Origin of the sequence: Nocardia otitidiscaviarum NBRC 14405 (assembly GCF_000308635.1) — a bacterium.
Classification (GTDB): Bacteria; Actinomycetota; Actinomycetes; order Mycobacteriales; family Mycobacteriaceae; genus Nocardia; species Nocardia otitidiscaviarum.
Genome location: NZ_BAGD01000081.1, coordinates 113,166 through 169,167 on the forward strand (window position 1 = coordinate 113,166; position 56,002 = coordinate 169,167).

Here is a 56,002-nt window from a genome sequence, read left to right on the forward strand (position 1 = left end):
TGCGCTGTCGGTTCCAGTCCGTTTCGCGGCAGCCGTCCACGACAGCGGGAAGCCGAAATCGCACCGGAATCAGATCACCCCCGGAAGCAGATATCGAATCCGCCACCGCAGACCCCCGCCTTGATCTCCTGCTCTGGATGTCGATGGTCCCGCCGGAGTCGACGGGCGCTTCGGTGAGCCGAGTCTTGATCATTCCGAAGGCCACGGCGTTGACGGTGCGGTTGTAGCGCCCCATCCCTGGGGTGAGCTCTCAGCCCCCGTTGGCGACCACACGCTCGTCCACCAGGTCGCGGGCGATGCCCATCAGCCGATCGTCGGGAATCTCCCGCGCCCCTTCGGCATCCACCACCACCGAGGTGGGGTAGATCCCGCGCACCACGTCCGGTCCGCCGGTCGCGGTGTCGTCGTCGGCCGCGTCGAACAACGCTTCCACGGCGATGCGCAGCGCCCGCTCCTCGTCCAGTCCGGCGCTGTAGGTCTTCTTCAGCGAGGATTTCGCGAAGACCGAACCGGATCCGACGGCGGCGTACCCGAACCGCTCCTCACTGCGCCCGCCCGCCACGTCGTAGGACACGATGCGCCCGGCCCGGTCCGGGTCGACGATCGACGGGTCGTAACCGACCAGCACCGGCACCACCGCCAGATCCTGGAGGGCGGCGGGCAGGTTGTCCCGCACCATCTTCGACAGTTTGGTGGCCTTGCCGTCGAAGGTCAGGGCCACGCCCTCGATCTTCTCGTAATGCTCCAATTCGACGGCGAACAGCCGAATCATCTCCAGCGCCACCCCGACCGTGCCCGCGAATCCGGCGGCCGAATAGGTGTCGGTGATGAAGACCTTCTCCATATCCCGGGTGGCCAGCAGATTTCCCATGGTGCCGCGCCGGTCCCCGGCGATCAGCACCCCGCCGTGGAACGACACGGCCACGATCGTCGTCCCGTGCACGGCGATCTCCCGCCCGAGCGGCTCGCCGCCGAAACCGTTGCCGGGCAGCAGCTCCGGTGCGTGTCTGCGCAGATAGTCGGAGAAGGACGACCGGTTGTACCCGGTGTCGAGCGGCAGGCTGTCCGCGGCGGTCATCGGGCCTCCTCGGGAACGGCGTACGTCGGTGTTCGTCCCTCGACGCTACCGCCTCGCACCACGGGCCGCCGCCTGCCCGCCCGAAATCGCACGGGATGGCGCGGTCAGTCCCGCACCCACCCCCGCTCGACGAACAGCGGCACGAACTCGACCGGAACGAACAACCGGTCCTCCGCGAACGGGATCTCGTGATAGCGCGCGGGCGCGAGCAGCCGATCGTCTCCGGCGCGCAGGTCGATGACCCAGCGATCCGGGCCCGGCCGGGACAACCCCGTCGGCCCCACCACGCTGCGGCCCAGGAACCGCAGCTCCGATGGCAAGAGCGCCAACGGATCCGCCTCCTGGAATATCCCGATCCGTGCCGCGCGGGCGGCGGCCACCGCCTGCCGCGCCCGGTCCAGGCCGGGGTCCGTGATCGGCTGTCCCGGCTCGGGCACCGCCGCGACCGTGCTCGGCTGCTTCCGGAAGGGATTGGTATTGGGCCAGATGAAATACGGCACCGCCCAGCCGCCCGCGAGCATGCGCTCGTTGTAGCTCGGTGGCCGCGGCGGATTCGGCACATCCATATTGAGATAGGTGAGGAACCGTCCGTACCGGTCGAAGATGTCCGCGGCGAAGGCGAGGAAGAATCGGAAGTCCGCCGTGCTCGCCCCGCTGGCGGTGCGGTCGGTCTCGATGAGGCCCTCCAGCGCCTTGGTGGCGGCGCGGGCGTGCCGAATGTGGTTGGCGGCGCAGTCCGGTCCGGTGCGCGCCCGCAATCCGGCCTCCAGCGCCGCGGGCAGCGGTGGATCGAAGGGCGGCAGTCCGGCCGCGAACGGATCGGTGAGAAACCCCTCCCACGCGGGAGACCCGATGGAATGGAACCGATCCGGATCGGCGGGCAGCGTGAAACTGACCTCCGGGGTGTCCATCCCGAGGAATCGTGTACTGATATTGCCCTTGGGGTGCACGGTGACGGTGTCACCGTCGTGCACGGCCCGCGCCACGCTCATCGCGGTGCCGTCGGACCCCAAGCCGAGACCGGCGTGGGCGATGATGAACCCGGCCCTGGTCTGCTCCACTGCTTTCGCCATGACGCCCTCCGACAAAGCGCTGTCGACGCGACCGCCGCGCCGCCCCGACCGGTTACCGTCCGTCGATCATCACCCGGCGCGCGGCGTCCGGCACGAGTAGCGCGCTACCTGATCTGGGGATTCACCTCGTGTTCGGCGAGTGGCAACCGATTCGGCGCGGCGGCGGGGAGGCTCGCGCGCCACACCGCCGGGCACGGCACGAATATGCCCGTGGCGGTGCTCGACGGCACGGCGAATTAGGCTACCGATCGTGGCGGTATCGGAAAGCGCGCGGCGCAGGATCATCGAGTGGGGACGCCGGGCACTGGGCCTGGACGTCCCGCCGTCGGACCACACCGCCGCCGCCCTGCACTCCGTCGAGACCGATGTGCCGGGTCTGGACAAGCGGGAGACGCTGCAGCTGGCCCGCATCCGGCTGCTCGGTGCCACCGGCGCGGTCATCATGGCCATTTCGGCGCTGGGGGTGGGCGCGCAGCCGGTGCGCCAGAATCCCACCTCCGGGCTGCGCATCATCGGTTTCTTCGCTCGCGCGCACACCTCCACCCTCGCCATGTGCATGATCGGCACGGTGTTGGTGGTGATGGCGTGGCTGCTGCTCGGCCGCTTCGCCATCGGCGGCTGGGGCGGCAATCCGCGACATCGGCTGAGCCGCTCGCAGATGGATCGCACGCTGCTGCTGTGGATCATCCCGCTCAGCGTCGCGCCGCCCATGTTCAGCAATGACGTGTACTCGTATCTGGCGCAGAGCGAGATCGCGGTACGGGGCCTGGATCCGTACGAAGTGGGTCCGGCCGACGGGCTCGGACTCAACAATGTGCTCACCAACAATGTCCCGAACATCTGGCGGGAGACGCCCGCGCCGTATGGGCCGCTGTTCCTGTGGATGGGCAAGGGTATCGCCGTCGTCACCGGGGACAACATCATCGCCGGGGTGTGGCTGCACCGGCTGCTGGTGCTCGGGGCGCTGGCGTTGATCGTGTGGGCGCTGCCGCGGCTGGCCCGCCGCTGCGGGGTGGCGGCGGTGAGCGCGCTCTGGTTGGGTGCGGCCAATCCGCTCGTACTGCTGCATCTGGTCGGCGGCGTGCACAATGACGCGCTCATGCTCGGGCTCATGCTGGCCGGTCTGGAGATCTGCCTGCGCGCCATCGAGGACGCGTACCCGTTCGATCAGCGGGCCTGGGCGATACTGCTGGGCGGCGCGGGGCTGATCGCGCTGTCGTCCACGATCAAGATCGTCTCGCTGCTGGCGCTGGGCTTCGTCGGCATGGCGCTGGCCCGCAGGCTGGGCGGCGGCTTCCGGATGGTCGTCAAGGTCGGGTTGATACTGGGTGTGGTCGCCGGTGTGACCATCCTGTTCGTCACCACCGCCAGCGGACTCGGATTCGGCTGGCTGTACACGCTGAACACCGCCAGCGCCGTGCGCAGCTACCTGTCGCTGCCGACCGCCATCGGTATCGCCACCGGTTTCGGCGGGGTCCTGCTCGGATTGGGCGACCACACCACCGCGGTGCTCAGCATCACCCGGCCCATCGCGGCCACGCTGGCGGCCGTCGTGATCGTGCGCATGCTCTTCGCGACCTGGACCGGCCGCCTGCACGCGGTCGGCGCGCTCGGTGTCTCCCTCGGCGCTCTGGTGCTGCTGTTCCCGGTGGTGCAGCCGTGGTATCTGCTGTGGGCCATCGTGCCGCTGGCCGCCTGGGCGAACCGACCGGCCTTCCGGGTACCCGCCATCGCCCTCTCGGTCGTGGTGAGCCTGCTGGTCATGCCGCGCGGCGCGGACTTCTACGTCTTCCAGATCGTGCAGTCCGCCATCGCCACCGTCATCGTGGGGCTGGCGTTCATCTTCCTCACCCGCAACGCGCTGCCGTGGCGCAATCAGCCGGGGGTGTCGGCTCCGTCACAGGAGGCCACGGCATACGGTGTCAGATCGTGACCGCAGCCCCCTCCGGACCCGCCGTGCGCGTCGACGGCGTCGTGAAACGCTACGGCGACACCACCGCGGTCGACGGCATCAGCTTCGAGCTCGAACGGGCGCAGGTGCTGGCGCTGCTCGGACCCAACGGCGCGGGCAAGACCACGACCACCGAGATGTGCGAGGGCTTCGTCGTCCCCGACACCGGACGGGTGCGGGTGCTGGGCCTGGATCCCATCGCCGACTCCGACCGGCTGCGGCCGCGCATCGGCGTCATGCTCCAGGGCGGTGGCGCGTATCCGGGTTCGCGGGCCGGGGAGATGCTGGACCTGGTGGCCTCCTATTCCGCCGATCCGCTCGACCCCGACTGGCTGCTGCGCACCCTCGGCCTCCAGGACGCGCGGCGCACGCCCTACCGGCGACTGTCCGGCGGTCAGCAGCAACGGCTTTCGCTGGCGTGCGCGCTGGTAGGGCGGCCCGAGATCGTATTCCTCGACGAGCCCACCGCCGGATTGGACGCGCAGGCGCGACACCTGGTGTGGGAGCTCATCGACGCGCTGCGCCGCGACGGGGTGAGCGTGCTGCTCACCACCCATCTCATGGACGAGGCCGAACAGCTCGCCGATCAGCTGGTCATCATCGACCACGGCCGCATCGTCGCCCAGGGCACCCCCAGCGAGGTCACCTCACACGGGGCCGAGGGTCGGCTGTGCTTCACGGCCCCACCGAATCTCAACCTGAAACTGCTGGAAGCAGCCCTGCCCGAAGGCTTCTCGCCGCGCGAGATGTCCCCCGGCTCCTATCTGCTCCAGGGCGACATCACCCCGCAGGTGCTGGCCACGCTGACCGCCTGGTGCGCCCGTATCGACGTGCTGCCCACCGATATCCGCATCGACCAGCGCCGACTGGAAGACGTATTCCTCGAACTGACCGGACGGGACCTACGGGGATGATCGACACCGCCAATCGTTTCGCGCCCGGGACCTTCGCGCCCGCCCCCAGGCCCACCACCCGGGGCGCCATGCTGGCGGCGCAGACCCGGCTCGAGCTGATCCTGTTGCTGCGCAACGGCGAACAGCTTTTGCTGACCATGTTCATTCCGATCACGCTGCTGATCGGGTTGACGCTGCTGCCGCTGAACGGTCTGGGCGATACCCGGGTCGACCGCGTGGTGCCCGCCGTCATGATGGTGGCGATCATGTCCACCGCCTTCACCGGGCAGGCCATCGCCGTCGGCTTCGACCGGCGCTACGGTGCGCTGAAACGCCTCGGGGCGACGCCGTTACCGCGCTGGGGCATCGTGGCGGGCAAGTGCGCGGCGGTGCTCATCGTGGTGGTGTTGCAGTCGATTCTGCTGGGGGCCATCGGATTCGCGCTGGGCTGGCGGCCCACCCCGGTCGGACTGGTGCTGGGCGCGATCGTCATCGGGCTGGGTACGGCGACCTTCGGCGCGCTGGGGCTGCTGCTCGGCGGCACCCTCAAGGCCGAGATCGTGCTGGCCCTGGCCAATATCCTCTGGTTCGTCATGCTGGGCGTCGCGAGCCTGGTGCTCATGTCCGACGATCTGCCGTCGGCGGTGAGCCTGCTGGCGCGCGCGGTGCCGTCGGGTGCGCTGTCGGAGGCGCTGACGCGGGCCCTGGCGGGCGGGATCGACTGGTACGGAGTCGCGGTGCTCGCCGTCTGGGGTGGCGTGAGCGGCTGGCTCGCCACCAAGTTCTTCCGCTTCGACTGACCCCCGCCGCTAGATGGTCGCGGCCTGCCCCGGCTGCCACCGGGGCCCGTCGCAACCGGTCACTCGCCTTTGATCAGCCGCACCATGTCCAGGTAGTGCTGGTTGAACATCACGCCGAGCACATTGCCGAAGGGGTCGACCACCGAGGCGGTGACGAAGCCGGGGCCGTGTTCGGTCGGCTTGGCGTGTTCGGTCGCGCCGAGGGCGAGCAGGCGGGTGAACGCGTCCTCCACATCGTCGACGGCCCAGTAGGTCATGGTGCCCGACGGCTGCTCGGAAATCGGGTGCGGCGCGTAGCGGCTGTCGAGGATGCCGAATTCGTGCTGGTAGTCGCCGATGCGGAATTCGACGTAGGCCAGCTGCCCGGCGAAGTCCTTCTCGAAGTACGGCTGCACGCCGAAGACCTCGGTGTACCAGCGCACGGCGGCCGGGACGTCGGCGGCGAAGTGATTGACGGTGGTGAGTCCGCGCAACATGAGGTTCTTCCTTCTCTCGGTGGTACCGCTCTCGGCGGTGATGAGAACAAGTCTCCGCCGTAAAGTGCTCACCGATTGAGCACTTTTTCTGGAATTCTGAATTCATGCGCGCCGACCGTCTCGTTGCCACCCTGCTGCTCATGCAAGCGCGGGGCCGGGTGACCGCCGCCGAACTGGCCGAGGAGCTGGAGGTGTCGGTGGCCACGGCCCGCCGCGATCTGGAGGCCCTCTCCACCGCGGGCATCCCGGTGTATCCGCAGGCCGGACGCGGCGGCGGCTGGTCGCTGCTGGGTGGTGCGCGCACCGATCTCAGCGGACTGTCCGCCACCGAGGCACAGGCGCTGTTCCTGCTGGTCGGCCCCGCCGCGACCGTCTCCGGTGAGGCGAAAGCCGCACTGCGCAAACTGGTTCGGGCGCTCCCCCAGACCTTCCGCGCGGAGGCACAGGCCGCCGCCGACGCCACCCTCATCGACTCCTCGCGGTGGGGTGAGCCGGTGCGCGAGCGCCCGGAACCGGTGTCTCGGCTGCAAGCCTCGGTGGTGCGCCGCCGCCGGGTGCGACTCACCTACGCGAGCGCCACCGGGCGGCGTTCGGAGCGCACGGTCGACCCGTGGGGCCTGGTCGACAAGGACGACACCTGGTATCTCGTCGCCGGAACCGAGAAGGGGCAGCGCACCTTTCGCGTCGACCGCATCGTGGCTGCCGAACCCACCGACGAAACCTTCGAGCGCCCCGACGATTTCACCCTCACCGCCGCGTGGAACGAGGTCGTCGGCGAGATGGAGCGCATCCGCTCCCGGGTCCGGGCGACCCTGCTGGTGGACACCCGGCTGGCGTACGTGCTGCACGACCAGTTCGGGCGGCACTGTGAGACCGAGGCCGATCTCGACGACGGTCGCAGCCGCGTCCGGGTGGGTGCGCCCACCGCCCTGGACATCGCCCGCCACCTGGCCGGTTGGGGTGCCGATATCGAGGTGCTCGACCCGCCGGAGGTCCGCGCCGAGCTGGCGCGCATCGGTGCCGAGCTCACGGCCCGCTACGCCGCCCCCACCGCTAACGACAATTCGTAGTAGACCGGTTGACGGGCCGGAATTCGCTCCCGCTACCATCGGTGCGTGCTCTCACGCGCATTCCAGCGACTAGCCGACCTGTTCCCGCTGCCCTCCCTGCGGGTGCAGCGCATCATCGCCTTCGCGGTGATCCTCTCCCAGGCCGGTATCTCCGTCACCGGTGCCATCGTTCGCGTCACCGCGTCCGGTCTGGGCTGTCCCACCTGGCCGCAGTGCTTCCCGGGCAGCTTCGTGCCGGTCACCGTGGCCGAGGTGCCGGTGATCCACCAGGCGGTGGAGTTCGGCAACCGGCTGCTCACCTTCGTGGTGTGCCTGTTCGCCGGTGCGGTGGTGTTGGCGGTGACGCGCGCCCGGCGGCGGCGGGAGGTGCTGGTGTACGCGTGGCTCATGCCCGCGGGCACGGTGGTGCAGGCCGTGATCGGCGGCGTCACCGTGTTGACCGGTCTGCTGTGGTGGACGGTCGCGGTGCATCTGCTGGCGTCCATGGTGATGGTGTGGCTGGCGGTGCTGCTGTACGCCAAGATCGGCGAACCCGACGAGGGGGTCGCCACCGTCCAGGCCCCGCGCCCGCTGCGGATGCTCACGGCGTTGAGCGCCGTGCTCATGTCCGGCACGCTGGTCGCCGGAACCCTGGTCACCGGTGCGGGTCCGCACGCGGGTGACAAGAGCCTGGAACGTCCGGTCGAGCGCCTGGAAGTCGAGATCGTCCCGCTGGTCCACCTGCACGCGGAACTGCTGGTCGCCTACCTCGCCCTGCTGGTGGGTCTCGGCTTCGGCTTGGCAGCGGTCGGCATGACCCGCGCCATCCGCCTGCGCCTGACCGTGGTCATCGCCATCGTCTGCGCCCAGGCCCTGGTCGGCATCGTCCAATACCTCACCGACGTCCCCGCCGCCCTGGTCGCCCTGCACGTCGGCGGCGCGGCCGCCTCGGTAGCCGCCACCGCCGCCCTCTGGGCCGCCATGCGCACCCGCGAGCCCCTCCCCGCCGACCTCCGAGAACCCGCCGCCAACGCGGCCTGATCCCTACCGCCCGGGCAGGTCGAAGTGTCCGGCCCGGACCGCGGCGGTGAAGGCGTCCCACGCGGCACCGCCGAAAACCAGCGCGGGGCCGGGCACGTTCTTGGAGTCGCGCACGCCGATCCCGCCGTCCGGGAGATACGCAGCCTCGACGCATTCTCCGCTCGGCTGGCTGTAGCTGCTCTTGAACCAACTGGCACCGGATAGGTCGAGACTCACGCTTACATCTCCTTCGCGAGATCGAGAACCAGTCGCCTGCTGGCGGTTTCGTCCAATGCTACGCGGCTGATGTCCGCGATCGCCGCCCGATAGCGCTCGATCACGGCGGTCTCCTCCAGAAACAGCGAGCCTTCTCGCAGCTCGACGAAGACGATCGGCGGCTCGACCAGACCCCGCTGCTGCAACGGCGGAAACTCCAGCAGAATGAACGATTGCGCGATCAGCCCGAGGTAGCTCCCCCACACTGTGTGGCACGAGCCGAATCGACACGTTCGGCAACTGCCCGACACTTCGACGCGGATGTTCTCCCCATCTGGGTGCGAGTCGACGACCCGGTCGTCGAGTTGTCCGCCACCCGCGGAATCGTTCTGACCCACACCAAGATCCGCAACATCACCCCCACCCATATCGAGCTCTGGTGCGGCAAGAAGTACCTCCGCGACTCCATGCGCCCCGCCGCCGATCCGCATCAGGGACCTTCACCCGCCCCAACTCCTTCCTGCCCGGTGTGCGAGTCCGACTCGCCAGCCCCGCCCACCCCGAGGCCCGATAACCATGACCGAGTACATCTCTCCGCGTGCCCTGCAACTGGCGGGCTGCGACTTCACCGGCCCCATGAACCCCCTCGAAGCCCGCGATACCCAAGCCCTGCACCGCGATTGCGACCCGGCGTTCTGCACGACGGCAAGTCGGGCCGCCGCAATCCAGACCGCCGCGCCGCCTTCCCGATCCGCGCCGCCCTCGTACTGAACCGATGATCGGGGTGGGCGCGCGGCCCCTCGCTACGCCCGGCCTGTCTCCCCGCGCAGAGCGGTCATCGCGGCGGCCAGTGTCGTCGCGGCGGCGGCGAGCGCGGCGGTCGCGGCCCACCCGAACCAGCCGACGGCGGCGGCTCCGAAGGCGGTGCCGAGACTGCCCCCGATGAAGTAGACGATCATATAGGCGCTGTTGAACCGCGCGGGCGCATCCGGGTCGATCGCGAGCACCGTGCTCTGATTGGCGACCTGGGCCGCGAACAGCCCGGCGTCGAAAAGCCCCAGACAGACAAGAGTCACAACGGTATTGGACAGGAACGCGGCCAGTCCCACCGCACTGACGACCGCCAAGACCAACCCCACCAGGATCACCCGCCGCGCGCCGATCCGATCGGTCCATACTCCGGCGATCCGGGTGGCGGCGACACCGAGCAGTCCCGCGACCGCGTACCAGCCGATCCGTTCGGGCGAGTACGAGAACGGCGGCTGCGACAGCGCCACCGCGAGCCCGGCCCAGATCGCGCAGAACGCGAAGAACCACAGCGCGCCCCGGCCTGCCGCCAGCCGCAGCAGCGGGTACCGGACGTAGAGCGTGGGAAGCCCGCGCAATGTCGTGAGATAGCCCGCGGTCGCTGATCCGGCCGCCGCGGGCAGCACGAAGTGAGCGATGACCGCGACGACCGCACACGCTCCCGCGAAGACGAGCAGCATTCCCCGCCAGCCCATGCCGTCCGCCAACCACCCGCCCACGAACCGTCCCGCGATGATCCCACCCGAAATACCGGCGGTGACGATTCCCAGCACTGTCGCTCGCCGTTCCGGTCGCGTGAATCGTCCTGCCACCGAACTCAATTGCGCCCCCACCGCGGACCCGACGCCGATCACTCCGACGACCAGTCCGAGCAGCCACGCCGATCCGGCCACCGCATTCGCCGCCAAAGTCACCGCGAGAGCAGCGAATTGCACAGACACCACCGTGCGTGGCGAATACTGGTCGACCAGCGGAACCAGCAACGCCAACCCCACCAGGTATCCGATCGGCCCGCAGGCCAGGGCCGTCCCGATGACCGCCACCGAAACCTGCAGCGTGCCAGCGACCTCCGCGATGGCCGGTTGCAGCGGATAGATACTCGCGGTGCCCAGCGCCGCCGCGAGCGCCATGAACCACACCACCGCGATCGGCAGCGTCGTGGCACGGGTTGTCCGCATGACATCGATTTCCATGCCTCGACGCTAGAAATCGCATCACCCCACGTCCGGCGGAAATCGGCCGACATAGTTACCGCCGCCGATGCGACGCGGGGCACAGTGGATATTCGTGGAACACGACGACGATACGAAGACGCTGCACCGCCTGGCCGGTCTGGCCACACCCATGGCACTCCGTGTCGCGGTGACTCTGGGCCTGCCCGATCGGCTACTGGGCAACGGCGCGTCCGTCACCGCCCTCGCGGCCGACCTCACCATCTCCCCGATCGCACTCGACCTGCTACTGGCCCACCTCACCACGCTCGGCGTCATGGAGCGAACCGCCACCGGCTACCGCACCACCGCCTACGGCGCGAACCTTTCCGCCGCCGCCGACACCGGCCTGGTCGACCTTCTCCACCTCGATTCCGCAGGCGGCCGCGCCGCCTACCCCCGCCGATACGGCCGGGACTTCTGGTCCGACCTGGCCCAGCACACAGCGCTACGCGAATCGTTCGACCGCCAGATGGCCCACCGTCTGCACGCTCAAATCCCGCGCATGGTCACGGGTTTCGAATGGTCGCGCTTCGCCACCATCATCGATGTCGGCGGCGGTACCGGCACGCTGTTGGCCGCCATCCTCACCGCCCACCCGCACATCAACGGCCACCTGATCGACCTCGAACCGACCGCCACGCAGGCGCGCCGTACCTTCGCCGAACACCACCTCGAGCAGCGCGCCCGGGTGACGGCCGCCAGCTTCTTCGATCCGCTCCCCGCAGGCGGTGACGCCTACCTCCTGGTCGACATCCTGCACGACTGGGACGATGAGAACGCCGACCGCATCCTGGCCCGCTGCGTCGAAGCGGCCACTCCGGACAGCCGCATCATCGTTATCGAACCGGTCGGGGACCGCTGCGCCGGTACCGAATTCAATCTTGCCATGCTCGCGATCTTCGGTAGCCGGGAACGTCGGATCGACGAATTCCGCTCTCTCGCAGCACCGCACGACCTCACCCTGGAAACGGTCACCGACCTCTCCGAGCAACGCTGCCTTCTCGAATTCCGCCTCACCCCCGCCCGGTGATTTGGGCGGGGGTTCGGCTTCGGTTTCTCCGCGCGCTCCCGGAACTCAGACCGGCGAAGGATTGGCAGTGTAGATGTAGAACCCGGCGGGGTCCTTACCGCGCGCATCGGGCCCCTGCCCGCTGTTGGGACGCCATTCGCAATCGGTGACCGAACTGAGGTGCGGCCCAGGGGTTTCGCTCAAATGCTGCCAGCAGGACGCTTGATCGCTGAAGCCCCACAGTGCGAGATTCGGACCCATCACCTTGTGATAGATCAGATTGGGCGCGGCCGCCGCCTCCGGCGCTACCACGCCTGCCACCAATCCCATTGCCGCAGCCGCCAATACCGCACGCCGCAGATATCTGTACATACGCTTTCCTCCCGATCGAGTCGTTCACTCCTCCGACGCTCCGAACGCTAGGCGGACGAACACCGGTCGGGCTTGCGGAACTCGTGCGACAGCCCGGCATCCCAGGATGAACGCGCTGTTCAGAGCCGGTGTATCAGGTTGTGCCAAGTTGTCCGGTCCGGACGAACCGGGGTGTGCGAAGGTCTCGATCCCCCGCGTCGGGACTTCGATGCCGCGGCTTCAACGCCGCCCGCGATCCGACACCGCCACCGGGGAGGTTCGCCGGTGGGGACGCATTCGTGCTGCCGAGCACCGCGAAACGAAGCTCTCCCTTCATGTAACCCGGTATGCACACACAGCTTTGCCCAAACCGCAACGAACGTCCGAACTTTGTCGCTTCAGCCCATCCCACCTACGGTATCCCCCATGGCAACGCTCGCAATCGACGATCTGCCCGCCCCGGCTGCGAATGTCCTGCGCCGACGAGCTCGAGCGGCCGGCCAGCCCCTCCCCGACTACCTCCGCGCGGAACTGACCCGCCTCGCCCGTACCCGCGTGCCGGTAGACGCCATCGTCGATTTCCTCGAATCGGACAATCCGCCCAGTGATTCCGCCGAATTCGATGCCACCACAACAGCATTGAGCGCCGAATACAACCTCCCTCCGGAAACCGTGCAGGTCCTCACCCGCCGCGCGAACGCCACCGGCATCCCCCTCCCCGACTACATCCACCGAGAACTCCTCACCCTCGCCCGCCGCACCTCGATCGACGACGTGGTCCTCGAACTCCGCGAGGTCCAACAACAGAACCCCGAACTCCAGATCGACATGGAAGCGGTGATTTCCGCCGTCCGCTACGCCCGCACGGATTAGACCTACCCGACCGAACGGACCGTGGAAGCAGCGGCCGGTTGCCGACTGTCGGGACGCCGGCGGCCTGACGCACGTGACCTGACACCCCCGCACGCTCGAACGAACTCACGGGCGAAACCAGGACGGCGCGTCACCGACTGTCGTCGGCGATCGAACGTCGGCGCTAACCAGGCCGCTCGAGGCAAAGAATCGGCTACGGCGCGCGCTGCCATCCCGCCGGACAAACGTGTCCGGGTGCACCCCAAGGTCCGTCGCTCCGGGCTTTGCGGACCGCGGCCACCGATCGAGCGATTCTTTCGTCGGTTCGAATGATTAGCCTCGTCCACCTCTCGACACGCTTCCATGAAGAAAGACCGCGTCCCACAAGCACTCATCGCGCTCCGACCGATCAATCCGATTCCCGACTTAACTGAAGATATTCAGTTCACATTCTCTTTCCGATTCTGCCGCAACATATTTCGCGGTAGAATAGCTGTACGAATTCGGAGGGGGAAATCCAGCAGCGTGACCCCACGCTCGCCGCACTGGCGACCGCGATCGACACACTGTTGGCCGAGGACCTGACCGGATTCACCGACACCGCATTCACCGCCCGCGTGCAAGGACTGGAAGCGTGTCGCCGTCGCCTCGAAACGGTCGGGCATCGACACGTGATCGAGATCAACGACCGACAGTTGTGGACCACCACCGGATCGGTGGGGCTGTACCGGTACCTGGTGGAAACCCTGCGGCTGGCCAAAGCCGACGCCGTCGCCCGAGTGAAGGGTGCCGCGCACCTGGGAGTGATGACCAGCGCCTACGGGGAGAAGTGCGAACCCCGTTTGCCCGCCACGGCGGCCGCGCAGGCCGCGGGGGCGATCTCGGGGGATCATGCGCGGGCGGTGATGCGGGTGATGGACCGCATCCCCGACGCGGTCGACACCGAACACCGCGCCATCGCCGAGGAACACCTCGCCGACGCCGCCCGCACCGGAACGCCGGAAATGGTGGGCAAGGTCGGCGACCGCATCCTGGGCTACCTCGACCCCGACGGGACGCTGACCACCGACAAGGACCGCGCCCGGGTGCGGGCAGCGACGTTCGGGGAACAACGCCTGGACGGGATGAGCCCGTTCCAGGGCTGTTTCGATCCGGAACTGCGTGCGATGGTCGATACCGTGTTCGCGAAGTGGGCGCGGCCGGGTATGTGCATGTCCGACGACCCCGACAGCCCTCAACTCGGCGTGCACGACCCTGAGGGGTTCGACCCGAACCGGTTGGCGGCGGCGGTCGGGCGAGATGGGCGTACTCCGGCGCAGCGGCGCCACGACGCGTTGAAAGCGTTCCTGTCCGCCAGCGGCCCGGACAACCTCGGTGCGCATCGCGGCCTGCCGGTGTCGATCGTGCTCACCATGTCGGTCACCGACCTGCTGCGCGGTGCGGGGGTCGCGCGGGCGGCGTCGGGGACGACAATCCCGGTGCGGGAAGCATGGCGGATGGCGCAGGGCTCGATCCCACTGTTGCTGCTCTTCGACGAAACCCAAGGCAAACCCCTGTATTTGGGAGAAGGCGCAAGGATCGCGTCGCCGTGGCAGCGGTTGGCCGCCATCGCCCGCGACCGCGGCTGCACCCACCCCGACTGCTCGGCTCCGGCGACCATGTGCGCCATGCATCACCTGATCCCGTGGGCCGCGCACGGACCGACCGATATCGACAACCTCACCCTGGTGTGCGATGCCCATCACGCACAGATCACCGCCGACCCGGATGATCCGAGCGGGTGGGCCACCCACCGCCTCCCGGCGGGGAGCGCGGATGCGGGGCGGACGGCGTTCTGTCCACCGGTCTCGGTGGATCCGTACCGTAGGCTGCGGGTGAATCGGTTCCATCACCCCGAACAAGTGCTCGCCGAGAGTGTGAAACGCCGCCGCGCCCGGCTACTGGCCGACCGCACAGCCGAACCCCGGCGAAGCACCGACCGCATGGGCGAATCCCGGCGCAGCACCGCCCGCCCGAGCGAATCCCGGCACGGCACTGCTCCAACCGGCGAATCGCGCCATGGCCAAGAGTCCCGTGACGGCCAGGATCCCTGCCACGCGCAGGAGTCCCACCACAGCGAGGCTCGCCAGCACGATCGGTCTCGCCACGGATACGAGTCCGGCCACACGAGCGAGGGCAATCCTGGCGAGTCCCGCTCCGGCCGTGCGCATCAGCGCCGCGACTCGCACAATCGCCCGGCCGCCCACCTAGACGGATCCCGTCATGGATATCGTCCTCGGGAACCCCACCGCGCGCGCGAATAGTGCAGCGATGCTGGACGCCGGGAGCATCCTCGCCGAGGGCACCGCCGCGGAACTGCTTCGAAAAACCCCCGCACACCCCTGCGGCGAAGTACCGGTCCTGCGGGGAGCCGGCGTGTGCCGGAGCCATCCCAGGCGTCTACTCGACCATCGGAATCGCGAACACCTCGCCTGCTCAACCAACTCGTTCTCGCGCCTGGCACGTACGCCGCTCATCGGCACTCAGCAATGCGACCGATCTCAATGGACGACAGTCCAGTCAGCCAGCACGACCGGGAAACCGTCACCCAGCGCCGCGAGGCGTCAAGATGGAGCGCTACGGTAAGGTCCGGCACGCCGTGTTGGCGGCGAGCGCTCAGAATCCCACGCTGCACCCGGCCGCAACCACTCTTCAGCGAGGTCTTGATGACTACCGCCGTCACCTACCAGCCGGTCGGAGCGACCCGCCCCGCCGATCCACACTGGCAGGAGCACCCGTCTGGGTTTCGGTGGTTCGCGAAGTCCGTCGCCATCGGACACGGCGACGAGTTCTGGGAGAACGTGTCCGAGGATCTGTTGCGCTGGGGAGTCAAGCGGCGCAGTGGGTTCCGGGTCAGCCCGTGCAGCAGTGCTGCCGATCGTGTCGCCGAGGGAGCGGAGTACCGTATCTCGGTCGGGCTCGGACCGGTATCGCTGCATGAGCCGGTGCGGGTGGTAGAGGTAGTCGACCTACCCGACCGACGGGGATTCGCCTACGGCACCCTCCCCGGGCATCCTGTATCGGGTGAGGAGGCGTTCATCGTCCACCGGGGACCGAACGGCACGGTTCATCTCACGCTGCGTTCACTGACGCGACCCGCACCCGCGGGCGTCTGGCGACCGGCCTTCCCGGTTCTCCTGCTCGCCCAGCGCTTCTACCGCCGTCGCTATCTGCAAGTGCTGGTTGACTGACAGCTTTGTCGACGCGAACTGGCGGGCCGGGCCACGCCCAACGAGATGGCCGAGGTCGACTCGCTACTCAGGGCATTGTGCGGGCTCTGAATTCCTGTACATCGAAAAGTTCGGCGTGCTTCTCCGATGCGGGCCACTCGGGTCCAGGCTGTTGCCGTTGGGCGGACGGTAGGTTCGGGTCATGGGGAGACCGATCTCAATCCTGCGTCTGGCGAACAGATTCCACCGTCCACTCGCGATCGCGATCGGCCTCGTGGTGGCGGTGGCCGTCGCGGGCGTGCTGCCGGGTTGGTGGTGTGGGCGGGATGCCGACCAGTGGTATCGCGGGGATGCGGGGCGGGTGCGTGGGCTCGCCGAGGAGCTGGTGGCTTTCGAGGCAGATGACGATGCGGGGCGGGGTGCCGGGTTGGTGGGGCTCGCCGAGATGTGGGGGTTGCTCGTTCATCAGATGACCGCGTTGGGGCTGGCACAGGTGTGTCTGGAGTATCCGGAGTGGCGGGAACGCTACGCGCCCATTGTGACTCGCGCGGCGGCCAAGAGTCTGCTGCCCGAGATGCGCGCGGAGTTCACCGCGGCCTGGCACGGCCGGGACGGGATGGCCGAGCTCGACAGCGGGGACGGGCACGCCTACCTGTCCTATCCCGCTCTCGCGCTCGGTATGGCGCGCGTGGTCGATCCGGCGTTCCCGGCCGACCTCGCGGTCCGACACGACGCGGTGGTCGCCGCGCTCGCGCGCCGACTGCTCGCCTCCCCTACCGGCCTACTGGATACGTTTCCCGGTGAGGCGTACCCCACCGACGTGGCCGCAGTGGCCGCCGCGATCGCGGTGCACGGCCGTGCGACCGGTACCGATCACACCGCGGTGCTGTCGCATTGGGCGCGGCGGGTACGCGAGGTGCAGATCGATCGAGCCACCGGCCTGATCGTGCAGCGCATGGGGGTCGACGGCCGGGCCCATGACGCCCCGCGCGCATCCGGGACCGGGTTGGGGGCCTACTTCGCCGGATTCGCGGACCGGGCACTCGCCGCAGAGCTGACAACGGCGCTGTTCCGCCAGGAGCGAACCATTCTGGGCTTCAGTGCAATCGACGAGTACGGCGACGGCTACGACGGTCCCGGCGATATGGACAGCGGCCCTCTGATCCTCGGAACCTCCATCTCGGCAACCGGTTTCGCGCTCGCCCCGGCCCGCGCGTTCGGCCACCGGGATACCTTCACCCGCCTGTACCGCACCGCGAACCTCTTCGGTCTGCCGCTGCGCAGCGGCTCCCGCCTGCGCTTCGCCACCGGCGGCGCGATCGGCAATGCCCTCCTGCTTGCCTTCCTCACCTCCGGCCCGGAGCTCGCGTCATGAGCGCCCCCGACAGTTCGCGACTCCGCGCCGTATGGAAACCGCTGCGCATACCGCTGATCCTGATCGCGCTGTACCTCGCCCTGTATCCGATCGCGGCGGCATTGTCGGCGCGGCACGGGTTCGGCTCACCCGATGGCATCGGCATCGCCTATCCGACCGTCACCAGCGTGCTGGTGTGCTTGCGCATGGTCCTGCTGGTCGCCGTCCCGGCGATCCTGGCCTACCGCCTCGCCGCGCACCTGGCCACACGCGCGCTGCTCCGTATCGCCACCGATCCCACCTCGAAGCCACCCGATCCCGCCCTGTCCACGAACTGAATCTCACTCGTTCGCCGCTGCCCGCCGCAGCGACGCGTCCAGCTCTCGCCACAATTCGCCGACGCGCCCACGCCCGCTCGGGGCGGGCGGATACCGTCGCAGCACCCTGACCACGGTCGGACCCGCCAGCGCTACCGCCTCGGCGACGTGGGCGGCACCGACGGCGTGATCGTCACCGGCGTCCAGTTCCAAGGCATGAGCCGCGCAGGCGGCCGACATGAGGATGTGCCCACCCTGGGTCGCCTTCGCCAGCGGATGCAGATACGCGGCACCACCTGCATGGGCGGCCGCGCGCGCCGCCTCGGCCGCGGCACGCAACTCCCCGGCGTCTCGCGCGGCCCGGTGAGCGTCGAGAGCGGCCACGCGCAACGCCTGTGTGCGCCGACCGCCGTCGACGAAGCGGCGTGCCTCGTCGAGAACGATCCGCGGTCGCCTGTCGTCCGGGCGATCCCGCTCGAAGATCGCCTGCACGCGCTCCGCACAGGCCACCGCATAGGCCGTGACCTCGCGAAGCTCGGCCATGCTGAGTTCGATCGTCAGATCGCTGTCCGTCGTAGCCATAGCATTCAACCGTATCGTTGAACACTCGGTGGAGACTTTTCCGCAAAGAATCGAACTCAGCACGACAGAACCTTCGAACGAAGGTGCGGGGACATCACTGGGGATTCGAGGTCCGCTTCGAACTGGTGTCGGTGCGATTCTCTTCGGTTCGCCGCAGCCATTCCACCAGCAGTGCCCGTTCGCTGTCGGTGAGCGGTAGTTCCGGCACGGCTGCCAGCAGTGCGACCCGGGCGTCTCGCGGTGTCGCGCCCTGCGCGTCGGTGAGGATCGCATGCGTCACCGCCTCGAACATCGACACTGCCAGGCCGGGGTCGCGCTGCTGCTGCGGGACGGACAGCAGCGACAGGGCGACACCAGTGCCGGCGGCATGGATGAGTTCGACGGCCCGGCTTTCACCGACCCGAAGCCGGCCCGTCGCCGCGACGCGGTGCACCCGCTCGCGCAGCACCCTCAACCCCGCCGCCGCGGCTGGCGATGCGACCCCACGATGCGGGTCGGTGAGCAACGAGAAGACCGCTGGATTGGCCAAGGCGAAGTCGAGATGCATCTCCCAGCCGGCACGCAGATCCGCCACCGGGTCGTCCTCGCGATCGACGCGTTCCTTGTCGGCCACGTAGGCGGCGAAGACGTGTTCGGCGACGGCGTCGAGCAGCGCGTCCTTGTCTTCGAAGAACCGGTAGATGGTCGGCGCCTGCATTCCAGCCGCCTGCGCTACGGCGCGGGTGGTGACGGCATGCGTGCCCTTGTCACGCAGCAGCCGTGCCGCCACCTCGACGATGCGCTCCCGGGTCTCGTGCCTGCTCGATTTCGCCTCCGCCATGCGGACATCGTAACCGATGCTAGTATCGCCGTTGCTATCACCGTTATTTCCATTGATAAGGAGTTGTGATGATCATCGTCACCGGCGGTACCGGCCTACTCGGATCCCAGATCGTCGAGCAGTTACTGAAGCGAGTGCCCGCCGACCGAGTCGGAATCAGCGTTCGGGATCCCGATCGCGCCACCGGATGGGCCGAGCGCGGCATCCGGGTACGGCGCGGCGACTTCACCGACCCGCGGTCCCTGCGCACCTCCTTCGACGGCGCGACGCAGGTGCTGATCGTCTCGACCAACCAGACCGGCGAGGCGGCCGCCGCCGCACATCGGGCGGCCGTCGACGCCGCTCGCATGGCCGGGGCCGAGCGAATTCTCTACACGAGTCACCAAGCCGCCGCGGCGGATTCGGTGTTCGCGCCGATGCCCGATCACGCCGCCACGGAGCACTACCTGGCCAGCACCGGCGCACCGTTCACCGCCTTGCGAAACGGCTTCTACGCCAGCACCATCCCACTCCTGCTGGGCTCGGCGCTGGAGACCGGCGAACTGTGCGCACCGGCGGACGGTCCCGTGTCCTGGACCGCCCACGCCGACCTCGCCGAAGCGGCCGCGATCATCCTCGCCGACGAGAGCCGATTCGATGGCCCGACCGCACCGCTCACCGCCCCACACGCACTCGATCTCGATGACATCGCCACGCACCTCACCGATCTCACCGGCCGAACGATCCGGCGCGTTGTCATCGAGGACTGCGAGTGGACCGAGACACTGGTAGCCAGCGGCGTTCCTCCCGAACGCGCCGAACTGCTGCTGGGCATGTTCCGGGCGGCACGACGCGGTGAATTCTCCACTACCGCGGGCACTCTCGAATCCCTGCTGCGACGCCCCACCGTCCCGGTCGGCGCGGTACTATCGGCGGCCCTCAGTCGACCGCGGTAATGACTTGCGCCCTGCGTGCGGTATGGCCTCGATCCCACCGAACCACGTGTACTCGGCCATGCAGAGGATCGTCATCAGCGGAAAGATCACCAACGGCGTCGCGAACACGACGTGCGGTGGTGTCGAGTATCGGAACGCATCGATCGGGATCCCCGCGAGTATCGCCGCGAAAATCTGCCCGAGAACCACCACTACGGCGCCGGTCAGCACCAAGGGCATTCCAGTCCCCTTGCCACGCAATAGAAGTACCGAACCGCTGCCCAATAGTCCCGCGACGAGGAGAAATGCCCAGGACAGCAGGGCGAGCAGAGTGTCCGCGGTGATTGTCGAATGACCGAGCGCCAGGTACTCGGCGTCTTGCCACTTGCCTTCCTGCGACTGCATCCAGGCAGCGAATGCCATCAGCGCCCACACGAACGCACCGGACAGGGCGAGCCAGGCAGCGATCCGGTAGCGAATGTGCCTGACTCGAATCCAACCCCGGAATGCCCGCGACACCACCTGTCTAGTCTTGACCCAACCGCTTCGTGAGCCAGGCTCCCACATGCTCGATCGCCTTGGCCGCCATGGTCGTCGGCGATGATGTGAAACCGTGCACGGATTCGGGGTACACACGCACGTCGGGGTCGTTACCGGCGGCGCAGAGCCGGGCCGCCATGGCCAGGTTGTCTTCGAGCAGGATGTCCGAGGCTCCGACGACCAGCAGGGTTGGCGGCAGGTCGCGGAGGTCGCCGAACAGCGGTGAGATGTCGGGGTGGGTTCGGTCGGTGACGTGGCCGACATATGCCGGGATGAAGTACTCGTCGGCGTACAGGCGGCCGCCGGGAGTCTGACCGCTGAGGTCGTAAGCACCGTATTGCAGTGCGGCACCGGCGAAGCGGTCGACGAGACCGCTGTCGCGCAGCCGGAGCAGGGTCGCCATGGCCAGGTTCGCGCCCGCCGACGCTCCACCCAGCGTCAGATTGCTTGTTCCGAACACTGTTTCCGCTTGCTCGACGAGCCAGCGGGCGGCGATTTCACAGTCGTCGGGAGCCGCCGGCCACGGATGTTCCGGGGCCAGACGGTAATCGACGCTCACCACGACGGCACCGAGCGCATCGGCCAAACGTTCGTTGCGCACATCGTCCCTGGCCGCCGAACCCATGTAGAACCCGCCGGCGTGGACGTCGAGATGGACACCCCGGACCGTGGTCGCCCGCGGGGCGATGATTCGTACGGGCACACTGCGTCCGCCCGCCTCGGCGAGCCGCTCGACCGCACGACTACTCGGCGGCGGCCCCGAATCAGCCTGCCGGTCACGCGCTTGCCGGAGTTCCTCGAAATCGGCTGGGCCGGAGGCGGCGGGCCTGGCGGCATTGTGCTGTCGACTCTCCTCCGCGTAGGCGGTCAGCTCCGCATCGATCAGCGTCTCGAGCCCGAACCTCATGATCCTCCTCGTGGTTTCGCTTCCCGCCGACCCACGCCAGGGTCGGCGAACCACTCGGATTGTCTCTGGCCGTTGATCTTCCGAAGCAACCGGGCACGGTTATGACCGGAAGGAACAGCGAGCGACCATGCTCTGAATGTGCTAGGTCCGATATCGTCGGTGGTCGTCCTCGGCGCGCAGACGATCGGCGTCGGCGGAGTCCGCCCACCAGCGTTCACAGAGCAGGATGTGCGGGTGATCCAGCCGAACAGGTGATAGCAGCGATTCCGCGATGGCTGCGGAAGTTCGTGCGGCGCTTGCCGATGCCACTGCTGCGAATACCACGACACTCCTCCTGTCAGCGTGGACCCATCCCCAGCCACGCTTCAGGACTCCAGGGGGAACACCGACAACGATACGTGCTCACGCGCGGACAGTCGAACATTCCGCAAACTCCGGCACAGCCGACACGACCCGGTTTCCGCCCTGTTTGCCGATCGAGCCCACCGAGCGATTCCACGGGCGGCACACGTCTCACGATGTCAGTGCGTCAGAGCCCGCCCTTGGCGTATTCGCTCTGGGCCGCGATCGCGGAACCCATCCAGCGGCGCAGATAGGCGCGCAACTGCTCCTCGGTGCGCGGCGGATTGCCCGGGGACACGAAGAACGAGTGCATGGTGCGCAGCACGTACTCGACCAGTTCCAGCAGCGCCGCATCGTCGTAGCCGTACTTCTCCCAGTCCACGTCGAAGCGTCGGATCATCGACATGCCGAAGGCTTTGGCCTGTTCGGAGGTGAGGCTGTCGGGGTCGACGTTGGAGTAGGAGTTGGACAGCAGAATGCCCAGGTGCGGGGTGCGGCGGACCTCGGCGAGGGTGTAGATCACGCCCTCGGTCATGGCTTCGACGGGGTCGCCGAGCCCCGCGACGTGCGCGGTCAACCGGTCCAGAAAACCGTCGACCGAAGCGATGGCCGCCGCCGTCATCAATGCGTCGGCGCTGGGAAAATACCGGTACACGGTCTGCCGGATGACGCCGAGCGCCTCCGCGACATCGGCGATGCTGATCGCCGCGCCGGTCTCCCCGATCAATTCGACCGCGGTGGCGACGATACGACTATGCGCCTCTTGGTCATTCGCGGGCGGACTCCCGCCCCATCCGCGTCTACGCGCCACCGGGCGGACAGTATCACAGCGCCGCTCCGCATCCGCGCAGGTGTAGCGGATTCCCGGAAAGTGATCATACAGTGAGACAAGCACTTGTATGGTTGTCGTATCGCGTCTACCGGGCGCGACACCCGATCGACCCCATATCCCGAGGCGAGGTACGCCCTGTGACCCATGTGCAACCCCGAAAGATGGATTTCGGCTTCGAAGACGCCGACGTCCCCTTCCTGTGGAATCCGCAGAATCCGGCCTGGTCGAGCATGTCCAACGCGGTCTCGTTCCTGGCCGTCGGCTTCGAGAAGATGATCGTGAAGCTGATCATGCAGCTCAAGCCGGTGCTGACCGATCCGGAGGTGGCCGCCGAGGCCAACGCGTTCATGCGGCAGGAAGGCCACCACTCGACCGCGCACCGGCAGCACGTCAAGGCGCTCATCAAGCGGTATCCCGGGCTGCAGAACACCCTCGACGCGGTGATCGGCGAATTCGATCTGCTCACCGAGGCCACCTCGCACAACTACCGGCTGGCCTACACCGCCGACCTGGAGGCGACCTTCACGCCGGTGTTCAAGCTCATGCTCGACAACGAGGACACACTGTTCCGGCCGGGTGACGACCGGGTCGCGTCGCTGTTCATCTGGCATTTCGTGGAGGAGGTCGAACATCGCAGCTCCGCGCTGATCCTGTTCAACGCCCTCGTCGGCGACGAGCTCTACCGCATGCGGATGGCGCCGTCGATCTTCGCGCATGTGATGAAGGTGATCCGGATCGCGTGCGCCGGTTTCAACCAGCACGTCCCGCTGGCCGACCGGCAGGTCGACTCGCTGTCCATGTTCGCCCGGCACCGCGCCAAGCAGCGGGTGCTGGAGTACTTCGCGCCGTATCTGACCAAGGGTCCGATGCCGCGCGCCTTCGACGGTCTGTCGCGGCGGGAACAGCTCACCGCCCTCGCCGGTGTGATCCGCAGCCAGCTGCCCAAACACGATCCGGCACATGAGAAGCTGCCCGAGCTGGCCGACCGCTGGTTCGAGCGCTACGACGCCGGGTACGACTGCACCCGCTGGTACACCGCCGAGGCGCTGACCGCTTCGGAGGTGAACTGATGGCAGACCTGTGCACGCCCACCTTCGCCGATCTCGCCGCGCGGATGGGCTTCTCCTGCGACGAGACCGGCGGGCTGATCGAATTCCGCAATCCCGCCGCACTGGAGAACTGGACGCTGCCGGTACTCGAGCTCCTCATCGTGCTCGGATCGGCACTCGCACTCGTGTACGCGGTCGTCCGGCTGCGCCGACACGGTGACCCCACCAACCTGGTGCTCTGGTTCGGTGCGACCGCCTACCTGTTCATCATCGAACCGCCGCTGTACTTCCCGTCGGCCTTCGGCATCGCCGAACACGTCGATACGATGTTCGCGCACAACCTGTTCACGGTGGAGTTCCTGTGGGGACGGCTGCCGCTCTATATCATCGCGATCTATCCGCTGATGGCCACGCTCGCCTACGAAACCGTCAGAATGCTGGGCGTTTTCCGGCGCTACGGGGTTTTCCTCGGCGCGGCCTGCGTGGGGTTCGTCCACCATGCCTATTACGAGCTGTTCGATCAGATCGGCCCGCAGCTGCGCTGGTGGGAGTGGGCGGTCGACAATCCGATCAACCAGCCGATGTTCGATTCGGTGCCGCTGCCCAGTGTGGTCGTCTTCGCTGCGCTGTGGCCGATGTCGCTGGCACTGTGCGTGCACTACTTCGTCGGCCGCCACGTCGATTCCGGGAAGCACTTCAGCGGCCCCCAATTGGTCTGGCGCACCGTGGTTATCGGCCTGCTGGCGTCGGTCGGCACCTTCGTCCTGCCACTGCCCGCGACGATTTTCGGCATGGGCAGTGACACCGTGCGCGGATTCCTCTACGCCGCCGAGCTTTTCGTGCTGTCGGTGGTGGCGGTGGTGCTACTTGCCCGCCAGTGGTCCACGCTGCGCAACGGCACCGCCACACCACCCGGCTACCGAAACCGCTTCGTGCAGTCGTATGCCGTGATCTATCTGGCCGTCATGGCGCTGCTCTGGATCACCGCCCTCCCCGACTTCCTCGCCGCGGAGGACGGTGTCACCGCCAACGGCGACCCCATCGGCAACCTCTGGTACACGATCGCCTGCTTCGTGATCGCCATCGCGGCCGCCGTCGCCATTTTCACCGTGCCGCAGGGTGACTCACGCGACGATCGACCGGAAGAGGCCGAACCCATCGCCACCGAGGCGAGTTAGCGCGGCAACGACCGGGACACCGGTCACCGATCCTTCCGCATCGCCGGCGATAAGGGCTGCCGGTAGCTCGGCAGCCCATTCCGGGAACGCAGGCTTTGACGTTCACGCTGTGTGAACGTTTAGCGTCCGAGTACCGGAGATACCGGTGGAGTCGGGTACGGACACTGCGAGACCACCATGCGCGACTGCTACGCGAACGCGATCGGTTGGCGCGGGTGGCGCATACGGTCGCTCGCACCATCGCCGAACTCGAAGCGCAGGAAGTATCATCCGACATGGTCGAAATCAACAGGCCGGAAAACCTTTTCGAAGGTCTGGACCCGAGCCGCTACGACGCCGAGGTTCTGGAACACTGGCCCGACCAGCAAACCGCGTGGGAGCGGTCGAAGCAGTGGGCCGATTCGTTGTCCGCCGAGGAAACCGAGCGGATGCAGCGGGAAACCACCGCCGCGATGGTCCGCATGGCTGAGTTCATGGCATCCGGCACACCGGTCGACGCACCTGCGGTACAGGCCGAGATCGACGCCGCCTATCGGCTCGTCGAAACAAACTGGAGCCCGAACGCCGACATCCTCCGGACACTGGCCCGGTCCTATCTCGACCCGGCCTACAGTGCGAACTTCGATCGGATCGCGGCGGGGCTCGCCCGGTACTACCACGACGCGATGCTGGTTTTCGCCGAGATGCGGCTCGGCTAGGTTCGCGCCGGCCGGCCTCGCCGACCTGCTGTTACCGGGCCGGGAGGTAGCTGTCGAGCAGGTCCGCCAGTTGGGTGGGGCGGGCCAGGGCGGCGTAGTGGCCTGCCGTGAGTTCGTCCGGGGTGATGGCCAGTCTGTCGGCTACCACGCGGCGCTGGAAATCGGCTGGGAACAAACGGTCTTCGGTGCACAGGACGAACTTCGTGGGGATGTCCGGCCAGTTCGGCAAGGGCCACGGTGTCGCACCGGCCGCGGTGGAGGGGTGGTTGCGTTCGCGGCGGCGCGCCTCGGCGGCTAGTTCGTGGGGTACGTCGTGGTAGTAGATCGCGTCGTCGTCGACGTACTCCGTACTGGATCGGTAACCGGTGGCATCCCACCACTCGTCCGGCCGCTCCCCCGGCTTCGGCACCATCCCCGCCACCAGGATCAGCAGATCTGCCGAGAGTCGGGCGGCCGCGAGCGGCGCGGTGAACGCCCCGAACGAATGACCGACCACCACCAGGTCCGTGCGATCGCCGACCGCCTCCACCACGACCTCGGTGTACCGATCCAACCCCGCCGCATCGTCGTCGGCCGGGAGATCGGGAGCGACGACATCGTGGCCGCGGCGTCGCAATTCCGCTGCCACCAGATGCCAACTCCAGCCGCCGTCCCCCGCCCCGTGCACCAGAACGAATGTGCTCACAGGTCCATCCTCTTCCGCCGCCTCGCCATCGCAGACTACCGGGAGCCCGGCATCATCGTCGCTCTCCACCCGGCCCGGGCCGCTCCCTCCCGCGCCCCCGGCGAAGCCACCGACCGGCCCGCACCGCCAGCCAGCCCAGCCCGATCAGCAGCAGCACCACCGCGATGAACGCCACGACCGGGACGGCCAACGCCAGAATGGTGAGCGCCAGCGAAGTGCCGTCCTCGGCGGTGGAGACGACCGGATTGCCCACCCCCGCTGTCGTTCCCGTGACGAACGGTCGCGCCGCCGTACGACCGGCGTGCACACTGCCCGCGGTGATCGCGCCGAGCACGGCGGCGACCGCGGGCGGCAGGTTCGAGGACAGGCTGGTCTCGGCGGCGAAGAGGATCGCCCCGGACGCCGGAGCCACGAGCACCCCGATACCGTGCACCACCGAATCGATCGCCGGAATCTTGTCGCCGATGAGATCGAGAACGAACACCACCGCGATCCCGATCAGCACGGGCGTCGAGGACAACCACCCGTACGAACTGCCCAGATCGATCCACCCCATCCGATCGGCGACACCCACCGCCAACAGGGGCAACTACGCGTTCAGCCCCGCCGCCCCCGACAGCCCGAACGCACCGAGCACCGCCGCGACGGCCGCTGTGATCTCCATGCCCACAAGTCTGCCGCCACCGACCGAAAGGGGCCGATATTTGCCCGGTGAGACACTGCGGGTGTCCCCGCCGGTTCCAGTCAGGCCCCGCTCACAGAGGAATGAACGGAGCTACGGGACATCCGATCGGCATCGGTTCGGCCGAGCGCACATGTCTCCGCCGTGAATTACTGTGGCCCCGTGGGTTTCAGTGAATACGCACCGGGTGATGTCGTGTGGTTTCCGGAAGGTCCGTTCAGTGGGATCTGCGGGGTGGTGCGGGAGGTGGACGCACGGAATGCCAAGCTGCGTATCGACTTCGGTGAGGGGATGGCGCGGCGTGAAGGCAATGTGCTGCGTGAGCGGCGGCATGGGCTGACCGTGAGCTTCGAAGAAGTCGAGTTGGCTTAGCGGTTCATCTACTGTTCGGCCCTGCGTGCCAGGGTGCGCATGACGACCTCCCCCAAAGGGGCGTCCCGATGTGGGGGCTGCGCCGCATCACGAACTGCTACACCCGCGCATCGAGCCGCGATCCCGCGATGACTGTCGGATCGGCCGTGGCCAGGGCCTCAGCGAGCGGCATGCCCGTGCGTTCGGCGAGGAGTATCCGTTCGCGTACCTCGCGGGGTGTGCGGGGGCGGTAGCCGGGGCCGGTGCCGCAGCAGCCGCCGTGGAAGGTGAGGCCGGAGTCGAGAACTGTTGTCAGGGTGCGCCAACCGGCCTTGTCCAGCTTTCCGGGTACCGCGAGGTGCGGACCCGCGTCGATGAGATCCGCCCGGCAGTGCGGGCACGGGACGGGGCCGTGCTTGGTCGGGTATTTGAAGGACACCCGGCAGCGCAGGCACACCAGATGTGTCCGGTTCGGGTAGATGCACATGTGGGCAGCGTAGATTCGCAGTGGCGTCGGGGCGAGTGAATTCCTGTTCCCACCGCTGATACCCGGACGCGTTCATCGTCAACCTACGCCTGGGGTGAGGTGCCCGAGGCGACCCGGTACCCGGAACCCTTCACCGACGGCGCACCGGTGAGCACGGGCCGGTCCGAGTGGATGCAGCGCCGCGCTTCGGGATCGATACCGCCCGCCGCAGCACCGACCCTCACAGACCGTTACCGATGGGAGTTGATTCCACAGTGATCTTGTCCGCAACCGGACACGAACCGGTCCGCCGGATCATGTCGCCGATCTTCCTGCTCGCGCTGTTGCTCAGCGCGTGTGGGCGGGTCGAGTCCGTCGAACCAGGGCAGCCGGGACCCGAACTGCGGCAGTTCTACGATCAGCAGCCGTCCTTCGCGAGCTGCGACGGGTACGCCACCACCGCGGCCGACGCGCAGGCTTTCGCCGTCGATCCCGAATTCCGCTGCGCCCGAGTGGAAGTTCCGCTGAACTACGACAACCCCGGCGGCCGCACCGCATCCATCGCGCTCCTGCGGGTTCCCGCGCGCGGCGAGCGGATCGGGTCCCTGCTGCTCAATCCCGGCGGTCCGGGTGGCGCTGGCATGAGCATGGCCGCCGTCGCCGCAGAGAACTGGGCGGACAGCCCGATAGCCGAGCGGTTCGACCTCATCGGGTTCGACCCCCGCGGCGTCGGGGCCTCGAAACCCGCCATCGACTGCTTCACCGATGCGGAGCTCGATGCCGGGACGGCGATCACCTCGGTGACGGTCGGCTCGGGAACGGTGACCGCGGCGGACAGTCGTCGACTGGTCGACCGGTGCGCCGAGCGGTCGGGGGGTATGGATGTCCTCGCTCATGTCGGCACCCGGGATGCGGTGCGCGACATGGACATACTGCGCGCGGTGCTCGGTGACGAGCGGCTGAGCTTCCTCGGCCAGAGCTATGGCACCCGGCTCGGTGCGGTCTACGCCGAAACGTTCCCTCACCATGTGCGCGCGATGGTGCTCGACGGAGCCATCGACCCGCATACGGGGACCGATGAACGCCGCATCACTCAGTGGACCGGCTTCCAGCGAGCCTTCGACAAGATGGCCGCCGCCTGCGCCACCCGACCGGACTGCCCACTGGGCACCGATCCCGGCGCGGCCACCCGGAACTTTCAGAATCTGTTACGGCCGTTGATCGATCGGCCGGTCCCCGTCACCGACCGCACGGAACTGGATTACAACGGCGCGTGGGGCGCGGTGGTCGCCGGGCTGTACAACTCGGCCGCCTGGCCCGCCATCGAGAAGGGGCTGACCGAGATAGCGGCCGGACGCGGCGACACCCTGAGCGCGATCGGCGAAATCTTCGCCGGACGCGGCCCGGACGGGCGCTACCCCAACTTCACCGAGGCCGTCTACGCGATCAACTGCATGGACGAACAACGCCACACCGCCGCCCAAGAGGTCGAGCTCAAACGCCGAATCCAAGAGGTGGCCCCCTTCCTCGACTCCGGGCGCGGTGCCGACGGCGCCCGGGACATGTGCGAATTCTGGCCCGCCCAACCAACTCTCGGCTTCCCCTACGCCACCGATATCGAGGGCCTCCCCCCAACCCTCACCATCTCGGTGACCGGCGATCCATCCACCCCCTACGAAGGCGGCGTCAGCCTCGCCGAAACACTCGGCGGCACACTGCTCACCGTCGACGGCGAGCAACACACCATCGCCCTCTCCGGTGCCAGTGACTGCGTGAACGATGCCGTCGCACAGTATCTGCTCGATCCACAGCGCCCGATCACCGAACGGCGCTGCACCCTGTGAGCAATGCCCGAACCGGCGGGACTACCGCCGCAATAGGGCAAGGAAGGCGGCCTCGATGACGAGGGTGGCGACGAGGCCACCGCCCCCGCTGGCGATGGCGTCGAAGATGGTGTGACCGGAGGCGTAGGTGTGCGCGGCGTGTCGGAGGGCACGCTCGCGATCCTGGAGCAGGGCTCGGCTGGACGCCGGGCAGTGCCCAGCGCGTCGTGGGCGGCGGCGAGCCACTGCTCATCGATCTGACGCCCGGTACCGAGGGCTGTGCCCTCACCATCACCGTCGCCCACATGGCTCGCGGTACGCGGGTTCCGACCGACACGACCCGCCTACCCGCCCTGCTGTCGACGGACCATTTCGGTGATCCAGGTGGGTGCGTACGGCGAGGTGCAGCCGGGCGGGGTGGGGTAATCCTCGAGGACCCCGAGGCGTTCGCCGATGTCGATGGCGCGGGGGCGGTGGGTGACGTGCACGATGCCGATCTGCGCCAAGCAGTGGTTCATCGCCCATTGCAGACGGTCCGGGGCGTCCTTCATCTCCGACTCGATGGTGTCGAGCAGGCCGGGGAGGTCGAGGCCGTCGGGTCGCTTCGCTACGCGTTCGGTGGTCAGCGCCCAGCCGGCGCTCGCCACCACCGGATCGGGGTCTGCCATCCAGGCCGTGCGGAGCTCCTCGGCGTGAGGGCTCTTCCGCACCACGTAGTTCACCAGCCAGTCGTGCGCCTTGGGGGTGCGCGCCGTACGCAGCATGCGGTCCAGTTCGCCACGATCGAACGCCTTCGGCCGACAGATCAGCGTTGCCAGCAGCTTCGCCGCCGTGTCGTCGGTCGCCCAGAGCTGTCGTGCCAGATCCGGCTGCGTTCTCAGCCGCTTCGCGACCGCGCGCAGTGCGGTCAGGTTCACGCCGTGATCGTCGCCGTGCTTCTCGTTCACCGCACGCACCCGGGGATCCTCGAGCGCGGCCAACTCGGCCATCACCTCGGTCACCGTCACCTCGGCCATCGCATCCTCCGCTCCACGGTCCAGAGCTCAGCCTGCCATGAATGTGACTCTCGCCATGACAGCGACCTGGCCGGATTCGGTCGGACGGTGCCGGGTATGTCGGCAGCAGTGAGCCCAAACGACTACGGGAGGTACTCATGTCCGACAAGGGAGAGAGCGCGCGTCAGGGTATCGAGGGCGTCGTCGAGGACGCCAAGGGTAAGGCCAAGGAGGTCGCGGGTGTGATCACCGGGGATGAGGATCTCAAGGGTGAGGGCCGCGCCCAGCAGGACAAGGCCGAGGCGCAGCGGGAGGTGGCAACCAAGGAGGCGGCCGCCGAGAAGGCTCGTGCCGAGGCCGAGGTCGCGAAGGCGCGTGAGTCCGGATATCAGGACAAGTAGTACGCGAACGGATACATCGCGGACCGGTGGGCGGCTCTAACGAGCCGCCCACCGGTCGCTTCGGCCGCTGTTCCGGGCCGTGTCCGAAGCCGCCGAATCCAGGCTCGACGGCGACCGGCCAGCACACCGGCCCGGCTATGGGCGTGGGTACGCCTGGAACAGCTGCCACATCCGGTTCTGGATCTCGGTGCGGCGGGCACCGGTCGGCCACGAATGGCTACCGCCGTTGTACACCCGCCACACCACCTGCGTGCCGGACGCGCAGTCCCAGCGCTTGGAATCCTTCACATCCGTACCACCGTCGGGCCGCTCGTTCTGACACGGTCGGTTCTCCCAGCTCCAGTACATGACATGGCTGTAGGCGATGGGCTCGGGCACCGTGGTGTCGTTGGCGGACGCGAAGACCGCCCAGGAGATCGCGCGGGCCGGGTCGCAGCCCGCCGGAGGGGGCGCGGGAGCGTATACAGCCCCGGAGGCGTAGAAGGTCGAATCCACGCATCCGACCCGGGATGCCATCTGCCCACCGTTGGAGTGGCCCAACAGGTGGATGCGTTTCGGGTTCACACACCACTGGGCACGCACGTTCGCAACCACACTACGGATATGGTTGAGGTCCACGGCGTTGTCACCGGCTTCCCAGCCCCACCCCGATCCCTCCGGTTTGCTACCGCGTGGATAGACGACAATGGATTTGGTCCGATCGGCGACCGCGTTCCAGCCCGATCCACCTTCCATGCTCTCGGGCGTGCCCCGGCCGCCGTGCAGTGCGACCACCAACGGCGCCCCACCGCTGGGGATTCCGGCCGGAACATGGACGCGGTAGTACCTGCCGCCGAAGTCGACCCGTTTGGTGGTCGGCGTCGTAGAGCACGCGACAGCCAGCCCCTCGGGGTCCTCGTACAGTTCTTCGTCGGCAGCGGCGGCACCCGCAGTGGAGACTATGAGTGAAAATGCCGCGCAGCACGCGCCGATCACGGCGGCCACACGCTGGGAAACAGGGATCGCCACAGAAACTCCTTGTGTGCGAACGAAATTGCGAAACGCACCCTACCCAGACCGCCGTGACCTTCGTGGTCGTTTCCGCGACGACGGTTGCCCGAAGAACTGCGGTCTTGCCGTGGCGGTGAGCGGTTCGGGGTCGGGTCCGAAGGCAGCGGAACCGGGTGTCGGCGGCTAGCATCTGAGCTTGGTGTGTCGCGCCGGAACAGCAAGTCGGGCCGGACGAATTCGGTGAAGTGGGGGCGTTGTGCGGCAGATTCTCGTGGCGGCGTTGATCGCGCTGATGGTGTCGATCTCGCTGACACCGGTGTTGATCAAGGTGTTCTCGCGGCGGCGCTGGGGGCAGGAGATCCGGATCGAGGGTCCGGCCAGTCATCAGCAGAAGCGGGGCACGCCGACCATGGGCGGAATCGCCATTCTGGTCGCGATGTGGACGGGATATCTGGGATCCCATCTGATCGGCATCGGTTATGGGGCCGAAGGTGTTTCGGCCTCGGCGCTGCTGGTGCTCGGATTGGCCACCGCCCTCGGCGTGGTGGGCTTCCTCGACGACTACATCAAGTTGCGGCAGCGGCGGAACCTGGGCTTGACGGCGACCGGGAAGTACATCGGGCAGCTCACCGCCGCGATCATCTTCGGGGTGCTGGTACTGCGATTTCCGAACAGCACCGGGTTGACGCCGGGCAGCCGGGCGCTGTCCTATGTGCGCGACACGTCGATCATCACCCTGGGCACCGTCTTCTTTCTGGTCTGGGTCTGTTTTCTCGTGGTGGCCTGGTCCAATGCCGTGAACTTCACCGACGGCCTGGACGGGTTGGCGGCGGGCGCGATGAGCTGGGCGCTGGGCGCGTACATGCTGATCACGTTCTGGCAGTACTCGAACGCGTGCACACCGCGCCCCAGCGCTGGCTGCTACCACGTGCGCGACCCGCTGGACCTGGCGCTGGTGTGCGCCGCCGGAGCCGCCGCCTGTATCGGGTTCCTGTGGTGGAATGCCGCCCCCGCCAAGATATTCATGGGCGATACCGGCTCCATGACACTGGGCGGCCTGCTCGCCGGACTCGCCGTCACCACCCGCACCGAACTGCTCATGGTCGTCGTCGGCGCGCTGTTCTTCGTGGAGATCCTGTCGGTGCTGCTACAGATCGTCGTGTTCAAGACGACCCGCCAGCGCCTGTTCAAGATGGCTCCGTTCCACCACCACTTCGAACTCGCCGGATGGGCCGAGACCACCGTCATCATCCGATTCTGGCTGCTGGGCGGCATATCCGCCGCCATCGGACTGATGCTCTTCTACGCCGAATACCTGACGGCGTGAACGGTCAGAAGCGCTGCCACGACGGCTTGTTCTCCACGGCGAACCGGTAGTAGTCCACGGCCTTCAGGTTGACGGCCGCGGCCGGGTCGACGATGACCGTGACGTGCGGGTGCATCTGGAGGATGGAGGCCGGGCAGAAGGCCGACACCGGACCCTCCACGGCGGCGGCCACGGCATCGGCCTTACCCTCGCCGGTCGCGATCATGACGAGATGGTCGGCGTCACTGATGGTTCCGAGCCCCTGGGTGAGCACATGGGTGGGCACCTGCGACAGGTCACCCTCGAAGAACCGGGCGTTGTCCTCGCGGGTCTTCGGCGTCAGCGTCTTCACGCGGGTACGTGAGCGCAGCGACGAGCCGGGCTCGTTGAAGCCCAGGTGCCCGTTCGCGCCGATACCGAGAATCTGCACCGAGACCGGTCCGCTCACCGCGATCATGCGCTCGTAATCGGCCGCGGCGGCCGGAATGTCGTCGGCGCGGCCGTCGGGGCTGTGCACGTCGGCGTCCGCGAAGTCCACCTGCGCGGTGAACTCGTCCCGAATGAACTGGGCGTAGGACTGCGGGTGCCCGGCGGGCAGCCCGATGTACTCGTCGAGCAGGAACGCCTGCACCCCGGCGAAACTCAGGCCCTCCTCCCGATGCTGGCGAATGAGCTCCTGATAGGCGCCCAGCGGCGAGGAGCCGGTGGCCAGACCGATGGCGCGCGCACCGCGCCGCACATGGTCGGCCATGATGCGGCCGGCGAGCACACCGGCTTCGGTCGCGTTGTCGGTGATCACGAGTTCCATGGCAGTCCGTCCTTGTACACGGTCACAGGGGTCAGTTGGCTATCGGTGACGAGCACATCGGCGCGCATGCCCGCGCGCAGCGCGCCGACGCGATCGTCGATGCCGAGCAGGCGGGCCGGGGTGGCGCAGGCCGCGGTGGCGGCGCTGGTGAGATCCACCCCGGCGTGGAAGACGGTGCGCCGCAGCACATCCGAGGCGCAGGCGGTGCCGCCCGCGATGGTGCCCGGCCCGTGCGGGTCGTAGAGCCGCGACACCCCGTCCGCCACGATCACGTCCAGGATGCCGAGGTGGTAGCGACCGTCCGGCATTCCGGCCGCCGCCATGGCGTCGGTGATGAGCGCGAGATTGTCCGCGCCGAGGGTGTCGAACACCATGCGCACGGTCCCGTCGGCCAGATGCACACCGTCGGCGATGAGTTCGGCCACCACGTCACCGCGCCCGGCCGCCGCCATCGCCGCCGTCAGGAAATTGGCGTCGCGGTGCGCCAGTGCGGGCATGGCGTTGAACAGATGAGTGATGGACACCCGTTCACCGCGGCGCATGGCCCGCACCGAGCGCTCGTAGTCGGCCACGGTGTGCCCGAGCGACAGCAGCACGCCCGCCTCGTTCAGCAGATCCGCGAGTTCGTCGAAACGCGCGGTCTCGGGGGCGACGGTGACCGAGACGATGCGCCCGTCGCCGTGCCGCAGCAGCCGCCGCAGCATGGCCGGGTCACCGGGCACGATGCGCGCCGGATCGTGTGCGCCACAGCGATGTTCGCTGATGAACGGCCCCTCCAGGTGAATGCCCGCGAGCAGTCCGGCATCGACGGCCTTGCCGAGCAGGTCGATCCGCTCCAGCAGTTCGTCCTGGGTCGCCGAGACCAGGGAGGCGACCAGCGTCGTCGTGCCGCGGCCGCGGTGGAAGCCGACGGCGCTCACGATGCCGTCGAAATCCGTTTCCGGGAAACCGAATCCGCCGCCGCCGTGGCAGTGCACATCGATGAGCCCCGGCAGCACGATCGGCGGCTCACCCGCGAGTGTGGGCAGCTCACCGTCGAATTCGGCCGCCGGGCCGACGAAGTCGAGGAGCGGACCGTCGAACGACACCACGCCGTCGGCGAGTTCGCCCGCCTCCGTGAGGGTGACGACCCGCCCGCGCAGTGTCGTCCTCAACCCGCCCGCCCCCGGCTCATCGGTCCCCTCCCCGCAACACCGACCGCGCAGCCCGCGCGGCCTCCTCGGCGGTGGCGGCGGCCAGCACCGCCGAGGCCGCCTGCTCGCATTGCTCGCGGGTGACCGCCGCCAGCGCGGCCCGCACCCCGGCCAGCGACCGAGGCGCCATCGACAGCGTCTCCACCCCCAGACCCACCAGCACGCAGGCGAATTCGGGATGGGACGCGGCCTCGCCGCAGACGCCGACCGCCACCTCGTGCCGTCGTGCGCCCGCCACCACGGCCGCGATCGTCTCCGCCAGCGCGGGTTGCCACGGATTGTGCAGCTCCGCCAGGGCCGAGGACATGCGATCGGCCCCGAACAGATACTGCGACAGGTCGTTGGTGCCGATGGAGAAGAAGTCCACCTCCGCGCCGAGCCGATCGGCGCGCAGCGCCGCGGCCGGAACCTCCACCATGATGCCGCGGCTGGTCACGCCCAGTTCCCGGGCGCGAGCGGCGAAGGCCCGCGCCTCCTCCACGGTGGCCACCATGGGGGCCATCACCTTCACGGGGGTCCCGGTGGCGGCGCGGGCGGCCTCGATGGCGGTGAGCTGGTCGTCCAATGTCCCCTCATCGACACTGGCCAACCGGATACCGCGCACGCCGAGAGCCGGATTCTCCTCCTCGGACAGCTTCAGAAACGGCAGCGGCTTGTCCGATCCGGCGTCCAGGGTGCGCACGGTGACCGGACGCTCCCCCAGGATCTCGAAGATCTCCCGGTACCGGGCCGTCTGCTCGTCGATGGTCGGTGCGGAATGCCGTCCCAGGAACAGGAATTCGGTGCGGAAGAGTCCGACACCCTCGGCGCCGAGTTCCACCGCGAGCCGGGCGTCGGCCGCGCTGCCCACATTCGCCAACAGCGGTACCGCGTACCCGTCGGCCGTTCGCCCCGGTCCGGTCGGCGCGTCCTGCTGTCGCGCCCGAGCCGCCAGCACCTCCGTGCGCCGCCCCGGTGCGGGCGCGATCTCCACCGTGCCCGCCGTCCCGTCGACCACCACCTCGGTGCCCTCGGCGATCTCGACCGCGCCCGGACAGGCGACCACGGCCGGAATACCCAGCGCCTTGGCCAGAATCGCGGTGTGCGAAGTCGGTCCACCGGCCACCGTGAGCAGCCCGACCACCGTGTTCGGATCGAGTGTCGCGGTATCGGCGGGCGCGAGGTCGCGCGCCGCGAGAATGAACGGCACCGCGCTGTCCGGGATGCCGGGCGGGTCGACGCCGAGCAGTTCGGCGACGACGCGTTGCCCCACATCGCGCAGGTCGGCGGCGCGCTCGGCCATCATGCCGCCGAGCGCGGTCAGCTGCTCGGCGAAGTGGTCGACCGCCTCGGTCACCGCATGCGCGGTGGGGCCGCCCGCTCGGATCCCGGCACGCACCTGATCCAGCAGCGCCGGATCGGCGGCCAGCGCCGCCGTCATGGTCAAGATGTCGGCCGCCGTACCCCGAGCGGTCTCCGCCTGGGCGGCGTAGCGCGCGGCGACGGTGTCGAAAGCGGCCTCCACCCGCGCGATTTCGGCATCGACGTCCGCGCCGGGGGCATCGGTGGCGCTGGTGGTCGGCGCGGACGCCAACCACAGCACCGGCCCGACGGCCACCCCCGGTGCGGCCGCGACACCGCGAATCTCACGCGTCAAGATCGGTCTCCAGCAGCTCGACGAGCGCGTCCAGACTCGTCTCGGCTCCATCCTCGGCGCTCAGGACGACGGTGTCACCCTGTTTCACGCCCAGGGTCATGACCTGGAGCATGGAGGCCGCGGCCACCGGGGCCTTGCCGTCCACCGAGATCATCACCGGCACCGCGGATTCCGCGGCGGCCTTGACGAAAAGAGCGGCCGGACGGGCGTGTAAGCCGGACTTCGACGCAACGACGGCGGTGCGGTTGATCATTGGGCGGTGTTCTCCTTCTCGATGTCTGCCTCGTCGGGTTCACGTCCGGGGGTCGGCAGGTTCCAGCGCCGGATGATGAAGCTGAAGGTGACGTAGTACAGCACCGCGTAGCCGAGACCGATCGGAATCAACAGCAGCGGATGAGTCGCCTTGCCGAAGTTGAGCAGGTAGTCGATGGCTCCCGCCGAGAAGGTGAAGCCGTCGTGGATACCGAGCGCATTGGTCAGTGCCAGCGCCGAACCGGTGAACAGCGCGTGGATGAGCAGCAGCGGCCACGCCACGAAGATGAAGGCGAACTCCAGCGGTTCGGTGATCCCGGTGACGAAGGCGGTCAGACCGGTCGAGAGCATGATGCCGCCGACCAGCTTGCGGTTCTCGGGCTTGGCATTGCGCCAGATGGCCAGCGCGGCGGCGGGCAGACCGAACATCATGATCGGGAAGAAGCCGGTCATGAAGGTGCCCGCGGTCGGGTCACCGGCCAGGAAGCGCGGGATGTCGCCGTGTGCGCCGTCGTAGTCGCCGATCACGAACCACACCACCGAGTTCAGGATGTGGTGCAGGCCCAGCGGGATCAGCAGCCGGTTGGCGAAGCCGAAGATGCCGCCACCGGCGACGTCGTTGTCCGCGACCGCCTCGCCGAGCCAGGTCAGGCCCGCGTTGAACGCCGGGTAGATGAAGGACATGGCCACGCCGATGAGCACGGCGGCACAGGCGGTGAGGATCGGCACCAGTCGGCGGCCGGAGAAGAAGCCCAGGTAGTCGGGCAGTTGGGTGCGGTGGTAGCGCTGCCACAGCACGGCGGCGGTGATGCCCATGACGATGCCGCCGAGGACACCGAAGTTCACCAGTGCCTGATCCCCGTCGGCAGTGGTCTTACCCTCCAGCACGACCGGAGACATGGCCTTCTCCACACCCTGGAAGGCCAGATAGCCGACAACGCCCGCGAGCGCGGTCGAGCCGTCGGCCTTCTTGGCCCAGCCGATGGCGATACCGACCGCGAACAGCAGCGGGAGATTGTCGAGCAGCGCGCCGCCCGCCCCCGCGAGGACGGCGGCCACCGATTCCAGTGGTGAGAAGCGGCCGAGCATATCGTCTTGGCCGAGCCGCAGCAGCAGACCCGCCGCGGGAAGGGTGGCGATCGGCAGCATCAAGCTCCGACCCAGTTTCTGCAGGCCGGATAGATCCAGCTTCTTACGCTCGCTTGCGGCGACGTCGGCCATAGCGGGGTCCTTCAGTCCGTGAATCGAGTCACACGCGTGTATGGTGACGGTGACTGGTTATAACCAGAGATATACTGGTTATAACCAGTTTTGTCCACCCCGACACGCACGGAGGAAGAATGTCCAAGGCCGATCAGATCGTCGCCGGGCTAGGCGGCACCGACAACATCGTCGAGGTCGAAGGCTGCATCACGCGGTTGCGCGTCGAGATCAAGGACGCCACCAAGGTCGACGAGAAGGCGCTCAAGGCCGCCGGCGCGCACGGTGTCGTCAAGGCGGGCGCCGCGGTTCAGGTCGTGGTGGGACCGACCGCCGACGCACTGGCCGAAGACATCAACGATCTGCTCTGAATCACATGAGCACCCAGATCCTCTCGCCCCTCGCGGGCACCGCCATGCCGCTGTCCGAGGTCCCCGACCCGGTATTCTCCGCCGAGATGGTGGGAGCCGGCGTGGCGGTGGAACCCCTCGACACCGATGAGCCGACCACCGTGGTCGCCCCCATCGCCGGCACCCTGGTGAAACTGCACCCGCATGCCGCGGTCATCGTCTCCGACTCGGGCGCGGGCGTGCTGCTGCACGTCGGCATCGACACCGTCGGCAAGGCCGACCTGTTCCAGGTGCATGTCGAGGAGGGCGCGGCGGTGAACCAGGGTGATGCCCTGATCACCTTCTCCCCCAATGCCATTCGCCGCCTGGACCTGAGCGCCGCCGTCCCCGTGGTGGTGATGGATACCGCCCCGGGCTCCGCGCTCGAACCGGCCAGCGGTCCGATCGCGGCGGGCGCGGTGCTGTTCTCCATCTGAGAACCAACCGTCCACAGGGCAATTCGCTCGCGGGCACTCGAATCGAGTGCCCGCGAACCGCTTTCCGGGCGTCTCAGCCCGAAGTCTGATTTCCGTTGTCCTCCGCCGACACCGTCATATAGACCTGGTACCGATCGGCGCGATACCAAGACTGCGCATGCTCCACACAGCGATCCCGCGAGTAGGACATGCGGTCGAAAGCCAGTAGCGGAGAACCGAGTTCGGTGCCGAGCCAGCCCGCGTGCCGCTCATCGGCGGCCACCGCGCGCACGCTCTGCTCGGCGCGGTCGATCGGGCAGTCGTATTCCTTGGCCAGCAGCGCGTACAGCGACTGGGTGAGATCGCGTTCCAGCAGGCCGGGCAGCAGATCGGCGCGGTACCAACCGTCGTCGATGGACATGGGCAGCCCGTCGGCCAGCCGCAACCGCACCAGATGGAACGCCTTCGCGGTCGCGGTCAGACCCAGTGCCGTGACGGAGGCGGGCGGCGGCACCGCGTAATCGCTGTGCAGCACCACCGTGCTCGGGGTGCGGCCGAGGCGGCGCATATCGTCGCTGAACGAGGCCATGTGCAGCCGCGAGCGCGCCACCCGTTCGGCGACGAAGGTGCCCTTGCCGGGGATGCGGGTGATGACGCCCTCGGATTCGAGCTGACTCAACACCTCTCGCACCGTCATCCGGCTCACGCGATAGTCGTCGCACAGCTGCCGCTCACTGGGCAGCATCTCCCCCGGGCGCAGCGTCGCGCACAGGGTGGTCAACGCGGACCGCAGCTGGGCCTGTTTGGTTACGCGCCCGGCCACGTGGTCCCCGGGTGCGCCTGGTCCGCCGGGCTCATGCGCTCCTCTTACTTCTCGTTGCGGGCCTTGGGGAATCGCTTCTGCTTGGCGACCCAGCCCGCCATGCGCGCCCAGTGCCCCTTGGCCGGGGTCACCTTGGCGACGAGCTCACGCTCCCACTCCTGCGCCTCCGACAGTCCGTTCACGGCCTCGACGAGCGCCTTGGCGGCGGCCATATCGGGCACCACGCGGTCACCGAGCACACCCTCGTCACCGACCAGCGTGACACGGACGCCGATGCGCCCGAGCGGCTGCAACACCGCCGTGGCGGAGCCGCCGTTGTCGGCGACGAATCCCTTCACCGAATCGACGACGGACGGCGACAGTTTGACGGAAGCCGGGGCGGCGGTAGCGCTCATGCCGAGCAGTTTACCCATCGGTAAGACCGAGTTGATGTGCCACTGCCCACTGCACGGCCGCGCGGGTGTACAACTGGTAACCATGCGCGCCATCCAGGTTTCCGAGCACGGGGGTCCCGAGGTCCTGCGGTACACGGAGGTGCCGGACCCGGTCATCGGGCCGAAACAGCTGCTGGTCGACACCGAGGCCATCGGGATCAACTTCATCGACACCTACATTCGCACCGGGCGGTATCCGCAGAACGTGCCGTACGTTCCGGGCGCGGAGGGCACCGGCGTGGTGGCGGCGGTGGGGGCCGAGGTCACCGAGTTCCAGGCCGGTGACCGGGTGGCGTGGGCGGCCGCACCCGGCAGCTACGCAGAGCGGGTCGCGGTGGACGAGGCGGTGGCGATTCCGGTGCCCGAGGGCATCGACGCACCGGTCGCGGCCTCGGCGCTGCTGCAGGGTATGACGGCGCACTACCTGGTCGAGTCGATCTACAAGCCCGAACCGGGCGAGGCGGTGCTCGTGCACGCCGGGGCGGGCGGCGTCGGGCTGATCATCACCCAACTGCTGGCCAAGCGCGGGGTGCGGGTCCTCACCACGGTCTCCTCCGATGAGAAGGAGAAGCTCTCGCGCGAGGCCGGGGCCGCCGAGGTGCTGCGCTACGACGACGAACTGGCCTCGCGGGTGCGGGAACTCACCGGCGGCGTGGGCGTGGCCGCGGTGTACGACGGCGTGGGCGCGAGCACGTTCGAGGCCAGTCTGGCCTCGCTGCGCGTGCGCGGCATGCTCGCGCTGTTCGGCGCGGCCAGCGGGCCGGTGCCACCGTTCGACCTGCAACGCCTCAACGCTCTCGGTTCCCTGTTCGTCACCCGGCCGACGCTGGCTCACTACACCCGCGACCGGGCCGAACTGCTCTGGCGCGCCCGCGATGTCATGAACGCGATCGCCGACGGCACGCTGCGCATCCGCGTCGGCGCGACCTACCCGCTGGCCGAGGCCGAGCGAGCCCACCGGGATCTGGAGGGGCGCAAGACAACCGGTTCGATCGTGCTGCTGCCGCGCTGACGCGGGCCCGACCGGCGGCGCGGCACCGCCGGTGTCGCGACAGAGCCCGACAGTCGCGCGTGCTCGAACAGTCCCGGCCGCTCAGTAGTCCCGGCCGGTGAGTCCCCGGTAGACGAAACGGGTGATGCCCTCCACCGCCTGTTCGTCGGTGAGGTCGACGGTACCGTCCTCGACGGCTTGGAGCAGGCCGGAGGCCACCAGGAACATCATGGTGAGACTGGCGTCGGGGGTGCTGGGCAGGCGCAGGCCCGCGGCGGGAAAACCGTCGAGGTGATCGAGCACGTCCTCGCGCTGTTCGGCGGAGAAGCGGCCCATCATGCGGGCGAAGTCCTCGTTCACCAGGGCCGCCTGACTCACGGCCCGGAATACCGGCCAATGCTCGCGCGCGGCGGTCCAGTAGCCCCGAATGTGGTAGCGCACCGCCTCCGGGTCGGTGAAGTCCGGATTGTGGTCCGGGCCCTCGGCGCGTGAATCACCCTCGTCGGCAAGGTCTTTCAGCAGGGATTGGAGCAGCTCCTCCTTGCTGGCGAAGTGGTTGTAGAACGAGCCCGCCGCGCGTCCGGCCACCGCGGTGATGTCGGTGATCTTGGTGTTGAGATAGCCGCGCTCGGCGAAGAGTTTGCGGGCGGCGGCCTTGAGCGCCTGTTCGGTCTCGGCCGCCTTCTCCTGGCGTTTGCCACCCATTCGCACCACCTCCTTGACAGCGGAACGTACCAGGATCGATACTGAATTCACATTCAGTGAAACTGAGTTCATTATACGGAGTCAGCATGTCAGCACAGGTATTGATCGCCGGAGCCGGTCCGACCGGCCTCACCCTCGCCATCGACCTGGCCCGGCGCGGCATCGCCGTGCGGGTGGTCGAGCAGGCCGAGCGGTTCTTCGCCGGTTCCCGTGGCGACGGCATCCAGCCGCGCACCCTCGAGGTGTTCGACGACCTCGGCGTCCTGGACGCCGTCCTCGCCGCCGGGATGCCGCAACCGCTCGTGCGCGCCTATTTCGGCGGGGAGCTGGTGGCCGAGCGGCGGATGAGCGAGTGGCGGGAGCCGAGTTCCGCTGTGCCCTACCCGAATCCGTGGGTGCTCGGACAGTCCGATACCGAAGGCATCCTGCGGGACCGGCTGGCGCGGCTCGGGGTGGTGGTCGAACTGTCCACGGCGCTCGTCGATTTCACCCAGGACGGAGACGGCGTGACCGCCACGCTGTCGGCTCCGGCCGGGACCGAAACCGTGCGGGTGGACTATCTGATCGGCGCGGACGGCGGACGCAGCACGGTACGCAAGCGACTCGGCATCCCCTTCGAGGGCAGCACCGACGAATCGGTGCGCATGCTGCTCGGCGACGTGCGCGCCGATGCCCTCGACCACGACTTCGGCTACTGGTTCGCCGAGGCGGACGCGCCCATGGACGGAATCGTGCTGTCCCCCTTGCCCGGTGGGCGGCACTTCCAGTTCGGGACGCGGCTGCACGGTGACGCCGCACCGAGCCTGGAGGTCTTGCAGGGCTACGTCGACCGGCTCGCCCACCGGCCCGAGGTGGTGCTGAGCGACCTCGCCTGGTCGACGGTGTGGCGGCCGAATATCCGTCTCGCCCAGCGGTTCCGGGAGGGACGGGTGTTCCTCGCGGGCGATGCCGCCCACGTGCACCCGCCGACCGGTGGGCAAGGGTTGAACACCGGCGTCCAGGATGCCTACAACCTGGGCTGGAAGCTCGCGGCGGCGCTGCGCGGTCCGGGCGCCGAGGCGGAGGCGCTGCTGGACAGCTACCAGGCCGAGCGGCGCGCGGTGGCGGCGCGGGTGTTGGGGGTGAGCACCGAACTGCTCGACAAGACCATGGACGGGGCCGCGGACGCCATGAACCGGGGCGAGGAAACTCATCAGCTCGATATCTCCTATCGAGACCTGATGGCGCACAACTCGACCGATCGCGCACTGCGGGCGGGCGATCGCGCGCCCGACGCTCCGCTGGTGGACGCGGCGCGGCGACGGGTTCGGCTGTTCGAACTCTTCCGGGGTCCGCACTCGACGCTGCTGCTGTTCGGGGCGGACCGGGCTCCGGCCGCCGAGGCGGGGGTGCGGGTCGTGCCCATCGTGCGCGAGCACGGGGTCGGCGACGCGCTCGGCGACCCCGACGGGGATGCGTTCCGCGCTTACGATGCCGTGGACGGGACCCGGGTGCTCGTCCGTCCCGACGGGTATGTCGCCGATCGCGTGGGTTGAACGCTGCGCGCACGCCTCGGCAACCACGTCCTCGACCGACCGGTTCGTCTGAAATGCCGCCTCGGCCACCCCTGCCGCCGTCACCTCCCGAGCCGGACATCCCGGGCGGTTCGCCCGTGATCACCTCCCGCGCGCGACAAGGCCGGCGACATGCTGGATGATCTTGCTGCCGCACAAGACGATTCGCCGCGACCATTCGGACGAGCCCGTATGGTGGGTCTCGGCGACCGTGGGTGCGGCCGACACGGGATGAGGCATCGGTCAGAGGTGAGTCTGCATTGTTGGTGAAGGTCCGGAACGACGATCCGTCGCGCCTTTCGAGCACCGAACGGACCGTCGTCAATTGGCTCAAATCGTGGAGCGGGCCGCATGCCGTACCCGGGATCGCGGTGGTGCAGTGCCAGGACGCCGACGTGGTGGTGTGGACGCCGCAGACCTGCGTGGTGATCGCGGTGCACGGGTTCACCGAACGCGTGAACGGCACCCTGCACTGCGCCGAGGACGAACCGTGGACGGTGGACGACGACCCCGCCCCGGTCGACGGTGACGGCAATCCCCTGGAACGGGTGCGACGGCAGACCACCGAACTCGCCCGGCAGCTGCGCGCCGCCCCCGGACGCGAACATGTGCCGGTCAGCGGGCTGGTGCTGCTGGTGCCGCAGCTGGGCAGCCGGCTGAAGCTGACCAAGGGCGCCATGCCGCCCGGTATCGACGTGCTGCTCGGCGACGGCCCGTCCTCGCTGCGCGCCTACTTCACCGGCCTGGCCGACGGCGCGGACCCGGCCTGGGATGCCGCCCAGGTCGGGCAGGCCCTGGGCGCGCTCGGTTTCGCCGCCGCGGCCACCCACTCGGACCTGGTCCTCGAGGGCTTCGATCCCCCGGCCGCCAACCGCACCCCGCCACCACCCACCTCGGTACCCGCCCGCTCCGTACCATCCGTGCCCGTCGCCGCGCCCGAACCCCCGGAGCCACCACACGGTGAAGGCACCGTGACCGGAGTCGTACCCGGCCCGGCGGCCGTACCGGTGCGCAACCCCATCCCCGGCACCGCGCCGGGCGGACAACACCCCGCCCCCGGCACCGCGCCGGGCGGACAGCAACCTGTCCCCGGCACCGCGCCGGGCGGACAGCAACCTGTCCCCGGCACCGCGCCGGGCGGACAACACCCCATCCCCGGCACCGCATCGGGCGGGCAGCAGGGCTCGTGGCAGGAATCCGGAACCGTGGGCATGCCGGGAGGTCGCCCGGGGCCGCACGGCGCGTCCAGCGCAACCGGCATGGCTCCGGAAGGACGCGGCGGCGCACAGCGCGAATCCGGCTCCGGCAAGAAGGGGAAGATCGCGAGCGGTGCCGCCGCGGCAGCAGCCGCCGCCGGAGCGGCCGCCGCCGCGCTGCGCGGCTCGCGCGACCGGGGAAACGACACGGACACGGCCGGTGCGGGATCACGGGATTCGGGCACCGCCGCAGGCGATTCCACCGCGGGCGCGTCGAGCCCGGACGCGGGAGCCGAAACATACGGCCGGTCGGGAACTTCCCAGCCACCCGGCCGCACCGGAAGTGACCCATACGGGCCCGAGGGCGGTATGGGATCTTCCACCGAATCCTCCGACTACCCTCGGTCCGAGACAGCCGCCCACGGTGCCGAGTCCATGGGTGGACGATCGGCGGCGGGCGATCCCGGCCGATCCGGGCAGGGCCGCCCGGCCACCGGAGACCTGGATCGCGGCCCGACAGGAACCACAGGCCACGATCCCAGCGGATACCACCAACCCGGCGGCGCTGCACCAGGTTTCGATCAACCGGGCAGTGCCACCCAAGGCTTCGACCACCCCGGCGGCACCACCTCGGACCCCGGCCACGCCGGTGGTACCGCCTCGGGCTCCGGCCACCCCGGCACCGCTGCAAGTTCCGGCCAACCCGGTACTGCATCCGGCTCCGGCCACCCCGGCAGCACCGCTGCAGGTTCCGGCCAACCCGGTACAGCCTCTGGCTCCGGCCAGCCCGGCGGCACCGCTGCGGGTTCCGGCCACGCCGGTGGTGGCGCGTCAGGGTCGGGCCGATCCGGTACCGCACCGATGGGTGCGGCTGGGGCGCTGCTGACCGGTGCGGCGGGCGCAGCCGCCGCGGGCCGGGGCCGAGCGGGACAGACGTCGAGCTCGGGCGGGCAACCGCCGCCGGGCAGCCCGATGCCCGTGGGCGCGCCGGGCGCGCGTTCCGGGGAGCCCGGTCGCGCCCCCTCCGGTCCCCCGCCCTCGGGCCAGGGCTTCCCGCTGTGGGAGAACGCGCAGCCCACGGCATCACGCCGCCGCCGGCGAGACCTCCCCACGGTAGCGGCCCTGGTCCTGGTCTTCCTGATCCTGTCCGTGGCCGTCATGTGCACGGGCAGCATCGGCAGCAGCACCGGCGAGGACCGCACCCCCGAACGGACGACCACGGTCCGCACCACCACCCCGACCAGCACCGATCCGACCATCCCGGCGACCACCGTCGGCCCGGCCTGCTTCCCGTTCCAGCCCGGGTGCTGACAGCGCAACCGCGCTGTCAGCCCATCTGCACCACCGCGGCCGTGACACGGCGGACCAGGGGCAGCACCAGCAGTAGGGTCGGGAAGGCGATGAGCCAGGACACTCCCCAGGCGCGCAGCCAGATGCCGAGGAAACCGGCGTCGAAGCCGCGGCCGTTCACGGTGCTGATGAACGACACCACCAGTGTCATCAGGATCGACAGCAGGAGCGGCAAGACGACCGACGCGTAGCGTGCGGGGAGTTTGCGGGACGTGGTGTGCGATGCCGAAGAATTCATCATGTCCTCCGAAAGCGTAGGAATACCAATAGCGATCGCTCCGCATGGGACGGAGCGGGTGCGTTGATTGGCGTTAACGCTTACGGCGATGAAGATCGCGTCGTGATAGTAGAACAGGGCGCGGGGGCGGGGCAATTCCGATCGGGAACGAGACGAGCCCGCCGCTCGCGCGACGGGCTCGGGACGTTCGGAATCCGGCTCAGCCGAACAGGGTCTCGCCGAGGGTGGTCCACCCCAGTACCGAGTCCACCGCCAGGCCGCAGAACACCACGGCCAGATAGTTGTTGGACTGCAGGAACAGTCGCAGCGGTTTGACCGATTCCCCGCGCCGCACACCGGAATACAGCTGATGTGCCATGAGCAGGAACCACGCGCCCGCCACCAGCGCGGTCGCGGCGTAGATCACACCGGCGGCGGGCACCAGCGCGAAGGTGGCCAGCACCGTGAGCCAGGTGTAGATGACGATCTGCTTGGTGACCGCCTGCTCGGTGGCCACCACCGGCAGCATGGGCACCCCGGCCGCCCGGTAGTCCTCCTTGTAGCGCATGGCCAGCGCCCAGGTGTGCGGCGGCGTCCAGAAGAAGATCACCAAGAACAGCACGATGGCCGGCCACCCCACCGAACCCGTGACCGCGGACCAGCCGACCAGCGCGGGCATACAGCCGGCCGCACCGCCCCACACCACATTCTGCGAGGTCCGACGCTTGAGACCGAGGGTGTAGACGAAGACGTAGAACAGGATCGTCGCCACCACCAGCGCACCGCTGAGCAGATTCGCCTGCCACCACAGCCACGCGAAGGACGCCAACCCCAGCGTGATGCCGAAGATCGCGGCATTGCGGGTCGGTACCGCCTCGCGCGCCAGCGGCCGCTTGGAGGTCCGCTTCATCACCTTGTCGATATCGGCGTCGGCGACACAGTTGAGGGTGTTCGCACTCGCCGCACCCATCCAGCCGCCGAACAGCGTGGCCAGAATGAGGCGGATGTCGACGTGACCGCGGTCGGCCAGCAGCATGGTGGGAATGGTGGCGACGAGCAGCAGCTCGATCACGCGCGGCTTGGTCAGCGCGATATAGGCGAGTACACGCCGCGCCGCCGCCGACAGCGGGCCACTGCCCGTCACGCGGTCGGCCAGCACCGTGCCGGAGGAGCCGTGCGCCCCACCCGGTTGTTGCCCAATCCGCACTGTTTCTCCTCGCACAACGTGCATGTTGATCCGGTCGTGGAACTAGCAGCGCGCTCGAACATCGACGACGACTGGAGCCCAGTGCGGCGCGGCCACTACTACACAGCATGGTAGACCGTGGGCGACAGCACTCTCGCCCAGGTATGGGCGTGGGTTGCCCGAGACCGCATCGCGACTCGGGTCCCGAGCGGTCACGAACGGGTCCGCGCGAAGCAACGAACATACGACACGGCGGCCGGTGAACGCGGGTTCTTGTACGGCGCCGAAACGGTCACCCTTAGGGTGGTGGGTGTCGGTGCGGAGCTTCGCACCGCAGCGCCCCGCAGCGAACCCACAACCGCATCGTTGACGAAAAGGTCAGGAGAACCTCGGTCGTGTCAGTCACAGACGACATCCGCGCCCTCACCCAGCCCCGCCACCCCGCCGACTGGACCGACGTCGACACCAGGGCCGTCGACACCGCCCGGGTCCTCGCCGCCGACGCGGTGCAGAACGCGGGCAACGGCCATCCCGGCACCGCGATGAGCCTCGCCCCGCTGGCGTACACGCTGTTCCAGCGTGTGATGCGGCACGATCCGAGCGATCCGAAGTGGGTGGGGCGCGACCGTTTCGTCCTGTCCTGCGGGCATTCCAGCCTGACCCTCTACATCCAGCTGTACCTGGCCGGTTTCGGCCTGGAGCTGGACGATCTGGTCAACCTGCGCAAGTGGGGTTCGCTCACCCCGGGCCACCCGGAGTACCGGCACACCGACGGCGTCGAGATCACCACCGGCCCGCTCGGCCAGGGCCTGGCCTCCGCGGTGGGCATGGCCATGGCGGCCCGGCGCGAGCGCGGCCTGTTCGATCCGTCCGCCGCGCAGGGTGAGAGCGCCTTCGACCACTACATCTACGTGGTGGCCTCCGACGGCGACATGGAGGAGGGCGTCACCTCCGAGGCGTCCTCGCTCGCCGGCACCCAGCAGCTGGGCAACCTCATCGTCTTCTACGACGACAACCGCATCTCCATCGAGGACGACACCCGCATCGCCTTCACCGAGGACGTCGCCGCGCGCTACCGCGCCTACGGCTGGGACGTGCAGGTGGTCGAGGGCGGCGAAGACGTGGTCGCCCTGGAGGCGGCCGTGGCGCACGCCCAGAGCGTGACCGACAAGCCGTCGATCGTCCTGCTGCGCACCATCATCGGCTACCCGGCCCCGAACAAGATGAACACCGGGGCCTCGCACGGCGCGGCGCTGGGCGCGGACGAGGTCGCGGCCACCAAGAAGGTGCTCGGCTTCGATCCGGACAAGACCTTCGACGTCGACGCGGCCGTGATCGCGCACACCCGCGGCAATGCCGCCGACCGCGCCAAGACGGCCAAGGCCGCCTGGCAGGAGCGGTTCGACGCCTGGGCCGCCGCCAATCCGGAGAACAAGGCGCTGTTCGACCGGCTCCAGGAGCGTCGCCTGCCCGCGGGCTGGACCGACGTGCTGCCGGTGCACGCGCCCGATGCGAGCGGTATGGCCACCCGCAAGGCGTCCGGCAAGGTCCTCGCGGCGCTCGCGCCGGTGCTGCCGGAGCTGTGGGGCGGTTCGGCCGACCTCGCCGAATCCAACAACACGACCATGCCGGACGTGCCGTCCTTCGGCCCGGAGTCCATCTCCACCGGGATGTGGAAGGCCGATCCGTACGGCCGCACCCTGCACTTCGGTGTGCGTGAGCACGCCATGGGCTCGATCCTGAACGGCATCGCCCTGCACGGACCGACCCGTCCGTACGGCGGCACCTTCCTGGTGTTCTCCGACTACATGCGGCCCGCCGTGCGTCTGGGCGCGCTCATGCGCACCCCGGTCACCTACGTGTGGACCCACGACTCCATCGGCCTCGGCGAGGACGGCCCCACCCACCAGCCGATCGAGCACCTGGCCGCGCTGCGCGCCATTCCGGGCCTGAACGTGGTGCGCCCGGGTGACGCCAACGAGACCACCTACGCCTGGCGCACCATCTTGGAGCGCGATTCCGCCGAGCGCGACTCGCACTTCCTGGTGTCCGAGCCCGCACACCAGGACGGCCCGTCCGCGCTGGCGCTGACCCGCCAGAACCTGCCGGTCCTGGAGGGCACCTCCTACGAGGGTGTCGCCAAGGGCGGCTACATCCTGGCCGAATCCTCCACCGGCACACCGCAGGTGATCCTCATCGCCACCGGCTCGGAGCTGCACCTCGCGGTCGAGGCGCGCACTACGCTGGAGGCGCAGGGCATCGGTACCCGCGTGGTGTCCATGCCGTGCGTGGAATGGTTCGACGCGCAGGATCAGGCGTACCGCGACTCCGTGCTGCCGCCCTCGGTGCGCGCACGGGTGGTCGTGGAGGCCGGGATCGCGATGCCGTGGTACCGCTTCGTCGGCGAGGCCGGGGAGATCGTCTCCATCGAGCACTTCGGCGCGTCGGCCGACTACAAAACACTGTTCCGCGAGTTCGGCATCACCTCCGAGGCCGTTGTCGCAGCCGCAACCCGCTCCCTCGACAAGGTGAAGGGATAGCCACCATGACCCAGAACCCGAACACCGCGGCGCTGTACGCCGCGGGTGTCTCGGTGTGGCTCGACGATCTGTCGCGCGACCGCATCCAATCCGGCAATCTCGCCGAACTGATCGCGACCCGCAATGTCGTCGGTGTCACCACCAATCCGACCATCTTCCAGGGCGCGCTCAGCAAGGGCCACGCCTACGACGCCCAGGTGCGCGAGCTCGCCGCCCAGCGCGCGGACGCCGATCAGGCCGTGCGCGTCATCACCACCGACGACGTGCGCGCCGCCTGCGACGTGCTGGCCGAGGTGTACGAGCACACCGGCGGACTGGACGGCCGCGTCTCCATCGAGGTCGATCCGCGGCTGGCCTTCGACACCGACGGCACCGTGGCGCAGGCCGTGGAGCTGTGGAAGATCGTGGACCGGCCCAATCTGTTCATCAAGATTCCGGCCACCGAAGCGGGACTGCCCGCCATCACGCGCGTGATCGGCGAGGGCATCAGTGTGAACGTCACCCTCATCTTCTCGGTGGCGCGGTACAAGTCGGTCATGGGCGCCTACCTCGACGGTCTGCGCAACGCGAAGGTGCAGGGCCGAGATCTGGCCAAGATCCAGTCCGTCGCCTCGTTCTTCGTCTCCCGCGTGGACACCGAGATCGACAAGCGGCTCGAGGCCATCGGCACCCCGGAGGCCCTCGCCCTGCGCGGCAAGGCCGGAATCGCCAACGCGCGCTTGGCGTATGCCGCCTACCAGGACGTGTTCGACGGCGGCAAGCACACCTCCACCTACAACCACCTGGCCTCGGCGGGCGCGAACAAGCAGCGCGCGCTGTGGGCGTCGACCGGGGTGAAGAACCCGGAGTACTCCGACACCATGTACGTCACCGAACTGGTGGCCCCGAACACGGTGAACACGCTGCCGGAGAAGACCCTCGAGGCCGTGGCCGACCACGCGGAGATCCGAGGCGACACCGTCTCCGGCACCGCCGCCGACGCCGCGCAGGTCTTCGACGAACTCGCGGCCGTCGGCATCGACCTCGACGATGTGTTCCGGGTGCTGGAGACCGAGGGCGTGGACAAGTTCGTCACCTCGTGGAACGAACTGCTCACGGCGACAACCGAACAGCTCACGGCGGCCGGAGGCAACTGAACGTGACCGGCGCGCCGACGACGGTCACGACGGGGAATCCGCTCCGCGACGAGCGGGACAGCCGGGTTCCCCGGATCGCTGGACCGTGCAGCATGGTGATCTTCGGGGTGACCGGTGACCTGTCGCGGCGCAAGTTGCTGCCGGCCATCTACGACCTGGCGAACCGGGGGCTGCTGCCTCCCGGTTTCGCTCTGGTCGGCTTCGCCCGACGGGATATGAGCGACGACGAATTCGCCGATCTCGTCCACGAATCGATCAAATCCTCCGCTCGCACCACCTTCCGCGAGGAGGTGTGGCAACAGCTGCGCGAGGGATTGCGGTTCGTCCAGGGCACTTTCGAGGACGACGGCGCCTTCCATCGGCTGGCCACCACCCTCAAGGATCTCGACCGGGATCGCGGGACGGGCGGCAATCACGCCTTCTACCTGGCGATTCCACCAACCGAGTTCCCGGTCGTACTGGATCAGCTGTCGAAGAACGGGCTGGCCCAACCGGCTCCGGGGGCGGGCGATCCCGCACCCTGGCGACGGGTGGTGATCGAGAAGCCGTTCGGACACGACCTGGACAGCGCGCAGGAGCTCAACGCCCTGGTGAACCGGGTGTTCCCGGAGCAGACGGTGTTCCGCATCGACCACTACCTGGGCAAGGAGACGGTGCAGAACATCCTGGCGCTGCGCTTCGCGAACCAGCTGTTCGATCCGATCTGGAATGCCAACTACGTCGACCATGTGCAGATCACCATGGCCGAGGACATCGGATTGGGCGGTCGCGCCGGGTATTACGACGGTATCGGGGCCGCCCGCGACGTCATCCAGAACCATCTGCTGCAACTGCTGGCGCTCACCGCCATGGAGGAACCGGTGAGCTTCCAGCCCAAGCAGCTGCAGATCGAGAAGATCAAGGTGCTCTCGGCGACCAAACTCGTCGAACCCCTGGACGAGACGACCGCGCGCGGGCAGTACACGGCGGGCTGGCAGGGCAGTGAGCCCGTGGCCGGACTGCTGCAGGAGGAGGGCTTCGACCCCAACTCCAAGACCGAGACCTACGCCGCCATCACCCTCGCCGTGGAGACCCGCCGCTGGGCCGGTGTGCCGTTCTATCTGCGCACCGGAAAACGCCTGGGCCGCAGGGTGACCGAGATCGCGGTGGTGTTCAAACGGGCTCCGCATCTGCCCTTCGACCAGACCATGACCGAGGAGCTCGGCCAGAACGCGCTGGTCATCCGGGTGCAGCCGGATGAGGGCATCACCATGCGGTTCGGGTCCAAGGTGCCCGGCTCCAGCATGGAGGTCCGCGACGTGAACATGGACTTCTCCTACGGCGAGGCGTTCACCGAGGACTCCCCCGAGGCGTACGAGCGGCTCATCCTCGATGTGCTGCTCGGGGTGCCCTCGCTGTTCCCGGTCAACGAGGAGGTCGAATTGTCCTGGCGCATCCTCGATCCCGTTCTCGAACGCTGGGCGGCCGACGGGCGGCCCGAACCGTACGAGGCGGGCACCTGGGGTCCGGAATCGGCCGACGAGATGCTCGCACGCAGCGGGCGGGAATGGCGGCGGCCGTGATCATCGATATGCCGGATACGGATACCCGCGAGGTATCCAAACGCCTCATCTCGCTGCGCGAGGCCAATGGCGTGATCACCGTGGGCCGGGTGCTCACCCTGGTGGTGTGCACCCTGGACAGCTCCGAGGCCGAGGACGCCATCGAGGCGGCCAACGACGCCAGCCGCGAACACCCCTGCCGCGTCATCGTGCTGGCGCGCGGGGATCGCACCGCGGCGACCCGGCTGGACGCGCAGATCCGGGTCGGCGGTGACGCGGGCGCGGCCGAGGTGATAGTACTGCGGCTGCAGGGCGATCTGGTCTCCCACGAGGCCAGCGTGGTCACCCCGTTCCTGCTGCCGGACACCCCGGTGGTGGCGTGGTGGCCGCGCGGCGCACCGGAGTTCCCGTCCAAGGACGCGGTGGGCCGCCTGGCGACCCGTCGCATCACCGACGCCACCTTCGCACCGGATCCGCAGGCCACGATCAAGAAGCGGCGCAACGCCTACGCACCCGGCGATACCGATCTGGCGTGGAGCCGGGTCACCTACTGGCGGGCGCTGCTGGCCGCCGCGCTCGACGAGGCCCCGTTCGAACCCGTGGAGTCCGTGACCGTGTCGGGTCTGCGGGACGAACCGGCCCTGGACATGCTGGCGGGCTGGTTGGCCGCGCGGCTGTCCTGCCCGGTGGTGCGCCGGTCCGGTGACCTGAAGGTCGAGATCCGCAGGCCCACGGTATCGATCGCGATCTCGCGCCCGCAGGAGGGTCGCACCGCGACCCTGGCCCGCACCGGGGAGCCGTCGCAGCGCTTCGCACTGGCGCGCCGGGAGACCCGGGACTGTCTGGCGGAGGAGCTGCGGCACCTGGAAGCCGACGACATCTACGCCGAAGCCCTCACCGGCATCGAAAGGGTGACCTATGAGTAAGCCCGCCGTCGAAACCTTCACCGGCACCGAGGATCTGGTCGAGGCCGCCGCCGCGCGGTTCGTCGCCCAGGTGGTCGAGGCCCAGCGGCTGCGCGGGTCGGCATCGGTGGTGCTGACCGGCGGCGGCACCGGCATCGGCCTGCTCGAGGTGGTGCGCCGGGCACCCGGGGAGATCGACTGGTCGCGTATCGACATCTACTGGGGTGACGAACGATTCCTGCCCGCCGACGATCCGGAACGCAATGACCTGCAAGCCCGGCGGGCGCTGCTGGATCATGTGCCGGTGGACCCCTCCCGCGTACATCCGGTGGCCACCTCCGATGGCGAGTACCCGGATCCGGTCGAGGCCGCCGCCGAGTACTCGGCCGCCGTGCACGCCCATCTCACCGAGCATGACTCTTTCGACCTGCACCTGCTCGGCATGGGCGGTGAGGGACACGTCAATTCGCTGTTCCCCCATACCGATGCCGTGCGCGAGGAGCACGAACTCGTGGTGGCGGTGACGGATTCGCCGAAACCCCCGCCGGTGCGGGTGACGTTGACGCTGCCTGCGGTGCATCGCGCCCGCCACGTGCTGCTGGTGGTCTCCGGCGCGGCCAAGGCCGCCGCGGTGGCCGCGGCTCTCAATGGCGCTTCGCCCCTGGAGATTCCGTCGGCCGGTGCGGTCGGCGCGGAGTCCACCACCTGGCTGCTCGACGAGGCCGCCGCCGCCGATCTGCCGCGCTGATCGCGTCCGGCTGATGTAGGGCGGTGCGGATTGCCGCCCACGCTTGCCCGGACCACTCGGCGGGCGTTGGCATTCCACTCGGGGGCGGTCGGCGGACGGCGATGCCATTGGCGATGTCGATCGGGGCCGTGAATGTCGCCAGGGGTCTCGCCGCACATGCCCTACCGTCGCGCCTGCCATGCCGCCGCACCAGGCGGGTCGCCGCATCGGGCGAGGGCCGCTCACGCCCAACGCGGACGCGGCGCTCACGCGATCGGCCGCGCGACAGCCGAGCTGACGATCGAACGCCGGAGTCGCTCAGGCGGTTTCGAGGAACCGCTGTACCGAGCGCGACGGGGCCGGGCCGGTGCGCCAGACCAGATACAGGTGCGATGGCGGGGCGTCCGGCACATCGCGGTAGACCACGCCCGGGTGGGGTGCGCGCGTGCGGGCCAGTTCGGGGACCGCGCCGATGCCCCGGCCGGCCGCCACCAGTTCGATCCACTCGTCGAAATTGGCGCAGGTGATGATCTGACGCTCCGCGTTGGGTGCGGGCCAGGAGTTCTCGTCGGTGGTGCCGGAGATGGTGTTGACCACCAACGGGAGATCGGCGAGATCACGCCAGCTCGGCGCATCGCCCTGAGCCAGTGGCGAGGTGGCCGCGACGGCCAGCACACGCCGCTCGGTGGCGATCTGCTTCGAAGCGAATCCTCGGGGGAGGCGAATCTGTTTGCGGTACAGCGCGATATCGATGGTGCGTGCGGTCAGCGCCGCGAGCGGGTCGTCCACGCGGTGGATCTCGATATGCCCGCCGACCGCCTCGAAGCGGGTGCGTGCGGCCGCGAACCAGGTGTCGGGCAGCAGCCAGGAGAAGCCGAGGGCCACCGCCGCACGCAGTTGCAGGTCGGCGCACACGGTGTCCAGGTCGGCGAGGATGCGGCGGGTGTGCGCGAGGAAGGTCGCGCCGTCCTCGGTCAGGTCGAAGCGGCGCGAGGTGCGCTCGATGAGGCGGGTGTCGAGTATGCGCTCCAACTGCTGGATGGTGCGGGTGAGTGAGGGCTGGGTGACGTGCAGTCGCCGGGCCGCCCGCGTGTAATTGGCCTCGTCGCACAGGGCGAGGTAGGCGCGCAGGTGGCGAAGCTCCAGATCCATGCGTCCAGCGTATACATACCGCGTAGGAAGCATTTCCCAGGTGCGTTCACGGTCCGTAGCGTCGGCGGGTGTGACGATCGTGGCGACTCGACGACTGGGACTGGGCACGGCGGTCGCCGCGGCCGCGGGCTTGGCGGCCGCCGTCGGGGTCGGGCGGTTCGTCTACACGCCGCTGCTGCCGATCATGGTCGATGCCGGTCGGCTAGACGCGCACAGCGGCGCGCTGGTGGCCGCCGCGAACTACGCGGGCTATCTACTCGGCGCGGTGGCGCTGGCTCGGCGTCCGGAATGGAACGGGCGCTCGATCTTTCGGCTCGCCGCCATGGCCCTGATCGTCAGTGACCTGCTCATGGCGATCCCGGCCGCACCGGCCGTTGCGGCGGTGCTGCGGTTCGTGGCCGGGATCGCCAGTGCGGCACTGT

Annotated in this window: 59 protein-coding genes and 1 pseudogene (1 of these 60 running past the window's edge); 31 read left to right on the top strand and 29 right to left on the bottom strand. The window is 68.6% G+C overall.

The window, feature by feature from the left end:
- Nucleotides 1-250 precede the first annotated feature (250 nt).
- Entirely contained in the window at nt 251-1,078 is an 828-nt protein-coding gene (gene prcB / locus ON31_RS17085) for a proteasome subunit beta (protein WP_039814845.1), read from the bottom strand.
- Nucleotides 1,079-1,182: 104 nt separating this feature from the next.
- A complete protein-coding gene (locus tag ON31_RS17090; RefSeq protein ID WP_147287164.1) occupies nt 1,183-2,151 on the bottom strand; it encodes a hypothetical protein in 969 nt (322 codons plus the stop codon).
- Nucleotides 2,152-2,401: 250 nt separating this feature from the next.
- On the opposite strand from ON31_RS17090, the gene mptB reads away from it, so the two are divergent.
- From mptB to ON31_RS17105, 3 genes are read left to right on the top strand one after another with little or no spacing between them, the layout of a single operon-like run.
- On the top strand, nt 2,402-4,084 hold the full coding sequence (mptB, locus tag ON31_RS17095) for a polyprenol phosphomannose-dependent alpha 1,6 mannosyltransferase MptB (RefSeq protein ID WP_029924634.1): 1,683 nt from the start codon (nt 2,402-2,404) through the stop codon (nt 4,082-4,084).
- A complete protein-coding gene (locus ON31_RS17100) occupies nt 4,078-5,016 on the top strand; it encodes an ABC transporter ATP-binding protein (protein ID WP_370450463.1) in 939 nt (312 codons plus the stop codon). The genes mptB and ON31_RS17100 overlap by 7 nt, the downstream gene beginning before the upstream one ends.
- On the top strand, nt 5,013-5,795 hold the full coding sequence (locus ON31_RS17105) for an ABC transporter permease (RefSeq protein ID WP_039814851.1): 783 nt from the start codon (nt 5,013-5,015) through the stop codon (nt 5,793-5,795). The genes ON31_RS17100 and ON31_RS17105 overlap by 4 nt, the downstream gene beginning before the upstream one ends.
- Nucleotides 5,796-5,854: 59 nt before the next feature.
- On the opposite strand, the gene ON31_RS17110 is transcribed toward ON31_RS17105, so the two are convergent.
- A complete protein-coding gene (locus tag ON31_RS17110; protein ID WP_039814853.1) occupies nt 5,855-6,271 on the bottom strand; it encodes a VOC family protein in 417 nt (138 codons plus the stop codon).
- A 104-nt stretch (nt 6,272-6,375) separates the two neighbouring features.
- Here ON31_RS17110 and ON31_RS17115 point away from each other — a divergent pair, with 104 nt between their 5' ends.
- On the top strand, nt 6,376-7,341 hold the full coding sequence (locus ON31_RS17115) for a helix-turn-helix transcriptional regulator (RefSeq protein ID WP_039814854.1): 966 nt from the start codon (nt 6,376-6,378) through the stop codon (nt 7,339-7,341).
- 45 nt (nt 7,342-7,386) lie between these two features.
- Nucleotides 7,387-8,361, top strand: coding sequence for a COX15/CtaA family protein (locus ON31_RS17120; RefSeq protein WP_029924624.1), 975 nt, complete (start codon nt 7,387-7,389; stop codon nt 8,359-8,361).
- A gap of 3 nt (nt 8,362-8,364) precedes the next feature.
- Here the strand turns inward: ON31_RS17120 and ON31_RS17125 are convergent, their stop codons facing one another.
- Together ON31_RS17125 and ON31_RS36740 are read right to left on the bottom strand one after the other, a co-directional pair.
- A complete protein-coding gene (locus ON31_RS17125) occupies nt 8,365-8,577 on the bottom strand; it encodes a DUF397 domain-containing protein (RefSeq protein WP_039814857.1) in 213 nt (70 codons plus the stop codon).
- A gap of 2 nt (nt 8,578-8,579) precedes the next feature.
- Entirely contained in the window at nt 8,580-9,047 is a 468-nt protein-coding gene (locus tag ON31_RS36740; RefSeq protein WP_147287163.1) for a Scr1 family TA system antitoxin-like transcriptional regulator, read from the bottom strand.
- An 85-nt stretch (nt 9,048-9,132) separates the two neighbouring features.
- On the opposite strand from ON31_RS36740, the gene ON31_RS36745 reads away from it, so the two are divergent.
- On the top strand, nt 9,133-9,327 hold the full coding sequence (locus tag ON31_RS36745) for a hypothetical protein (protein WP_147287162.1): 195 nt from the start codon (nt 9,133-9,135) through the stop codon (nt 9,325-9,327).
- Between the two features lie 32 nt (nt 9,328-9,359).
- Here ON31_RS36745 and ON31_RS17135 read toward each other — a convergent pair whose 3' ends face one another.
- On the bottom strand, nt 9,360-10,556 hold the full coding sequence (locus ON31_RS17135; protein ID WP_039814861.1) for an MFS transporter: 1,197 nt from the start codon (nt 10,554-10,556) through the stop codon (nt 9,360-9,362).
- Between the two features lie 94 nt (nt 10,557-10,650).
- Here ON31_RS17135 and ON31_RS17140 point away from each other — a divergent pair, with 94 nt between their 5' ends.
- The gene (locus ON31_RS17140) at nt 10,651-11,607 is read left to right on the top strand and encodes a methyltransferase (RefSeq protein ID WP_218007341.1); all 957 of its coding nucleotides are present in this window, start codon (nt 10,651-10,653) and stop codon (nt 11,605-11,607) included.
- 45 nt (nt 11,608-11,652) lie between these two features.
- Here ON31_RS17140 and ON31_RS17145 read toward each other — a convergent pair whose 3' ends face one another.
- Nucleotides 11,653-11,958, bottom strand: coding sequence for a hypothetical protein (locus ON31_RS17145; RefSeq protein WP_147287161.1), 306 nt, complete (start codon nt 11,956-11,958; stop codon nt 11,653-11,655).
- Between the two features lie 405 nt (nt 11,959-12,363).
- Between ON31_RS17145 and ON31_RS17150 the strand changes: the two genes are divergently transcribed.
- The 5 genes from ON31_RS17150 (at nt 12,364) to ON31_RS17170 (ending at nt 17,690) form a co-directional block, all read left to right on the top strand.
- Complete coding sequence (locus ON31_RS17150) at nt 12,364-12,810, top strand: hypothetical protein (protein ID WP_039814867.1); 447 nt, start codon at nt 12,364-12,366, stop codon at nt 12,808-12,810.
- A gap of 548 nt (nt 12,811-13,358) precedes the next feature.
- Entirely contained in the window at nt 13,359-15,092 is a 1,734-nt protein-coding gene (locus ON31_RS17155) for an HNH endonuclease signature motif containing protein (RefSeq protein ID WP_051037387.1), read from the top strand.
- Nucleotides 15,093-15,491: 399 nt separating this feature from the next.
- Nucleotides 15,492-16,019 (top strand): DUF1990 domain-containing protein, encoded by a 528-nt coding sequence (locus ON31_RS17160; protein WP_169335019.1) that lies wholly within the window; start codon nt 15,492-15,494, stop codon nt 16,017-16,019.
- Nucleotides 16,020-16,200: 181 nt separating this feature from the next.
- Nucleotides 16,201-17,373 carry a hypothetical protein gene (locus ON31_RS17165; protein WP_039814870.1) on the top strand — a complete coding sequence of 391 codons (1,173 nt, stop codon included), beginning with the start codon at nt 16,201-16,203 and terminating at the stop codon, nt 17,371-17,373.
- Nucleotides 17,370-17,690: a hypothetical protein gene (locus tag ON31_RS17170; RefSeq protein ID WP_039814872.1), complete on the top strand. Its 321-nt coding sequence runs from the start codon at nt 17,370-17,372 to the stop codon at nt 17,688-17,690. Before ON31_RS17165 ends, ON31_RS17170 begins: the two co-directional genes overlap by 4 nt.
- A gap of 3 nt (nt 17,691-17,693) precedes the next feature.
- Here the strand turns inward: ON31_RS17170 and ON31_RS17175 are convergent, their stop codons facing one another.
- Together ON31_RS17175 and ON31_RS17180 are read right to left on the bottom strand one after the other, a co-directional pair.
- Entirely contained in the window at nt 17,694-18,251 is a 558-nt protein-coding gene (locus ON31_RS17175; protein ID WP_039814873.1) for a putative immunity protein, read from the bottom strand.
- Between the two features lie 94 nt (nt 18,252-18,345).
- On the bottom strand, nt 18,346-19,071 hold the full coding sequence (locus ON31_RS17180; protein WP_039814874.1) for a TetR/AcrR family transcriptional regulator: 726 nt from the start codon (nt 19,069-19,071) through the stop codon (nt 18,346-18,348).
- Nucleotides 19,072-19,139: 68 nt separating this feature from the next.
- On the opposite strand from ON31_RS17180, the gene ON31_RS17185 reads away from it, so the two are divergent.
- On the top strand, nt 19,140-20,006 hold the full coding sequence (locus tag ON31_RS17185; protein WP_039814876.1) for an NmrA family NAD(P)-binding protein: 867 nt from the start codon (nt 19,140-19,142) through the stop codon (nt 20,004-20,006).
- On the opposite strand, the gene ON31_RS17190 is transcribed toward ON31_RS17185, so the two are convergent.
- The 3 genes from ON31_RS17190 to ON31_RS17200 form a co-directional block, all read right to left on the bottom strand.
- A complete protein-coding gene (locus tag ON31_RS17190; RefSeq protein WP_174385108.1) occupies nt 19,977-20,507 on the bottom strand; it encodes a hypothetical protein in 531 nt (176 codons plus the stop codon). The genes ON31_RS17185 and ON31_RS17190 overlap by 30 nt on opposite strands.
- A 4-nt stretch (nt 20,508-20,511) precedes the next feature.
- On the bottom strand, nt 20,512-21,432 hold the full coding sequence (locus ON31_RS17195) for an alpha/beta hydrolase (protein ID WP_039814877.1): 921 nt from the start codon (nt 21,430-21,432) through the stop codon (nt 20,512-20,514).
- A 529-nt stretch (nt 21,433-21,961) separates the two neighbouring features.
- On the bottom strand, nt 21,962-22,585 hold the full coding sequence (locus tag ON31_RS17200; RefSeq protein ID WP_039814878.1) for a TetR/AcrR family transcriptional regulator: 624 nt from the start codon (nt 22,583-22,585) through the stop codon (nt 21,962-21,964).
- 158 nt (nt 22,586-22,743) lie between these two features.
- Here ON31_RS17200 and ON31_RS17205 point away from each other — a divergent pair, with 158 nt between their 5' ends.
- The 3 genes from ON31_RS17205 (at nt 22,744) to ON31_RS17215 (ending at nt 25,531) form a co-directional block, all read left to right on the top strand.
- A complete protein-coding gene (locus tag ON31_RS17205; protein ID WP_039814879.1) occupies nt 22,744-23,676 on the top strand; it encodes a metal-dependent hydrolase in 933 nt (310 codons plus the stop codon).
- Entirely contained in the window at nt 23,676-24,833 is a 1,158-nt protein-coding gene (locus ON31_RS17210; RefSeq protein ID WP_039814880.1) for a DUF7802 domain-containing protein, read from the top strand. Before ON31_RS17205 ends, ON31_RS17210 begins: the two co-directional genes overlap by 1 nt.
- 215 nt (nt 24,834-25,048) lie before the next feature.
- Entirely contained in the window at nt 25,049-25,531 is a 483-nt protein-coding gene (locus tag ON31_RS17215; RefSeq protein WP_051037388.1) for a TipAS antibiotic-recognition domain-containing protein, read from the top strand.
- Nucleotides 25,532-25,562: 31 nt separating this feature from the next.
- Here ON31_RS17215 and ON31_RS17220 read toward each other — a convergent pair whose 3' ends face one another.
- A complete protein-coding gene (locus ON31_RS17220) occupies nt 25,563-26,216 on the bottom strand; it encodes an alpha/beta fold hydrolase (protein ID WP_039815092.1) in 654 nt (217 codons plus the stop codon).
- Between the two features lie 52 nt (nt 26,217-26,268).
- Nucleotides 26,269-26,880, bottom strand: a pseudogene (locus ON31_RS17225) (DUF4126 domain-containing protein).
- A gap of 180 nt (nt 26,881-27,060) precedes the next feature.
- Between ON31_RS17225 and ON31_RS17230 the strand changes: the two are divergent.
- Entirely contained in the window at nt 27,061-27,270 is a 210-nt protein-coding gene (locus ON31_RS17230; RefSeq protein WP_039815094.1) for a hypothetical protein, read from the top strand.
- Between the two features lie 97 nt (nt 27,271-27,367).
- Here the strand turns inward: ON31_RS17230 and ON31_RS17235 are convergent, their stop codons facing one another.
- Nucleotides 27,368-27,736 (bottom strand): hypothetical protein, encoded by a 369-nt coding sequence (locus ON31_RS17235; protein WP_051037389.1) that lies wholly within the window; start codon nt 27,734-27,736, stop codon nt 27,368-27,370.
- Nucleotides 27,737-27,990: 254 nt separating this feature from the next.
- Here ON31_RS17235 and ON31_RS17240 point away from each other — a divergent pair, with 254 nt between their 5' ends.
- Nucleotides 27,991-29,559 carry an alpha/beta hydrolase gene (locus tag ON31_RS17240; protein WP_255222143.1) on the top strand — a complete coding sequence of 523 codons (1,569 nt, stop codon included), beginning with the start codon at nt 27,991-27,993 and terminating at the stop codon, nt 29,557-29,559.
- Nucleotides 29,560-29,580: 21 nt separating this feature from the next.
- Here ON31_RS17240 and ON31_RS17245 read toward each other — a convergent pair whose 3' ends face one another.
- Entirely contained in the window at nt 29,581-29,784 is a 204-nt protein-coding gene (locus tag ON31_RS17245) for a hypothetical protein (RefSeq protein ID WP_039814881.1), read from the bottom strand.
- A 98-nt stretch (nt 29,785-29,882) separates the two neighbouring features.
- Nucleotides 29,883-30,554 carry a DNA alkylation repair protein gene (locus ON31_RS17250; RefSeq protein ID WP_039814883.1) on the bottom strand — a complete coding sequence of 224 codons (672 nt, stop codon included), beginning with the start codon at nt 30,552-30,554 and terminating at the stop codon, nt 29,883-29,885.
- Nucleotides 30,555-30,691: 137 nt separating this feature from the next.
- On the opposite strand from ON31_RS17250, the gene mbp1 reads away from it, so the two are divergent.
- Nucleotides 30,692-30,934 carry a microaggregate-binding protein 1 gene (gene mbp1, locus ON31_RS17255; RefSeq protein ID WP_039814884.1) on the top strand — a complete coding sequence of 81 codons (243 nt, stop codon included), beginning with the start codon at nt 30,692-30,694 and terminating at the stop codon, nt 30,932-30,934.
- A gap of 135 nt (nt 30,935-31,069) precedes the next feature.
- Here the strand turns inward: mbp1 and ON31_RS17260 are convergent, their stop codons facing one another.
- Nucleotides 31,070-31,942 carry a CE1 family esterase gene (locus ON31_RS17260; protein ID WP_081592518.1) on the bottom strand — a complete coding sequence of 291 codons (873 nt, stop codon included), beginning with the start codon at nt 31,940-31,942 and terminating at the stop codon, nt 31,070-31,072.
- Between the two features lie 238 nt (nt 31,943-32,180).
- On the opposite strand from ON31_RS17260, the gene mraY reads away from it, so the two are divergent.
- Nucleotides 32,181-33,251 carry a phospho-N-acetylmuramoyl-pentapeptide-transferase gene (gene mraY, locus ON31_RS17265; protein ID WP_039814887.1) on the top strand — a complete coding sequence of 357 codons (1,071 nt, stop codon included), beginning with the start codon at nt 32,181-32,183 and terminating at the stop codon, nt 33,249-33,251.
- Nucleotides 33,252-33,255: 4 nt separating this feature from the next.
- Here mraY and nagB read toward each other — a convergent pair whose 3' ends face one another.
- From nagB to ON31_RS17290, 5 genes are read right to left on the bottom strand one after another with little or no spacing between them, the layout of a single operon-like run.
- Nucleotides 33,256-34,038 carry a glucosamine-6-phosphate deaminase gene (nagB, locus tag ON31_RS17270; protein ID WP_039814889.1) on the bottom strand — a complete coding sequence of 261 codons (783 nt, stop codon included), beginning with the start codon at nt 34,036-34,038 and terminating at the stop codon, nt 33,256-33,258.
- Nucleotides 34,026-35,192, bottom strand: coding sequence for an N-acetylglucosamine-6-phosphate deacetylase (locus ON31_RS17275; protein WP_039814891.1), 1,167 nt, complete (start codon nt 35,190-35,192; stop codon nt 34,026-34,028). Before ON31_RS17275 ends, nagB begins: the two co-directional genes overlap by 13 nt.
- A gap of 16 nt (nt 35,193-35,208) precedes the next feature.
- Entirely contained in the window at nt 35,209-36,867 is a 1,659-nt protein-coding gene (ptsP, locus tag ON31_RS17280) for a phosphoenolpyruvate--protein phosphotransferase (protein ID WP_255222144.1), read from the bottom strand.
- The gene (locus tag ON31_RS17285; protein WP_039814892.1) at nt 36,857-37,120 is read right to left on the bottom strand and encodes an HPr family phosphocarrier protein; all 264 of its coding nucleotides are present in this window, start codon (nt 37,118-37,120) and stop codon (nt 36,857-36,859) included. The genes ptsP and ON31_RS17285 overlap by 11 nt, the downstream gene beginning before the upstream one ends.
- The gene (locus ON31_RS17290) at nt 37,117-38,340 is read right to left on the bottom strand and encodes a PTS transporter subunit EIIC (RefSeq protein WP_051037392.1); all 1,224 of its coding nucleotides are present in this window, start codon (nt 38,338-38,340) and stop codon (nt 37,117-37,119) included. The genes ON31_RS17285 and ON31_RS17290 overlap by 4 nt, the downstream gene beginning before the upstream one ends.
- A gap of 119 nt (nt 38,341-38,459) precedes the next feature.
- Here ON31_RS17290 and ON31_RS17295 point away from each other — a divergent pair, with 119 nt between their 5' ends.
- Both ON31_RS17295 and ON31_RS17300 read left to right on the top strand, forming a co-directional pair.
- Nucleotides 38,460-38,690: a PTS sugar transporter subunit IIB gene (locus tag ON31_RS17295; RefSeq protein ID WP_039814894.1), complete on the top strand. Its 231-nt coding sequence runs from the start codon at nt 38,460-38,462 to the stop codon at nt 38,688-38,690.
- A gap of 5 nt (nt 38,691-38,695) precedes the next feature.
- Nucleotides 38,696-39,145: a PTS sugar transporter subunit IIA gene (locus ON31_RS17300; protein WP_039814895.1), complete on the top strand. Its 450-nt coding sequence runs from the start codon at nt 38,696-38,698 to the stop codon at nt 39,143-39,145.
- Nucleotides 39,146-39,218: 73 nt separating this feature from the next.
- Here ON31_RS17300 and ON31_RS17305 read toward each other — a convergent pair whose 3' ends face one another.
- Nucleotides 39,219-39,947, bottom strand: coding sequence for a GntR family transcriptional regulator (locus tag ON31_RS17305; RefSeq protein WP_039814897.1), 729 nt, complete (start codon nt 39,945-39,947; stop codon nt 39,219-39,221).
- A 44-nt stretch (nt 39,948-39,991) separates the two neighbouring features.
- Entirely contained in the window at nt 39,992-40,342 is a 351-nt protein-coding gene (locus ON31_RS17310; protein WP_039815106.1) for a hypothetical protein, read from the bottom strand.
- Between the two features lie 82 nt (nt 40,343-40,424).
- Between ON31_RS17310 and ON31_RS17315 the strand changes: the two genes are divergently transcribed.
- Nucleotides 40,425-41,393 (top strand): quinone oxidoreductase family protein, encoded by a 969-nt coding sequence (locus ON31_RS17315; protein ID WP_039815108.1) that lies wholly within the window; start codon nt 40,425-40,427, stop codon nt 41,391-41,393.
- A gap of 81 nt (nt 41,394-41,474) precedes the next feature.
- Here ON31_RS17315 and ON31_RS17320 read toward each other — a convergent pair whose 3' ends face one another.
- A complete protein-coding gene (locus ON31_RS17320; protein ID WP_039815110.1) occupies nt 41,475-42,077 on the bottom strand; it encodes a TetR/AcrR family transcriptional regulator in 603 nt (200 codons plus the stop codon).
- A gap of 86 nt (nt 42,078-42,163) precedes the next feature.
- Between ON31_RS17320 and ON31_RS17325 the strand changes: the two genes are divergently transcribed.
- Together ON31_RS17325 and ON31_RS37300 are read left to right on the top strand one after the other, a co-directional pair.
- Nucleotides 42,164-43,612, top strand: coding sequence for an FAD-dependent monooxygenase (locus ON31_RS17325; protein WP_039814899.1), 1,449 nt, complete (start codon nt 42,164-42,166; stop codon nt 43,610-43,612).
- Nucleotides 43,613-43,896: 284 nt separating this feature from the next.
- Entirely contained in the window at nt 43,897-46,137 is a 2,241-nt protein-coding gene (locus tag ON31_RS37300) for an NERD domain-containing protein (RefSeq protein WP_147287160.1), read from the top strand.
- Between the two features lie 16 nt (nt 46,138-46,153).
- Here the strand turns inward: ON31_RS37300 and ON31_RS17335 are convergent, their stop codons facing one another.
- Both ON31_RS17335 and ON31_RS17340 read right to left on the bottom strand, forming a co-directional pair.
- The gene (locus ON31_RS17335) at nt 46,154-46,417 is read right to left on the bottom strand and encodes a DUF2798 domain-containing protein (protein ID WP_172544807.1); all 264 of its coding nucleotides are present in this window, start codon (nt 46,415-46,417) and stop codon (nt 46,154-46,156) included.
- Nucleotides 46,418-46,613: 196 nt separating this feature from the next.
- Nucleotides 46,614-47,552, bottom strand: a complete 939-nt coding sequence (locus ON31_RS17340; RefSeq protein WP_085996436.1) for a heme o synthase — start codon at nt 47,550-47,552, stop codon at nt 46,614-46,616.
- A gap of 422 nt (nt 47,553-47,974) precedes the next feature.
- Between ON31_RS17340 and tkt the strand changes: the two genes are divergently transcribed.
- From tkt to pgl, 5 genes are read left to right on the top strand one after another with little or no spacing between them, the layout of a single operon-like run.
- Entirely contained in the window at nt 47,975-50,119 is a 2,145-nt protein-coding gene (gene tkt, locus ON31_RS17345; protein WP_039814904.1) for a transketolase, read from the top strand.
- Nucleotides 50,120-50,124: 5 nt separating this feature from the next.
- Nucleotides 50,125-51,255 carry a transaldolase gene (tal, locus tag ON31_RS17350; RefSeq protein WP_039814906.1) on the top strand — a complete coding sequence of 377 codons (1,131 nt, stop codon included), beginning with the start codon at nt 50,125-50,127 and terminating at the stop codon, nt 51,253-51,255.
- 2 nt (nt 51,256-51,257) lie between these two features.
- The gene (zwf, locus tag ON31_RS17355; protein ID WP_039814907.1) at nt 51,258-52,817 is read left to right on the top strand and encodes a glucose-6-phosphate dehydrogenase; all 1,560 of its coding nucleotides are present in this window, start codon (nt 51,258-51,260) and stop codon (nt 52,815-52,817) included.
- On the top strand, nt 52,814-53,722 hold the full coding sequence (gene opcA / locus ON31_RS17360; RefSeq protein WP_174385109.1) for a glucose-6-phosphate dehydrogenase assembly protein OpcA: 909 nt from the start codon (nt 52,814-52,816) through the stop codon (nt 53,720-53,722). Before zwf ends, opcA begins: the two co-directional genes overlap by 4 nt.
- Entirely contained in the window at nt 53,715-54,449 is a 735-nt protein-coding gene (pgl, locus tag ON31_RS17365) for a 6-phosphogluconolactonase (protein ID WP_039814912.1), read from the top strand. The genes opcA and pgl overlap by 8 nt, the downstream gene beginning before the upstream one ends.
- A 297-nt stretch (nt 54,450-54,746) precedes the next feature.
- Here the strand turns inward: pgl and ON31_RS17370 are convergent, their stop codons facing one another.
- Entirely contained in the window at nt 54,747-55,580 is an 834-nt protein-coding gene (locus tag ON31_RS17370; RefSeq protein WP_039814913.1) for a LysR family transcriptional regulator, read from the bottom strand.
- A 70-nt stretch (nt 55,581-55,650) separates the two neighbouring features.
- Between ON31_RS17370 and ON31_RS17375 the strand changes: the two genes are divergently transcribed.
- Nucleotides 55,651-56,002, top strand: the 5' end (the start) of a protein-coding gene (locus ON31_RS17375; protein WP_051037393.1) for a YbfB/YjiJ family MFS transporter. Its footprint extends 971 nt past the window's final position; the window shows 352 of its 1,323 coding nt (coding positions 1-352); the start codon lies at nt 55,651-55,653; its stop codon lies off the right edge, out of view.

What these genes read in the sequence shown, in the direction of transcription:
- prcB (WP_039814845.1), bottom strand. Translation starts at nt 1,078, where the DNA reads ATGACCGCCGCGGACAGCCTGCCGCTCGACACCGGGTACAACCGGTCG.
- ON31_RS17090 (WP_147287164.1), bottom strand. Translation starts at nt 2,151, where the DNA reads ATGGCGAAAGCAGTGGAGCAGACCAGGGCCGGGTTCATCATCGCCCAC.
- ON31_RS17105 (WP_039814851.1), top strand. Translation starts at nt 5,013, where the DNA reads ATGATCGACACCGCCAATCGTTTCGCGCCCGGGACCTTCGCGCCCGCC.
- ON31_RS17110 (WP_039814853.1), bottom strand. Translation starts at nt 6,271, where the DNA reads ATGTTGCGCGGACTCACCACCGTCAATCACTTCGCCGCCGACGTCCCG.
- ON31_RS17115 (WP_039814854.1), top strand. Translation starts at nt 6,376, where the DNA reads ATGCGCGCCGACCGTCTCGTTGCCACCCTGCTGCTCATGCAAGCGCGG.
- ON31_RS36740 (WP_147287163.1), bottom strand. Translation starts at nt 9,047, where the DNA reads ATGCGGATCGGCGGCGGGGCGCATGGAGTCGCGGAGGTACTTCTTGCC.
- ON31_RS36745 (WP_147287162.1), top strand. Translation starts at nt 9,133, where the DNA reads ATGACCGAGTACATCTCTCCGCGTGCCCTGCAACTGGCGGGCTGCGAC.
- ON31_RS17135 (WP_039814861.1), bottom strand. Translation starts at nt 10,556, where the DNA reads ATGGAAATCGATGTCATGCGGACAACCCGTGCCACGACGCTGCCGATC.
- ON31_RS17145 (WP_147287161.1), bottom strand. Translation starts at nt 11,958, where the DNA reads ATGTACAGATATCTGCGGCGTGCGGTATTGGCGGCTGCGGCAATGGGA.
- ON31_RS17150 (WP_039814867.1), top strand. Translation starts at nt 12,364, where the DNA reads ATGGCAACGCTCGCAATCGACGATCTGCCCGCCCCGGCTGCGAATGTC.
- ON31_RS17165 (WP_039814870.1), top strand. Translation starts at nt 16,201, where the DNA reads ATGGGGAGACCGATCTCAATCCTGCGTCTGGCGAACAGATTCCACCGT.
- ON31_RS17170 (WP_039814872.1), top strand. Translation starts at nt 17,370, where the DNA reads ATGAGCGCCCCCGACAGTTCGCGACTCCGCGCCGTATGGAAACCGCTG.
- ON31_RS17175 (WP_039814873.1), bottom strand. Translation starts at nt 18,251, where the DNA reads ATGGCTACGACGGACAGCGATCTGACGATCGAACTCAGCATGGCCGAG.
- ON31_RS17180 (WP_039814874.1), bottom strand. Translation starts at nt 19,071, where the DNA reads ATGGCGGAGGCGAAATCGAGCAGGCACGAGACCCGGGAGCGCATCGTC.
- ON31_RS17185 (WP_039814876.1), top strand. Translation starts at nt 19,140, where the DNA reads ATGATCATCGTCACCGGCGGTACCGGCCTACTCGGATCCCAGATCGTC.
- ON31_RS17195 (WP_039814877.1), bottom strand. Translation starts at nt 21,432, where the DNA reads ATGAGGTTCGGGCTCGAGACGCTGATCGATGCGGAGCTGACCGCCTAC.
- ON31_RS17210 (WP_039814880.1), top strand. Translation starts at nt 23,676, where the DNA reads ATGGCAGACCTGTGCACGCCCACCTTCGCCGATCTCGCCGCGCGGATG.
- ON31_RS17235 (WP_051037389.1), bottom strand. Translation starts at nt 27,736, where the DNA reads ATGTGCATCTACCCGAACCGGACACATCTGGTGTGCCTGCGCTGCCGG.
- ON31_RS17250 (WP_039814883.1), bottom strand. Translation starts at nt 30,554, where the DNA reads ATGGCCGAGGTGACGGTGACCGAGGTGATGGCCGAGTTGGCCGCGCTC.
- mbp1 (WP_039814884.1), top strand. Translation starts at nt 30,692, where the DNA reads ATGTCCGACAAGGGAGAGAGCGCGCGTCAGGGTATCGAGGGCGTCGTC.
- nagB (WP_039814889.1), bottom strand. Translation starts at nt 34,038, where the DNA reads ATGGAACTCGTGATCACCGACAACGCGACCGAAGCCGGTGTGCTCGCC.
- ON31_RS17285 (WP_039814892.1), bottom strand. Translation starts at nt 37,120, where the DNA reads ATGATCAACCGCACCGCCGTCGTTGCGTCGAAGTCCGGCTTACACGCC.
- ON31_RS17290 (WP_051037392.1), bottom strand. Translation starts at nt 38,340, where the DNA reads ATGGCCGACGTCGCCGCAAGCGAGCGTAAGAAGCTGGATCTATCCGGC.
- ON31_RS17295 (WP_039814894.1), top strand. Translation starts at nt 38,460, where the DNA reads ATGTCCAAGGCCGATCAGATCGTCGCCGGGCTAGGCGGCACCGACAAC.
- ON31_RS17300 (WP_039814895.1), top strand. Translation starts at nt 38,696, where the DNA reads ATGAGCACCCAGATCCTCTCGCCCCTCGCGGGCACCGCCATGCCGCTG.
- ON31_RS17310 (WP_039815106.1), bottom strand. Translation starts at nt 40,342, where the DNA reads ATGAGCGCTACCGCCGCCCCGGCTTCCGTCAAACTGTCGCCGTCCGTC.
- ON31_RS17315 (WP_039815108.1), top strand. Translation starts at nt 40,425, where the DNA reads ATGCGCGCCATCCAGGTTTCCGAGCACGGGGGTCCCGAGGTCCTGCGG.
- ON31_RS17320 (WP_039815110.1), bottom strand. Translation starts at nt 42,077, where the DNA reads ATGGGTGGCAAACGCCAGGAGAAGGCGGCCGAGACCGAACAGGCGCTC.
- ON31_RS17325 (WP_039814899.1), top strand. Translation starts at nt 42,164, where the DNA reads ATGTCAGCACAGGTATTGATCGCCGGAGCCGGTCCGACCGGCCTCACC.
- ON31_RS17335 (WP_172544807.1), bottom strand. Translation starts at nt 46,417, where the DNA reads ATGATGAATTCTTCGGCATCGCACACCACGTCCCGCAAACTCCCCGCA.
- tal (WP_039814906.1), top strand. Translation starts at nt 50,125, where the DNA reads ATGACCCAGAACCCGAACACCGCGGCGCTGTACGCCGCGGGTGTCTCG.
- pgl (WP_039814912.1), top strand. Translation starts at nt 53,715, where the DNA reads ATGAGTAAGCCCGCCGTCGAAACCTTCACCGGCACCGAGGATCTGGTC.
- ON31_RS17370 (WP_039814913.1), bottom strand. Translation starts at nt 55,580, where the DNA reads ATGGATCTGGAGCTTCGCCACCTGCGCGCCTACCTCGCCCTGTGCGAC.